The organism is Pseudomonas sp. R2-37-08W (assembly GCF_003851705.1).
Classification (GTDB): domain Bacteria; phylum Pseudomonadota; class Gammaproteobacteria; order Pseudomonadales; family Pseudomonadaceae; genus Aquipseudomonas.
The window spans coordinates 2,287,064-2,344,734 of the sequence record NZ_CP027728.1; the positions used below are offsets into that span (position 1 = coordinate 2,287,064).

Below are 57,671 nucleotides of genomic sequence, written 5' to 3' on the forward strand. Positions count from 1 at the left end.
TGGTGCCAGTAGTGGTCGTTCAGATTCCGCTCACGCGCCGTCTATTGTCACCGCACTTATCTGCGACACTCAAATGCTGGATGAGCTGGGTGGATTGCAGAACGGTCGACGTATGTGTTTAGAGCTGGTCAACCAGTGCGGCACCTTGACACTGCGCCGATTGAATCCCTCCGCTCCAGAGCCTATTGAACGGTTCACTTCTGGGGCGAGTCGGAGTGCTGCCTAAGCATGAGAATATATAAAAAAGTTGAACTTGCAGTCCATTCGAGCGCCGCACCATTGTCCGGTGGATCCAGGTTATTTGAAGAGTGTCCTGTTTGTCTTGTCAGCCAAAGACGCCTGCGAGAATCGGCCAGGTTCGCGGGGAGGCTGCTTTGACCCGATATCTCTTGGTCGGCCTGCTACTGTTGACAAGGCCTTCTTGGGCGGATGCTTTCTGCTGGGAACAGGTGGGAGCGTCCTACGACATTGAACCAGAGCTTCTTTTTGCTATAGCACAAGTCGAGTCTTCGCTGCGAACAGATGCGCTGAATCATAACCATGATGGTTCGCGGGATATTGGTTTAATGCAAATCAATAGTCGCCATCTACCGTGGCTCAGTGAGATGGGTATCGACGAAGGCCGACTATTAAATGACCCCTGCTTGAGCATCGCTGTGGGTGCCTCAATACTGAAAGAGTTTATTGGGCGCTTTGGCTATAGCTGGGAAGCTGTCGGCGCTTACAACGCTGGAGGTTCTGCTTCTAGGGCAACGTCACGGCAGCGTTATGCCAAGCGTGTCCAGGAGCGTTATCACATGATGCGCAGTGATTTGAATCTTGATGGATAATACTTCTATCCATCAAGATTTAATATCGAGTTGGCATTAATCTATGTCCATATCGCGCGATGTAAAACGGTGGAAGGGCAATATGTTGTTAGGCGAAAAAGAGCAAGGCACCACGGACTTCGGTTGCGTGCTACGTGTTCTGGATGGGCCGCTGTGCGGCTGTGAGTATGAGTTGCGTGATAAACAAAACCTGTTCGTCGTCGGTATGGAAAGAGAATTTTTCAACGATGAATCAGCCGTTTCCTTTCCTGAGCACTCATTTTATATACCGCTGGAGGGTAGTAGTAGTAATTTTGAAGTGCTTGTTGAAGAAACTGCACAGTCTGGCGTCATGGTGCGTATATTCGGTGAGGAAGTAGTAGAGCGATCTTTAACTTATCAAGTCATTCACAGTGTAGGTAGTTTGCGTATTGCTTTACGTCCGCTGGATGCAGACTGGGTTGACGGTTTGTTTGACGAGCCTGCGCCCGAAACGTTTGCACGGACAATTTCTAATAGGCTCTCGGTGAAGAGCGTAATTGCGATGCTACTAAGTGGCGTAGTATTGATCGCCTGCTTCTGGTGGGAAAGCCGGCCAACGCCAGTGGTGAGTGTGAAGTCTGTCGTTGGCGGGGTCAGCAGCCCTTACAGAATTATTAAAGGCCGCGATGACAAGATTTACATGTTTGCTTCAAGCGAGCGCGAGCTGAGCTGGGGGCGACAGGTCATGATGCGAAACAATAGTACTGGCATCGATGTGATGTCGATACGCGAGGAAGCAAAGCGTGTTGAAGGCGAGTTGCTTCGTCATTACCCCGGTTTAGCATTCCATCGACTCGATCTGAGTAATCCTGAATTTCCCCGTCTGGTTCTGAGTAAGGAGCGTGCTCACTTAGACTTGGCCGCTGGCGAGGCGCTTAGGACTTTCTTGTTAAAGGACATGCCTTATGTGCAGTCAGTAAAAATCGAGCGACGCAGCGACCTGGAGCTAGAGGCACTGGCAAAAGATGGTTTGCAGCGCTTGGCTGTTCCATTTGAACGAATGCATCACCCGGCTGGCGTCACGTTTAAGGTTAGAGGTGCGTTGAATGACGGTGAACTAAATAACGTACGCGAGCTGGTTGAGTCGTTTTATCAGCAATGGGGAGGACGTTATGTTTCATTTGCGCTAGAACTCGATGACGATTGGTTGAAAGGCAAGTCCTATCAGCTAGGTTCACAAGGTTATATAAAAATGAGTCCGTCTTCTTGGTATTTTCCCGCACCGACTTAATAAATTTGAGGTAATAAAACATGGCAAACACTAATAGCCCTAAACCGGCAGCGCCTAGCGGCTGGTTGACCGAAGTTTCACAAGATTTCGATGAGTCGGTGACGGATCTTAAAAAGGCATTGGATGCTTCATTGGATAAGCTAAAGGGTGATGCTTCAGATCCCTCCCTACTTGCTGATTATCAAGCTCGGTTGTCGGAGTATAATTTGTTTCGTAACGCACAATCGAACACCGTAAAGGTATTCAAAGATATTGATGCTGCGATTATTCAAAACTTCCGTTAGTGCTTAATTGGTCTCCTTTTTTCACATCTTGGGGCCCCGTACCGGGGCTGGTTAAGTGTAGAGTGTATTTATGTCCGGCTTAGAACTAATCGCTTCTCCTGGCGCACAGGTGAGCTTTTTAAACAACCCCGCCAGTGATGCGTCAGAATCTTTGGAAGGCCGGCTTATCCAGGCCTTTTCTGAAAAAAGCGTGGAAGCAGAACACTATGTATCCGCAATCAACTCAATTTTGTCGCGTCCGGGAATGCTCAGCGACCCAGAGGTTCTCTTCGAACTGCAACAGCAAACCGCGAATTATAATCTCGATATCTCCATGGTCAGTACACTTACACGTAAGGCCGTGGGGGCCGTTGAGGCATTGATGCGCTCATGATACTGCGGTGGCTATTACTCGGATTGGTGTTCTTGGGGTTGGTAGGCTGTCGTCAGGCGGATCTGCTGGACGGATTAGATCAGCACCAGATAAATGCTGTTATCGCTGTACTGCAGCGTAACAATATTGAGGCGGTCAAAGTCGATCAGGGCAAGAATGGCTATAGCGTCCACGTCCGCCAGTTGGATTTTACCGCTGCAGTTGACTTGTTACAATTGCATGACCTGCCACCCAAGCCTCGGCTTGAGGTTGCACAAATGTTCCCACAGGATTCGCTGGTTGCTTCGCCCCGAGCAGAGAAAGCCAGATTGTTCTCAGCCTTGGAGCAACGCCTGGAACAAACATTGGCCACACTGGAAAAGATTGTCCGGGCCAGGGTGCACGTCAGTTATGACCTGGATGCCGGGGAAGGAGGCCGTAAGGCTTCGCCCATACATCTTTCTGCCCTGATCGTGCATGAGCGGGGTGTAGACTCACAACTATTGATCGGTGATATCAAGCGGTTTTTGAAAAACAGTTTTTCGGATGTCAGTTACGACGATATTTCAGTTGTGCTTTCACCTAAAAGCGAAATTCAGCACTTTGCGCCTTCAGCGGCACCCACGAATCATAATAAGAATTACCTGCTGGGCGGTCTGATTCTGATGGTCTTATTAGGCGGCCTATCGAGTGCTTATTGGTATTGGTCAGTAAAGCGACGCCAAACTAAGGCGGACCTGTGATGGATCTTGCCCCGCGGTTGAGACATATCATGTTTGATCCTTTGGCCTACCTACATCCAAGTCGTCTGAGCAGGACAATCAATCTTAGTTCTGCGCGGCAACGGAGCGCGCTTAATGGGATTTTTCTTGACGCACTACCCAATGCGATGCCGGCTACGCCGGAGGTTGATTCTGTGTATGCGCATTGGGTGAGATATTGGCACCGCCTGCCTCATATTGCTCTGGCTCTGGGGGCGCAGCAATTGCGTCAACACCTGGCGCAAGGAGGGACTTGGTTATGCCTGCCTGAGCAAGCCCAGGCCTTCGCATCCTGTAAGCTTCGTGAAGCCCGCGAAGAGGAAAAAACGTCTTTGGTGTCTGTGGCCCAAGTCCAGGCATGTGGGCTTTCCGCATTGCTGGCGTGGAGAGAGTGGGTGCCTGAGGCACTGGTAGCACGGCTGCCGCTACTCTTCCCTGAGAAAATAGTCGAGCTGCAGGGAACCCAGCCGATACCTTCTGCTGATCTATTAATTTTTAAATTGGCTCTACAAAATGATCAGAATTATTCCCATTCACGATAACCTTCTGATTGAGGATAGCGTCTGGGTCGCCTCAGTGCATCTGCAGAAGCAAACGCAGGCCGTCGACATTCTTGACCAGGCGATTGCTCAAGCCAATAGCCGTATCCACGCGGCTCAGTGCGAAGCGGATGCAATTCATCAGCATGCTTTTCGCCAAGGGTATGACAAGGGCGTCTGCGCCCTGGCGCAAGATGTCGTACATGCAGTGGGTCAAGCAAGTGCTCTTCAGAAGCGTCTAGAGGTGATCTTGCATCGTACTGCTGTTGATTTAGTCGCAGACTTGCTGGGCCGGCCTGAGTGTTTGGAGGCCATGTTTGCCAGATGGCTGAAAGAGGGCAGAGCCGACGCCAGCTCGGACCAAGCTATGACCGTGGTATTGCCTCAACGCTTGGATGCGTGTGGTGAGGAGTTTGTGGCTCGTCTACGCTTGCATTGGAGTGGCACAATGAATGTCGAATTCGTCGACGGGGAATATTACCGATTTCGTTGTGACCAACAATTTGCCGAACTGAATGGTCGGGCTATCGGCGAAGAACTGGCCCCGGAATTGATGGTGAAATTAGGTCTATTGACGGAGCAGTGCGGGCGGATTTCCGGCGAGGTCCGGTCTGCTATTTTGCGGTTTACCGGGTTGGATGAGTCGATTTGTTTGAATAAAGGGATCACGGAATGAACATTGGTGCCATTCGCCCCGCTGGTAGCCAGGCCGTGCTCGCCGCTCAAGAAGCGATCCTTGACCTGGATCAGCGTGTGCTTGAAGTTGGTGCGCTATCCAAAACCTCTTTGGATGATCCTAATTTCGAAGCGTTCTACCAGAGGTTATTGGCTATAGCAGACGATGGTTTGAGCGGCGCAACAGTTTACGAGTGCTTACGCGCGTTTGAGGCTGATGGAGCGCATCCTTATCGCACCACTGAAACCCAGGCTGCAGTTTTGGCCTTGACCCTGCAGCGCCTTAAAGAGGATAGTCTCCAAGATACAGCGCTATATAAGAGTGTCACAGAGGCTCAATCTCGTGTTTTTTCGACGAAATTTATGGTTCAGGAATATATGCAGCAAATATTCATGGTGGCTGAAGAGCTGCCCGAATGGTGAGCTCACAATGTTGACGACATCGCGCCTGATCACTTCAGAGGTCGCGGGCGCAGTCGATCTTTTAATACCATTATCAGGTGTAGACAGTGGGAAAAATACTGATTGTTGATGATCATCCGATACTACGATTAGCTGTTCGTTTGTTGTTGGAGCGTGACGGGCACGAGGTGGTGGGGGAGGCGGACAATGGGGTCGATGGTGTCAGTTTAGCTCGAGAGCTGAACCCTGGCCTGGTGCTGCTTGATATAGGTATTCCGAACCTCGATGGGTTGGAGGTAATCGCCCGTATCCAGACATTGGCAACGCCGCCAAAAGTCCTGGTACTAAGTGCACAGGAACCTGCTTACCTTGCCCACAGGTGCATGCGGGCTGGGGCTGCCGGTTTTGTGTTTAAGCAGGAGGACCCAGCGGAGCTACTCGCTGGTGTGCGTGCAGTGTTGTCGGGCTACAGTTTTTTTCCTAGCCAAACGCTCAATGACGTTCGCAATGACGCAGGGAAATCTGACGAGGCTACATTGTTAAGTACGCTGACCGATCGAGAGCTCACCGTTCTTCGTTATCTGGCGTTGGGATACACGAATAAACAAATAGCTGATGAGTTACTGATCAGCAACAAAACGATCAGCTCTTATAAAATACGCTTGCTTGAAAAATTGAACGCCTCTAGCCTTGTAAGCTTGGCCGAACTGGCGAAAAGAAATTCACTGGTATGAACGTTTAAACAACCGCTTGCGGTAAAGCTCTGTCATGAGCGCTATTTGAAAGCCTGCTTCAGACGCTATTGATACTTTCAGGTCTCATTTGGCGTCTTGAGGCAAAATAAATGAATGTTAAAAACGTTGTCGCCGGGTCACCGCCAGTAGGCGTGTTTCCCAGAACGACTTCAGATCTGCCAGTGCGAACATCGTGCAGTATTCGTAATGTACTAGGGATTCCCAGCCGCCAGCTAGATGAGTTTTGTTCCGAACATTTTGGAAATATTCTTACGTTGTGTGCATCGGATAGGCAAGCATCAGCGATCATGGCGGGCCACTTAGAGAACTTACTGGAACAAGTACGCGAAGTCACGCCCGACCAATGTGATAAACATAAAATTGTCAGCAGCCTCACAAATAATTTGCTGGCCAGTCTGACTCATATCGACTTGGAACAAGCGCAGCGCGCTATAGAAAAAATCCAAAGTCATTTCGATCAGAGCGCATTAGATGGCGCTCTGAATGCGTTGCGTCTGTCCTATCACAAAGCTACCCATTCAAGCGGTCGAATGGCGCACGCACAAGAAATGCAGAGTGACGTACTGCATTTTTTCCAAGGGCATTCTTTCGAGCGTCTAGCCGGTTTTCTCCCATATTTTCATGATCACGTTCAAATACTACAAGAAGATGGCACTGGCATTGGCAATCAACTGCATTGGGGGCTGAATGAGATAGCCACGGCTGCGGCCTTGGGGACCTTGGCCGGAGAGGCAAGGGTCGACGTTACGGGGCAAGAAAGTCTTTGCCGGGTTGCGGCTGCGGTTATTCCCAGCGGCACAGCTTTCGATTTTATGCCAAATATAGGTAGAGACGGAAAACCTGGGCTTGGTACTGTCATTGAAGGCCTGTTGAGAAGTGGTGCACTTTCAATTCCGGATAATGCAGCATGCGAGGATATGGTGGCGATGGCGTACACTCTTGCCATTTGCGATACACAGCGTAACAACCTATCCGGTCTCGCTAGGCCCACGAATAAAATTGTGTACACAGTGGCGCCTGCAGTTTATAGGCTGTTGATGGAGTGCGCACAAGAAGATCCCCTGAAATTCGGTACTCTATTTTTTGACAACGGGCGGCTTAGCGAGGCCGGCCTTGCTCTGTGCAGCAAATTGACAACTACGGTTGAAGTGTTTGAAGAGTTTGCGCCTTATACGGATGCCACAGCTAAGAATGAGAAAGGGGGCCTAACAATCCGCTCAGCGTGATTTATACCGAGGGGACTCTGACTGCGCACGAAAAACAGCGTGCAGTACTTGAACTTTTAGGTGGAAATGGTTTCTTTGGTTCCGCCAATGTGGCAGAGGATATTGAGGGGTTCTCAAAAACATTCCATCATTCCGTCCTAGAAAAAATAAGAGGACGTTCCATAATGCCCGATCCGCGAGGAAGTTATATATATGGGTACGCAAAGCTCTCAGAAAAGCTTGGAGCTGAATGTCATGCAGGAAGAGTTAACCTGGATGCTGTGCTTGGGGAAATTAAGGCTATGGGTGGGTCTGTGTTAGACCGAGAAAAAAACCACTGAGAATATCCTATGCTTGTCCTGCTGATGTAGTCCAAGTAATCCATTACATAATTTCTCGCGTACCTTGTCTTCATGGCATGGGGCGCGAGTAATACCCATCCAGCTCTGTCAACTGAACTCTAGATTATTTCGTTGCTGGGGTTGGACCAAGCTTGACGCTGCCATAATATGGAAAATAATCGTAACCGGCGAAGATTGCTTCGATTGCGTTAAGGAAGTCGCGTATGCCTGCGCGCTTACTGACAAAACCGGAGGCGCCGGCCCGTAAACAATATTCTGCGCAAGGCACTGCGGGATATGTACAAAAAATTAACATGCTAGGAGCATTCGATAACGAAGACATTTGTTTGATAATTGCTAACCCCTCTGTTTGATTTTGGCCAATATCAAAAGTTACAAGATCGGGATGATACAGGTTCGCAAGTCTTAGACCGTCTACTCCGTCGCTGACGTCGGCCAGAACTTTAATGCCTCGTCTTTCTAACACCGCTCTGATTGCCAGTCGCACAATCGGGTGTTTATCAATAATTATCACACTGTTCGAGTCTATCATGCGTCTACACCTTAGATGGAATAAGAATTCTACAAGAACTCGTAAGACTTGCAATGGCAGAAGGGGCTGAAAGACAGTAGGAAAATTCTAGGCGCGCTAATTGTGTCGCGCGGCGGAAAGATAATAGCGCCAGTTGTAGGCAGGGCTTATACAACGTTTAAGGTGCCTTTAAGCGGTAAGGCGGGCAAACAATTGGCCGCTTATATCCAAGGATCGGTGTTACGGCCGTAATGAGTACATCGCGGGAGAGGGCGCTTTAGTCCACCTACTCAAAGTGTTTTTTTTCTCTGGCGAATCAGATCGCGTTCTAATCCTACCATTGCCTGATCAAGGGCTAGGACCACGGCCGGTAAATTAGAATCTGACGGGTCAAGGTGACAGGAAGCTTCCAAAGCTTCACAGTGCTTGATCAGACTGCGAACCTTAACAACGCGAGCACTGCCCTTGATTTTATGAGCAAGCTCGGATAAGCCACGCAGATTGTTGTTTTTATTAAGCCGTCGTAATTCCTCTAAATCATCGGTGATACTATTAATTAATCCATCCAGCACACGCTTTAATATGTTGAGGTCTCCACCGGTAAGGTGCTCAAGGGTATTCAAGTCAAATTTATCGGATTCAGAATAATTAATTTCGTCATGAATGGCTATTGCGGAGCGTTTGATGAAACGCTCTAAGGTATCCAGCTCCACTGGTTTAAATAGGCAGTCATCCATGCCAGCCGATATGCACCGCTCGCGCTCCTCACGTTGAGCATTAGCAGTAAATCCTAAAATGATAGAGCGCACCCGGTTTTGAGCGCTCTCAATCACGCGTATTGCTTTCGCAAGCTCATATCCGCTCATCACTGGCATATTGCAGTCGGTAATGATGACGTCAAATATTTTCTGTTTCCATAATGCAAGGCCTTCAGCACCATTTTCAGCAAGATGCACGGAGTGCCCCAAGTATATTAGCTGTTCACTCAACAGCAATCGATTGGCGTAGTTGTCGTCAACCACTAATACACCTAAAATTGGAGCCGGGTTGGCTGCGGAGCTGTTTAATACTTCCGCCTTCTTTTCCTGCTGTGGTTCGAGCACGTTCAGTGTCAGTCGGCCAATGGCTTGTGTGCCCTGATCGATTTCGCTGTTGAGCTCCAATTGGCCTCCCATCATTTCACATAGATTACGGGAAATCATTAATCCTAATCCTGTACCAGAGCGGGCGTGCTGTCTCGTTCCACCTATCTGGGTAAATGGCTGGAATAAGCGCGCTATATCGTTAGCAGATATACCAATACCGGTGTCATTGACCGAAAATTCGACCTGTAATTGATCATCTGCTAATAAGCAAGAATGAACAACCACATCGACCCCGCCGTTTTCGGTAAACTTAATCGCATTACTGATTAAGTTGGAAAGTACTTGTTTAAAGCGCAGCGGGTCAACCAATACGTCGTAATTTATACTTTCGTTAATGTCTAACTTTAGAGTTAGGTTCTTTTGCTTGGCCAGTCCACTGAATACTCGAATAACAGATTCTACTAGGTCCTTTAGGTTGGCCCGCTCTTGATTCAGACTAAGGTGACCTGTCTCTATACGGGCAATGTCGAGTATATCACCAATTAAATCAAGCAAGCCGCGGGCGGAATGATAGGCGACTTCTATTGATGAGCGGTCATATTTTTCTTTATCGCGTTTCAAGCTTAATTCCAGCAATCCTATGATCGCATTCATAGGTGTTCTGATTTCATGGCTCATAGTCGCAAGGAATGTAGTTTTGGTCCGATTAGCCTCATCAGCATCATTTTTGGCTTGTTTGAGCTCCTCCAGAAGCAAGTGCCGCTCAGTTATATCTATCCAACCTCCGATTAAGCCTTGATTGGCACCTTCAGAGTTAGAGAAAGGTAGCATCCAGTGATAGATAGTTTGATGACGTCCAGCAATGTAAACTTCTCGATCACGCAAAAGAGGTTGGCCTGTCTGCAATACAGTTTGGCAATCCTTTTCATAGGCCGCCGACCTTTCCAATGAGGTTTTTGCTGAACTTAAACCACGAGCAATATCACCCTCGTTTGAAAGCGATTTTACGTAACTGTCATTGCAAATTAATAGGCGATTTTCTAAATCCCGCACGTAAATTGGATGCGGCGTGCCGTTTATCAGGGCTTCCATAAAGTGAAGCTGATTGCTGAGTTCTCTTTCGGCTGCTCTGCGTTGCATGATTTGCCGACGTAAGTAAATTCCCCAACCCAATGCGATAGTCAATAGTGTGATAGTGCCAACTACGGATTTAAATATAATCTGACGATAGTCGCGCCATGATGGGGGCGCAATAACTGCGTTTGTGCGCCACCGGTTGGTAACAGAATCAATAACATCTGGCGGGATGCTTCTTATGGTTTTATCGAGAATTGCGTAAAGCTGACCTTGCCCCTTAAGTACACTGAGCGACGCTGTCGCAGGTGCAGAGTTTATAATCGATGCAATTTTCAGTGAGTTATCGCGGCTACGCAAATTGTAGCTGGCAATAGGTGCAGGTAGGATTGTTGCATCTACTGAGCCATCCTCTACCCAAGCAAGGGCCTCAAAATTATTCTCTGCGTTCTTTAAACGAATGAGCGGGTAATGTTCGCGTAACATCGGCAGAAGCGCATGGCCTGGCGCAACGCTTAACGTCCTGCCTGCCAGAGCCTCCAGCGTATCTGGGTATGCACTTTGATTGCGTACTACAAGTGCATAAGGTGCGATTAAATAAGGACGTCCAAATAAAAAAGATTGCATGTTTTCCTGGTTTTTAGGCAGGTCCGTTGCGATTTGCACTCTTCCCGCTTTTAAGCTTTCCTGCATTTCTCTAATGTTGGGGTGAGGTTGTATGTTGAATTTTAAGCCCGTTTTTCTCTCAATTAACTTAAGCAAGTCTCGTGTAATACCAAAATAATTACCATGGATGTCGAAATATGAAACGGGTGCCAGGTACCGGCTCACTGCTATATTTACCACAGGGTTTTTCTTGATCCAATCTTTCTCGTCTGCACTTAAATCCAGTGGCTGGAGCGTGAATAAGAGTTTTTCGCTCCAGCGTGTTTGTATTTCAGTTTTTACCTGTTCTGGCACGGCCCCTAGGGCGGTATTGATAAGGTTCAGCAAACGCGGGTTATCAGCGTTAATGGCAAAGCTGAAGCCTTCTTGTGCCGGGGGGGCGATATCCAAAATATCGAGATGGCTGGAATAATTTCGCGAAATAAGGTATTGAGAGGATATAGCATCCCCTAAAAATGCATCAGCTTGTCCAAAGGCGACTGCCGCGATAGCATTTTCTGTCGATGTGAACACTTCTATGTTTGCTTGAGGAAACATCCGCCGAGCCGCAGCCTCACTAATATAGTCGGAGTCAATTGCCAAGCGAATACGCGCGACTTTATCGTCGAAAGACAGGCTAATGCCTATGCGGCCGATTAGAGCGAGTCGATCATCGAGGTAGTTGTTGCTCAGTGCCAAATCTATTCTATTTTTTTCTCTTCGATTAGCGCTGCCCAATAAATCTATTTCGCCAGTTTTCAGTGCTTCCACGGCTTCCATATGAGTAGCGTAACGGCGAACGTCCACGGTTACACCAAGATAACCAGAAATTATCTGCATGTAATCTGCTGTGATACCCTCATAGTCACGATTGGAACTTGATATGTCCAACGGCGGATAATCAGGAAGCGACGTACCCAGTACCAAAGTCTTCTTTTTCTTTAGCCAGCGCCAACCGTTGTAGTCTAAATTTAACTTCTGGTGATCTTCATTGGTGTGGCTGAAGAGTTCTAAATTGTCCACACGACTAGCATGGGCTTCTGGCCCGGCGAATAGCGCGATCCAAAGCGCCGCACAGATATTGAGCGACAGCGTCTTCCTGAATATGTATTTTGGTGTTGGTTTTTTTTTAATTTGCACGCTTAGGTGAATCGATTTCATGGTAACCCCTCTACAAATGTAGAACAGTACTTGAATATTTGGATGGTTGAGGCTTTGTTGCAGGATCGCTTTTTGAAATACTACTATAGCCTATTGCTGTAGGTTTTGTGTGTATAGCGATGCCTTTCTTTTGAATTGGGAATTGTAACTTGGCCAGTATTTGAGGAGTAGTGTAATGAGTGGTTTTGAGAGCGTTAGTGTTAGTAGCAGCGGGGAACAATTGGCGGTGCGAATTTATCCTAGCACATCAGTGATCCCGGCACCTGTTCTGGTGCTGTGCCATGGGTTTTGTGGCATCCAGAACGTTGTTCTGCCTGAGTTTGCTTTCGCTTTTGCTCAGGCTGGCTACAATGTCATTACCTTTGACTATCGAGGTTTCGGTGAAAGTGGAGGTGAGCGCGGCAGGCTTCAGACCAAAATGCAGATAGAAGATATTCATGCCGTTGTTAACTGGGTAAGCCAGCAACCGTCATTTGATACGTCACGCATTGGTCTGTGGGGAACATCACTAGGTGGCTGTCATGTCATTACGGTTGGGGCGCAGAACCCGCTGGTCAAATGCATCATCAGCCAAACAGCCTTTGCTGACGGGGAAATATTAATCACTAGCGCAATGAGTATTAAAGAGGAAAGTAAGCTATTTTCGACATTAAATCGGATGCAGGAGAAGAAAGAATCAAGCGGTAGGGAGTTATTTGTGCCTCCGTTAATGGTGCTGGATGATGAGCAGTCTCGAGTGTTTTTCGAAAAGCATCAAAAGTTTAATCCTCAGCTAAATACAAAAATACCCTTTTTAACCGTCCGGGAAATCATAAACTACAAACCGGTTATCATGGCCATGAGCGTTCGTCAGCCTGTATTGGTTGTCGCTGCCGAACACGACATTGTTAATCCCCCGGATCAAGCAGTCCGATTGTATGAAGCGCTGCATGCTGAAAAGACAATCATTATGCTTGAAGGTGCTGGGCATTATGATGTCTATGAAGGTGACACTCATTTTAAAGTTTTAAGACATCAAATTAACTGGCTGGGAATGTATCTTTAACCGCCACACCTACAGCAAGGAAGAACTATGGAACCTGTGGCTGCAATTAATGAGATTTTACTGAGTAACGAGCGGACTGTGATTGGGCGTGAAGATACTCGTAGATTTTTGCGTCTTGTAAGCGATGTGCATAATACCACTGCCGAATTAGTTTTTTCTGGTAAGACGCCGACCGTTGGTGCTACGATTTTTCGATTAGTTACTTTAGCGCTATCCTCAATATCGTTATCAGCAGGCTCTTGGTTAGGTCCGCCCGGAGCGCTTGCCACGCCATTATCGAACCCATTGTCAGACGATTTATTCAAAACACATATCGAATCTTTTGGGTTTGATGTTGTGTCAAAAGGCTTCGAGAGTCTAGAAGGGGCTAAGCGGGAATTTCTCACGCGAACTATTAATAACGGGATCTCTGTGGTTACTTCAGTAATAGAGTCTCTAAAAGGTATTGATGATCCGACATTTGATGCCAAGCTTACTGAGTGGGGAGTGGATCCCAGTATACGTCCGAGACTGTTGGAGAATTACAGAGCGATGCAGTCAATGTTGCTTTGGATGACGGAAGAGGGCGGGCAAGATATTTATCTTGTGGAACCGTATGACAATTCCGATCCCACTGCCGCCATTAACTTGGTTCAAGACGGCGAGCAAAGGATTGCGTTTTCTCTACAATTCTTTAAGAAATGCGCCATTCCCGCTGTTAATGCGCTTTTGCATGAGGTGGCGCATCTCTGCTGTAATAAATTTGATTTCTATTATTTTTCTCGTGAAAAGTCTTGCTTGGATGATCAGTATGCTGAACTGCCTTTGCATAGACAGATAAAAGATTTCGCCAGAGGTTTTGAGCAATCCTCCAAGCTTGTGGCAGAGCATATTGAAGGTGAGGAATTTCTTTCCGCTATTGCTCCCAAAGATAACACAAAGACGCTCACGCAACTTTATAATGAAGATGCTGACACCAAAGTAATGGTGAACTTTATGAATGCCGATTCGGTTAGCGCGTTGGCGATCGTTATTGCAGACTATAATTTACACCATGATGGCAATGTCCCTTTAAAGGAAACGTCATCCTTTAAATCTCCACCGGAAGCGGGTCTATATGTGGAGAGTTGAGATTCGTTTCAATCATTGATTTGTAGGATCTCGCACTGTTTCGTAAGCAGTGCGAGCTGGTTTTGTTGCGGGTGGTACTAAGGATAACGAAGAGTCCGTAATACATCGGAGGTTTGGCTTAAAATAGCATCCGCTTATAGCGAGATATAAAAGTGGCGCCGAATTCCAAACGTCATACAGTTGCAGAGTTTGTATCGGTAGCTATTGTCATACCGCAATAGCTGCATGTGTAACTGGTTATCGAACCATAAAGGGCAAAAAATAGTTTTTTTTCGTGCAGAATCTCAGAGGTAAGAAAGTTCCTCGTCCGACGAGGAAGATTCTTGCCGCTGCATTGAGCGGTCTGATGTTGTGGTGCATCTCGATGTGAAAAAATTATAGACAGTTGGAACGAGCCCGTAGGCTAAAAGTGTGATCCAACCTATTTCTCATCGTGACTGCGTGGTTGTCCCTAACTTTGCCGCCGGAGCAGGTCTGGTTCCGGTTGGAGTAAAGCGTCGGGTAGCTCCCATGTGCCTTCCAGTCATTTAGTGCGTTCTTTAAGGGCATAAAGGAGCAATGCCTGTTTAAAAAGGCGCCCTGAATAATTCAGTAAGAAAATTTACTGTTGATATCTGCCGTTAGTAGTGAGAGAGCACATCAAGCATGTTTTACGAGAGCAATATTATGTGTTGCGATGATATGTTAAGGCTCGGCGATTTTGAGTTTTATAATGGTACATTAAAAGAGGTTTGTTGTGGTGATGCGTTCGATAGTATTAGCAGCGTTGATTTTTTTCTCACATCAGGCCTTAGCAACCTGTAGCATAAGTGGTGCAGGCGAATTTAAACTTGGAAAGGATATAGCGCTTTCGAGTAATGTTCCTGTAGGTACTGTACTAAGTAGTCATCGTCAGGTTATTACATACGGGGGGTGTCGGGCGGACGGGGTTGCATATTTGGAGGTGCCTCAAAAGCTACAAGTCGGAAGTGGACTATCAGTTGTTTTTTATTACGACGAGAAGCCAATAAATGGGACTACTGCAAGGCTGGGATTTTTCAATTCTCGCACCGCTAATCACTACTTTGTGTCTTTTGATTTGGTCCGCAGCGCGGGTCCTGTAGCGGCTGGTGATTTACATGCCGGCGGGATTCGGGCTAAACAGCTAGATTCTGATGGTGTCTCGCTAGGACCAGACCAACCAGGCGCAGTAATTGGTAGTGCTATTCTCGGAACGTGCGTTGTTACAACCCCAAATATACATGTTCCTTTGCCGGCGGTAACCAGCTCTGAACTTTCTAGCATAGGCGCAACATTTGGTGAGGTATTCTTCACTATGGCTGTCAGCTGTAACAGCTCGAGTAAGGTATACGCCGAATTCACTGACTCGAACAATGTATCTAACAGTGGTGAGTCTTTGGAATTAGGAGCGGGCTCGACGGCAAAAGGGATTAGGTTTCAGATGTTGCTTGACGGCTCTTTGGTAAGGTATAAGCAAAGAAGGGGCTTGGGCGATATTCAGACGGATGGCCTAATTCCCATGTCAGTTCGTTATATTCGAGACGGTAATCTCATTCCGGGTAGGGCTGTTGCGCAGTCTACTTATATAATCAGTTATGATTAAATTCTTGACTAAGCCATCTTTTTTTCTCCAGGTGTTTCGAGAAAACCGCTGTCGAACAATAATAGAGCCGTTGAATGTGCTCTTTGAATGCGATACTCAGTTGTGGTTGATGATTAAAATTGTAATGCCCCCTACACTCGTGCCTACTGCGATTTGTCAGTAAGCAATGGTGTTGGCGAGCCAATTAAAATTCATATATAAACTAAGCCGCGCTCTTTATTCTGCACTCTGTGTTGCTGCTGCAGTCAGCAAGGATGTTCATGGGGTGTTAGGAGGCGGATTGTAGGAGGGGCATAGGGTTGCTGCCCCGCTGAAATAGTTTCTGCCATGGCGACGGCGGCAACCAGCTTTGGTGGTTAGATGCTTGGCTCCGATCGTTTATTGGGTGAGAGGGCCAAAGGCCCTCTCACCTTGTCCTATTTCCGGCGCTTTGATTTGGATAAATGAAATGGTATCTGCCTCCAATAATACCAGTCCACTTCCTTGCGCGCTAAAGTCTGCTACATTATCCGGACAAGTCATTTCCTTTTGGGGTGAAATAAGGATAAAGGCGTTCGATATTTCACGAAGTTGTCCATCTGATTCAGCCTAATATACTGCTATTCGAAGCCGGATGCAGCGGTTCTTCAATCCCAGCGGGTCGTCGATTTTAGTGCTGCTGGCATTGATTCGACTGGCGCTCTTGGAATGGGCGGGGCGGGGTAAATAAAATCTAACGGGCTCATTTTGGGTCCATGTTCGCTCGTGTCATTAGGTGTGGGGTTCAGTCTTTCTCGAGTGAGCTTTATATCCTTATCATAAAAAATGCTCTTAGCATGATCATCTTCTCTCATACAGCGTTTGTTCACAGCGCTGTCGTTGGCGGGCAGGGTTTCGATTGCTGGCTTGGATAGTGCCTTTACAGGTTGCTCAGGCCTAGCGCACTTGGAGTGTATAGTATTGTGGTGGTAAACATAATTTTTCTGACCTCTTGCTTGAAGCGCTGACCAGCTGTATTCCCGTTTGAATTTCATCCCTATTAAACAGCTTGTATAATCGGCTGATTTTTCTGCTGGAGTCCGCATCGTTAATGTTTCTAAATCCTTGAGTAGTTCGGTTTTCCTCCTCAATGCCTTAGAATTTTGTGTATAAAGGATTTCGCGGATGTGTTTGACAAATTCTCTTGCTTCGTTTTTTTTCGCGGAGTTGTATAGCTTTATATGGCTGTTCCGTACTATTTTAATGGTTTTTTTTAAGTCCCCGCTTTTGACTCTTTGATTAACTATTGTTTTGGCTGTTAAGCTCGATATTGCATGATATGCTGATTTTTCGGATATTTTCATAGAACGTCAAATAGTGATGGTTGTAGTTTGGTTTTCCGTATTTTGGCGTGAGAAAGTTTAGAGTTGCAATTTTCAGGTGTTTTAGGCCTTACAGGTGCGCTCAGTGGACCTTAGTATTGGGCTTGATACTAAATATACAATTTATGTAGGGGGCTTAATTTCAAAAAACGCTCTCAGGGTCTACGCATTTAGGGCCGGCACCGGTCGCCGGCTACCAGGCAATGTGGCCTACAAAACCTTAGAAGCCAGAGCAATTCGGACGGAGAGGGCATGCAGATTTTGGTGGGGAGCTAGAAGCAATTCATCCCGCTCCGAGAAAATTCTGGTCTAGGGCGAGCGAATTCTGACTTGAAATGAGAGCGTGCTGATGTGACGGGCTTACGGCCGAGTTTAAGATTTTCTGCCCTGTCAGGTATCGCAGCACCTAAATATCTGAAGGCTAAAAAACTCAGTTTATTCTAACTTGGCTATTGCGAGACCCGCATAAATGAACTTCAAAGTGTTTTCTGTTGCTGTCTGTTTTGTCAGCCTAAATCTGCCCGTCCTTGCTCTCGCCGCCCAGACTGGACAGATCAACATCACTGGCAGAATTATCGAAACGAGTTGCGTACTTGATGCTTCTTCCACCAATGTCAACGTTGTACTGCCGACCGTGGACAAAAGTCAGCTCGCTGGCGCTCAGAGCGCTACCGGTCGTACCGGCTTCACGCTGCAGGTGACCGACTGCCCGGAGGATGCCAAGGTTTCTGCTGCATTTCTGCCTGATTCCAATGTTAATCCCTACGGCAACTTGGTAAACAACGCTGTAAACAAAGCCTCCAACGTCGAGGTTCAACTGCTCGATCAAAATCATACCGTCATCAATATCAATACCGATGACAATGCTTCCCAGGCTTCACGTGCCGTGGATATCAACGGAAAAGGCAGCTTGCAGTACTTCGCGCAGTACTTCTCCCAAGAGGGGAGCGCGGGTGGCGGTGATGTTTCCGTCATGGCCAATTTCATGCTGACCTACGAGTAATCGACTCGCCCGGGGTGTTCACCTCGGGCACCACTGAGGTACCCCCTGATGTCACCTGTCTCCGCTCGACACTTGCCCTCTTTGATGGCAGGGCTGTTCCTTGCTGCATGCTCGATGTCCAGTGCTGTTGCCGGTGTCATGATCGATGGCACCCGTGTGATCTATTCCGCGAAGGAACGAGAAGTCACCGTAAAGCTGACCAACAAGGGCCAGAGCCCCGGGCTCCTGCAAGTCTGGATTGATCGTGGCGACGCCCAGAGCCGACTTCAAGATGCAGACGCGCCCTTTCTCGTTACGCCACCCATTTTCAGGTTGGACCCACAAAAAGGCCAGAGTGTACGCATTGTGTTCACCGGTGAAACGCTGCCTCAGGACAGGGAAAGCTTGTTTTGGTTCAACGCCCTGGAAATCCCACCTATTCCTCAAGGTGCCAGTGCTGGGGCGAACATGATGCAAATCGCTGTGCGTTCACGCCTGAAGATGTTCTATCGCCCGGTCGCTCTGTCCGGCGATGTTCGTAGCTCCGTGAGTCGGATGAAGTGGTCTGTGCAGCGAGTCGATAAGGGCTATGTCCTGCGCGGTGATAACCCGACGCCTTATCACCTGTCGTTTGGTGAGCTGTCAATGAAGCAGGGCGACAAACGCTACGAAACCGGCGGCGGCATGATTGCTCCCTTCAGTCAGCAGGATTTTTCTCTCGCCGGTCATACCGGCAGTACTGGTGGCCAGGTGCTCTACCGCTGGATCGGTGATTTTGGCACCACCGCCGAACAGAGCATCACACTGAACTGAAATTGACGAGCTGATGTGCCGACAGGTATCACCTCGATACGCGTGCTCAGGTAATCCCATGTTTTTGACGACTCATGCACCGCATTATGCCGGCCGTTTTTTTGCTGCCCGGCATTGGCTATTTGTTACGACGCTCGGCGCGGTTCTGCCCGACAACCTCGCACAAGCCGAGGAAAGCAATGCTGCTCTCGCGTTGTTTAATCCGGCCTTTCTACAAGGCCAGGAAAGAAGTCTGGATATGTCGCGCTTCGAACGCGGGAACGGGGCCATGCCAGGCTCATATCGCCTCGATGTCTACGTCAACCAGCAGTGGATGGGACGCCAGGACATTCGGGTGCGTGACGGCGGCGATGGGAAACCGTCGCGAATTTGCTTTACTCCCGCGCAGGTCTCCAGCCTGGGCATTGACCTCAAGCGCCTGCCTGAAAGCCACGCCCTTGAAAGCGATGACTGCGCGGATATCGGCCTCTGGGTCCCTGATGCCCATATCGACATGGACCTGGGGGCATTGCGCCTGGACTTGAGCATTGCCCAGACTTACCTGAACCGCGCAGCACGAGGCTACGTTGATCCAGGTGACTGGGACCGGGGCGTGACTGCTGCGTTCGTTGACTACAACAGCAATGCCTTTCATAACGATTCACGCGGCTCCAACAGCACAGAGTTCTACACGGGTATCAATAGCGGTTTGAACCTGGGGGACTGGCGTCTGCGCCACAACGCAAGCTACAACCGCAGCAGTAGTGTTGGCGAATCCCGGAGTAAGTACAGCGCGCTGAGCACCTATGCACAGCGCGACCTGACCACGCTCAAATCACAAATTACCCTGGGGGATTACTACACGCCATCCGAGCTGTTCGACAGCGTATCTTTCACCGGTGTGCAAGTGGCGTCCGATGATCGCATGCTGCCTGATTCCCAGCGTGGATTTGCGCCCTCCATCCGAGGCATGGCGCAAAGCAACTCTCGAGTGACCGTGCGTCAAGCTGGCAACATACTTTACGAAACCAGCGTGGCGCCCGGCCCGTTTGTCATCGACGACCTCTACAGTACTGGCTATTCCGGTGACCTAGATGTCACGGTGACCGAGGCTGACGGCCGTATCCACAGCTTCATTGTGCCCTTTGCTTCGGTGGCACAATTGCTGCGCCCAGGGACCTCGCGCTACAGCGTCTCTGCCGGTCAATACCGTGATGACCGCTTGCGCAAAGTGCCAACATTCGTCCAGGCAACCTATCAGCGTGGCATTTCCAACCAGGCGACGGCCTACACTGGCAGCGTCGTCGCCGACCAGTATCTGGCGGTACAGGGCGGTATGGCGTTGAGTACTTCGGTGGGAGCGTTCGCGTTCGATGTCACACAGTCCAACGCTTCTGGTCTGCAGTCAAGCGATGAGGGTACTGACCCACTCGATAGCACCGCTAGCGGAAGGAGTTATCGACTGAGCTACAGCAAGCTCGTCGATAGCACCAAGACTAACTTCGTCATGGCAGCTTACCGTTTCTCCAGCGAGGGCTACCTGTCCTTTAGCGATTATGCCCGAGCGCAAGACCTGACTGGTCCGGCACCTAACCGCCAGCGCAGTCGGCTTCAAGTGAACATCAACCAGCCATTGCCTGGCGATGCCGGCAGCCTGTACCTGAGCGGGTCGTCGCAGAATCACTGGAATAACGCCAAGAGCCGCGATACCAGCTTCCAGGCCGGGTATTCCAATAGCTATAGCTGGGGAAACCTGAGTCTTTCAGCCAGCCGTACCCAGGGTAGCAATAACAAGGACGATACCCAGTACATGCTGACGCTCTCGATGCCACTTGGCAGAGATCGCCATACCTCATACCTCACCAGCTCCACGACTTATTCGGGTAAAGGTGATGTGGGGACTCAGGTTGGGCTGTCTGGCTCTGTGGGGGAGCAGAGCGAACTTAGTTATGGGGTGTATGGCTCGCATGATCGTGCCTTCGGAGCCAGCAATAGCTCTACGGGGGCCAATGCCCAATACCGTATGGCCAAGACCAATCTATCGGGAAGTATTGGACAGGGGGAAGAGTACAAGCAAGTCGGTATCGGCCTTTCCGGCAGCATCGTGGCCCATCCTGGCGGCGTGACCTTCAGTCAGTCCAAAGGTGAAACGCGTGTCATTGTGGAGGCCAGGGGGGCACAAGGCGCGAGTCTGCTCAACAGCAATGGAGGCGCAATCAGCAGCAGCGGGTATGGAGTGGTGAGCGGCCTGATACCTTATCGTCATAATGAAGTTGTCATCGACCCGAAAGGTATGGCGGCGGACGTTGAGCTGGAAATGAGTTCGCAGAATATCGCACCGCGTCATGGCGCAATCGTGATGCTGAAATATCCAACCACTCAGGGGGCGCCGGTTCTGCTTAACCTGCGTGACGAGGCGGGTAATGCGTTGCCGACGGGGGCCGAAGTACTGGACGCTGAGGGCAATAGCCTGACCTTGGTTGGGCAAATGAGCCGAGCATTCATTCGTGCAGCGGAGCCGAAAGGTGAGCTGATAGTGCGTTGGGGAGACACGCTCGACGGTCAATGTCGCGTTTTGTACACCCTGTCAGCTGCAGCACGCAAAGATAAAGTGGATTTCGAAAAAGTCGACGCGTTGTGCACTAAACAATCAAGCACCTCCGTGGCGCTTAGGTAATGGCTACCGTTGAACTATAAGGTTAAATATGAGTCGCTGTCTGCTTGTTTTCTATTTCGTCAATTTCCAAGGCCGATGTCGGCATCCCGCTCACAGCGCAATTTTTGCACGGGATAAGGCGATTGGTTCTACCACTAACTGGAAAGAAAACACAAACTCTCAGCGCGTAGGGATGCTATGCCAGTACATGGGCGGGCGTAATGTCGGCATAGTGAATGGCACGCTTGTATCTGGATACTCAGATGCCTATCAGCCCAGTAATCCCGGTATAGGTATCCGTTTCAGAGCAACTACTTGGTATTCAGCTTCACAGCAAAGAGCGCTTCCATTTGATATTCCTGGGAATGGGCCCTCCGACTGCTAACCTTGCGTCACCATAATAAAAAATATGAGGGCTTCTGCACAGCTCGTCGTGGTGGGGCAGGTCTGTGCAGGCATTATTATGTCATTTCCAACCGCCCGCATCAGCTATTATGATTCTTAAGAGAGGGGGCCAATGAACGTGAAAATCAGCACGTTTCCAAGTATTATAGAAGCATCGTCCTGTAACGTAGATGGCGACATTATTGCCACAATGCCCAGGATTGAAATAAATCGACTCCCAAGCGTCGGAGCGGTCGCTGAAAGGACGCCTTTCACTATTGGAATGAATTGCGATTCTTCGATTGCTGTTCATATGGTCATCACTGATGCACTTAATCCGGGTAACATTGGGAATGTGCTGACGCTCAGTTCCGACTCGGAGGCAATGGGTGTGGGGTATCAGATTCTACGCGACAACAGCCCGATCAATTTCGGTCATGCCTCGTCTATTGCGGGCGCTTTAAATCAATTCAAGATTGTAAGTTCTACAGGTGGCACCGGGGGCCGGTTCCTGATTCCGTTTGATATCCAATATCAACGAACGGCGTCTTCGAGGCCGAAAACAGGCACGGCCAATGCCGTTGCGGTGTTTACCATGTCTTATCAGTAGTATTCAAATCGCACAATTAAGCGTCAGTACTGTGCGGTGAAAAGGAATGAATTGACTGAAGTTTCGCTCTAGCGAGGCAAAACCTAAAAGGTTGAATGATGAATCTTTATATACTCCCGCTGGTATTTTTGGGGGCTTTCTCGTCTCTATCAATTGCCGCTGTAAATATTCCCCTCGATAGCGCTGTTTTCGCGCGCGATAGGGAAGTCGGCTCGACCACCAACTGGAAAGCCAGTACTGGTTCTCAGGGCGTATGGGCGAAGTGTTCATACGAGGTGCGCAGTATAGGAACGGTTAATGGCCCTCTTGTTCCAGGCTTTTCGGATGTTTATCAGACTAATAATCCTGGCATTGGCGTGCGTTTTCGGGCGACGTCGTGGGATGCAGTTTCAGTACAGCGTACTCTTCCGTTCGATGTTTCTGGTGTTGGAGCTAGCTGTAAACCCAATCAGGATGTATTAAAACACATGAAAGCGACTGCGCAACTCGTGATAGTCGGCCCCGTCAGCTCTGGAACGATAACTGCATTTCCGTCCGCCAATGTGACCTATATTGATAAGGTTAAGAGAGGCGTAATGGATATCAAGATTAGCACTGCTCCAACCATAAAGGCGTCGACCTGTGATGTTGATGGCAATATTGATGTCAAGATGCCAAACATTGGGCTAAATCGCCTTCTGGAAGTTGGATCGGTTGCCGGCAGAACGCCTTTTAATATTGGAATGAATTGCGATCCTTCGATTTCTGTTCATATGGTTATGACCGACGCACAGAACCCGGGAAACACTAGCAATGTGCTGTCGCTCAGTCCCGGCTCGGATGCAACGGGTGTAGGGTATCAAATTTTACGCGACAACAGCCCAATCAATTTAGGTCCTGCCTCGTCTATCGCGGGCGCTTTAAATCAATTCAAGGTTTTAAGTTCCACAGGCAGCGCCGGAGGTAGGTATCTCATTCCGTTTTATATTCAATATCAACGCACAGCGTCTTCCAAACCGGGATCCGGTACGGCCAATGCAAATGCAGTGTTCACGATGTCTTATCAGTAGCCTCCAGAGTGGTTAGTCCAGACCTCCTAGTCTATTGCGAAACCCCAGGTAAAAAATTAGCCAATTTCTAATCAATCGAGGCCGGCCTGAAATTTCCCAAGGTGCATGGGAAATTTCCAGGGTGATCGCAGGGCTTTCCAATAGGCTCGCACTCGTTCGCGTGTAAAAATTTACATGCTGGCCGGCTGGATGCGGATAACGCTATTTGGTTGATATCAGTCTTATTGGATGCGAGGATCGAAGCTATGAAATTTCTTTGGGGTGTATCTGCGTTAACTTGCGTTCTACTTGGTGGGGTGGGTGTGGCGCATGCAGCAAGTAGTGGAAAAATTGAATTCTCTGGCGAGCTGATTGCGGCAAGCTGTACGGTCGCACCGGGTGCTGGTTCGTCAGGTAGCAATGGCAATATTAACGTAGATCTTGGGAAGGTTTCACTCAGTGATGTTGGTGATCCCGGTGTGGGCGTCACTGCAGCTACTCATATCAACTTGGACATTGATTGTTCATCGGGTGTGGGTGGCTTGAGTACAGTAAAAGTAAAGTTTGACCCGCTTTCTGGCTCTGGAATTGATAGTGCTGACGGTCGCCTGCTTAAACTGCAAAGTAGTGAAAAGGCGGCAAAAGGTGTCGCCATTGCAATTCTCAATGACAACAATCAAGTTCTAAACCTGAGTGCCAACGAAACGATCGATGCAGCGCTGAAGGTTGACGAGGGGAAAGCTACCGCTAACCTGAGCATGCGCGCTGCTTATGCGCTTAATGGGGCATCAGATGATGTTAAAGCTGGTGTTGGGAATGCGACCCTGCCTTTTACCCTGACTTACGAATAAAAAATTGCGATGGGGAGGATGATCTCCCCATTTGTAGCTTCGTGGAGGCGAATCAGGTGTTTAATAAGGCGCTATTTAGTTTTTCATTATTTCTATTAACCTTCTTTGTCAATCATTCGCAGGCAGCCATCTCATTGGGTGCCACTCGAGTGATTTTCGACGCTAAGCATCAAGAAGCTTCGTTGTCTGTGCTAAATCAAGGTGGTGAGGATGTACTGGTCCAGTCTTGGCTAGAGTCTGACTCAGCAGATTTTAACATTTCATCCTTTGCGGTCACTCCACCGTTATCCCGCCTATCGAAAGAGGGTCGTCAACAACTAAGGATACTTTACAGTGGAGAGGGAGTTCCATTGGATCGAGAGTCAATTGCTTGGCTGAACGTACAGGAAATCCCACAAAAAGTTAATGGGGAAAGTGTTCTGCAGCTTGCGGTACGCCAGCGGATTAAAGTGTTTTTTCGACCGCCTGGGTTGCCGGGTAGTGCGGTAGAGGCACCGACTCAGCTTAAATGGACGTTAAATAAACGTTCTCAGACTGCCGTACTGAAGGTTGAGAACCCAAGTCGATTTCATGTGTCGTTGACTGGATTGAGTTTGAGAGGCGCTGGTTACAATGATTTTCTAATGGGGGAGGGGCGTATGGTCGCCCCTAGTGAGAATGTAGAAATACCAGTCAATCCAATGGCTTCGGCTGCCAGTCTCAAATTGAATTTCAACGTCATTAATGATTACGGCGGACAGAACTCATATACGGCTGATCTATATATAGATAAAGTCAGTTCCGCTACGCCGAATACATTGGCTGACAAATAATTTTTATTCGCCAAGTTCTGTTGTACTGTCGAAAGGTTTGTTCTTGTGTTTTTTATGAAAAAAATCAGTGCTGAAAATCGCTCGGGTCTGTCCGCGCGCGTGCAGGAAAACACGGCGGCACCTCACGACTTGGCGGGTAAAGGTTTTAGACTTCGTAAGCTCGCTCTTGCAGTTGCCTTAGCGTTACCGGGGGCGGCCTATGCTAATTCCACGGGGAGCGAAGCAAATATTCCAGAGTTCGACCTTGCCTTTATTCAGGGCGGAGGCGAACAGCTTGACCTAGCCGAGTTTCTCAGGCAGGACAATGTTGCGCCTGGAACCTATCGTGTTGATATTTATGTGAACCGAGCTCTGACTGGGCGCAGAGATATTCGTTTTGATATCATTGATAAGTCAGGTAGGACTAAACCCTGTTTGACTCTGGAAGTGCTCGAAAAACTTGGCGTGGATGTGGAAAAGCTTAAGCGTAATGGTGTGATTGACACGGGCCTGCCGGACCGCTGTTATGACGTGAGTGAGTTAATCGACAAAGCCAGCGTTGAATACGATGCTGCTCGACTTCAACTGCATATTGGCATACCTCAAGCGGCTATGCTGCGAAGTGCCAGGGGCTATGTTGATCCTGCCCTTTGGGACTATGGTGTCAATGCTGGCTTCGTAAACTATCAATTCAGTGGACGTCGCAGTGAAAACTCAGGTAGCACGAGTGACTATTACAGTTTGGGATTGCGTAATGGCTTAAATATCGGTCAGTGGCGTCTGCGTAACGAGTCATCTTTGTCGGATGGCAGTGGAAATAAACGGCGCTTTACCAGCAACCGTATTTTTGCCGAGCGCGACATCACGTCGTTGAAAAGCCAATTGACACTGGGGGAAACTTACACCAGCTCTCAAACATTTGACAGTGTGCGTTTTCTCGGCATCCAACTGAGTTCAGACGAAGCCATGCTTCCCGATAGCCAACGGGGCTATGCGCCCGTTATCCACGGGACTGCGCAAACCAACGCGACCGTTGAAGTGAGCCAGAATGGTTACTTGCTATATAGCACTACGGTTTCCCCCGGGCCATTCGAAATTAGTGATATCTATCCCAGCGGATCAAATGGAGATCTTGAAATCACCGTGATCGAGGCGGATGGGAGTCGCAGTAGTTTCACCCAGGTTTACGCATCTCTACCACAGATGGTACGACGCGGAATGCTGCGCTATAACGCTGCCGCTGGCGAGTATGCGAGTAACAATCCTGATGACGCAGCGCCTTCACTGGCGACCTTAGGGTTTGCCTACGGCCTGACCAACGCCACAACCCTTGTGGGGGGCGTGCAGTGGGCTGAGGACTACAGGGCAACGAATGTTGGCGTCACACAGAACACGCCTCTTGGCGCCTTCGCGATAGATGTCACCCAATCAAATAGTGAAACCCGACAGCAGCGAAACCGAGGGCAAAGCCTCAGGTTGAACTATGCGAAAACACTCGCCGCTACCAATACGACTTTTACCCTAGCTACTTACCGTTATTCGACTGAAGACTATCGGACATTGGGCGACCATGTCACCGACCTGCGATTCATGGACGGTAACCACAGAGGGCGTGCGAAAAACCGTTTTGATATAACGATAAATCAGAGTTTGGGCTCGAGGGGAGGATCGTTTTATCTGAATGGCACTGAACAGCGTTACTGGAATTTACCCGGCAGTTCTCAGCAACTTCGCGTCGGCTATAGCAATAACTGGGGCTCGATCAATTATAATATTGACACCTCCTTTAGCCGTAACGATGCCTCTAATTATAAAAATGATAAAAAGCAGGTTGCTCTGTCGATCTCTATGCCTTTGGGAAGTTCACAGCGATCGTCGCGTGTCAGCTCCAATCTGAATTATGACAATCAAGGGCGTCATTCAACACAGATGGGGCTTAATGGCAATCTTCCGGGGCAAGATGATGCTTATTACAACCTCCAGGCAGGGCATGACAGCAGCGGGGGGGCTCAGGGTCCGCAAGCCTGAGTGCGGTCACCTCAGTGGCTCGGGTGAATGCTGGTTACAGTCAAGGTCGTGATTATCAGACTTTTAGTGCTGGCGCTTCCGGTTCGGTAGTAGCGCATGCCGGAGGAATTAATCTAGGTCAACCCGTGGGCGACACATTTACCCTTGCAGAGGTGTCTGGGGTATCTAATGCAAAATTTTCCAGCCACGCCGGGGTTATCACCGGAAGGAACGGCTACGCGGTAGTACCCAGCGCTCAGATATATCGGACCAACTGGCTTACTCTGGATGCCCGTGACCTCGGGGCGGATACTGAGCTGCTGACCACCGCCCAACAACTGGTTCCCCGTCGCGGTTCCATAACACTAGCTAGCTTCGCGGCGGAAAGTGGGCGCCGAGTACAATTTGAGTTTCGAAGCGTAGACGGTAGCCCTATACCCTTTGGGGCTAGTGTTCAGGATGAAAATGGCAAAGTGCTAGGCGTTCTAGATCCAAAAGGTATGGCGCTTGCCTTAGTTGACCAGGAAGAATCGACTCTGATTGTAAAATGGAAAAGCGATAGTTGCCAGGCACATTATATTCTAGCACCACGAAAGCTCGATACAAGATTTGATAAAGTTCAGTTAGCATGCAAATGAGGGGAGTAAATTTAGGCGTTATTGCCAGTCTCTATTTTTGTTGAAGGTGTTAATCAGTCATCTCGACAGATATTAAATGTTTAGGGGGTTAATATGGGAAGCGAAATTATCGGTTGCTTAATTTGTGGTGCTATTATTTTGATCGGAGTGCTTATGCACTTCGCAAAGTGGAAGGTATAAGGCACGCCGCTTTATCAGCTCATCTGTCAGGTCGCAGCTAGTTATCAGACTATTGAGCGGTAATCGCAGTCAGCAGTTAATTGGTATTTTACAGAGAGAGTTACTTGAATAACCGAAGTGAGCAGTCGTTGCTCCAACAATCTACCGTCATGATGTTAGCAGTAGCGATCGCTGGGATTGCTACTGGTTTCGTTACGGGCGCTCAATCCGTCCTGTTCGATGGTTTTTTCTCGTTGATTGCAACCTTTATCAAAGTATTAATGCTGATTACAGCCAAACTGATCGCCAAGGAAAGTAATCACCGGTTCCAGTTTGGCTTCTGGCATTTGGAACCCATGGTGTTACTGATCGAAGGCAGCTTTCTGTTTTTGATCGCAATCTATGCATTTCTTAACGGAGTGTCTGGATTCATCAACGGCGGTCGTGAGATTGAATTAGGGATGCTGATCATCTATGCGGCAGTGTTTACAGTCGTCGAGTTCGCCTATTTTTTCTACATCCGTTATCGAAACCGTGAGCTTAAATCAACGCTGATTCAGTTCGATAACATTAGCTGGTTGGTAGATGCGATGTTATCGGTAGGACTGCTTGTCAGCTTTCTCACTGCGTTGTTGCTCACGTCACGGGGCTATGGTCATTTGGCCGTATATGCCGATCCGCTGATTTTGATCTTGCTGGCACTGAGTATATTGCCTCCCGCTTTCAATATACTGCGTCCGGCCTTGCGTGATGTGTTGGGCATGGCGCCAGACCAATTGGACAACAAAGTGCGACAGGTGATGGACGCGATTAAAATCGAGTACGGCTTCGAGCATTACGTTTCTTATGTACAGAAGCATGGGCGAGCGCGATTTATCGAGATCCATATTGTGCTCTCGACTGATTATCACGTGGAAGCGGTCGGGAACCTGGATACGTTACGTGACGAAATCTCGGCGAGATTGGGCCACGCAGATTCGGCACGGTGGCTGACGATTTGTTTTACGGGGGACCGGAAGTGGATTGTTTGATCTCTACGTGGTCGTCACTGAAGTGGGCAAGTTGCAAGGTGGACGTAATCAGCGGGAATGCGAGTGAGTTTGAGCGATAGTGCGTTTACCTTCTACGATGTTGCTGGTGACCGGGTCCGCACGGGCAAGCTGTGGTCGGTGCTGTCCGACAAGTTCGATCTGGAGCGGCGGTTATGGATCATACCGGCGGAGGTGATGAACAACTCCAGTTAGTGGTACGAAAACCAGGTAACTCCCTTTCTGAAGATCTGCGAGGTGCAGGTCATCAGGTGGGGCGTTCCATGGCTCTGAGCTTGATGAAGAAGGTCGGGATCGCCAGCCGCCAACGCAGGCCCCACAAGTCTTCAGACGTCGAGTCTTTGGTGGCTGAGCAGAGCTGGAGCGTGAGGTTTACGTAGCTAATACCGTTCGCGGACGTCACCTATATCCAGCTCGGTAAGCGCTGGATCCGCGCTCGGTAGTTTTGGATCCGTTTGCGGCCGAATGGCGGGATGGGCGTATTCATTGGGCGCCGATGCGGCACTGGCAAATGAGGCGGAGGGCTGTTGAATTGATAGGGCGGCCTGAGGGCGTGCCGTTTCATTCTCACCAAGGCTGTCAGTACAATAGTCAAATAATTCAGGGCTGAACTGCAAGCACATAAGCTGAAGCAGCGCATGTGTCGAAAAGGGCAGTGTTGGGATAACGCATGATTGAGCTTTTTTGGCAGTTTGAAGTCCGAATGGGTACCCTAGAGAGGTTATAGCCCGGAGTATAAGGCCCCGGTAGACATCAACCTATATGTGGTGCACTGCAACAGCGCAAGGCGCTACGGTTACAAGAGCTATCGCTCGCCGATGGTGGCGGAAGAGCTAGCGGTGTGAGAACCGAAAAAACTATCTGCAATTACTGGATCAGTCCAATGCGACAAACCCCTTAATCCGCTGCTCTCTTGCGGGGGATTAAGGGGATTAAGGTTTAACGGACAAATGCGACGCCGTTACTGCTCTCCTTGATATTCTCGATGATAAGTTCGAAGCGATAGTCCTTTCGTTTGACCAGCTTCCAGCCTGCCGGGAAAGTTTCAGGATAAGTGATGAAATTTAGAGAATCTGTCGGCGCATCATACATAAAATAGGCTGCGCCAATTTCCATCGGAACCTTGTTTTTATCAAACAGGATGACAGACGTGACATACATTCTTCCATCATTGGGGATAAGCCCGACAATCTGGAAATCATCATTTACAAGAATATTTACCGGATTATCGATGGTATATGTCTGGACGAAAACATAATCTAGCGCTGTGTTTTCTGAACTGTTCGTTAGTTTAATCGACAGAAGTTGCGTATTTTTCGGTGCCACAACAAATTTGGAAAGTCCCTGAATTTCAGTGATGTCCGATGTGGACTCTGTCCATACTTTATAAATTTGATCAGCTTGTGAGTCCCGAAAGTGTCGCCATCCATGAACCAGACTTTGTTTGCCAATTTTAACAGAGAGAAAAGTATCATTCAGTTCCGATGGAAGCTCATAAACTACTTCCCTTTCTTTATACTCATGCGGCGTACCACTGAAATTTTTTTGTTGATAAAATGTGGCGCCGATTGAGCTATTTTTTTGATCCTTCATATAACGCTCCTTTTTGAGTAAATCTTCCAGATATTAACCTAGCAGGGAATTGGATAAAGCGCAAGAAAAGGCACTGGAAGAAGAGTGCTTTACCCAGGAAGTGGAAAACGGTTGCCATATCGAAGTCAGGGCCCGGGAGCGCGAAGACGCCGATATCGAAGTGTTGGTCAGCGTCTATACCGCGACGGGGCAATGCGTGGTCGAACGCACAAGGCAACTGCCCGGCGCCGAATGGACCGTGCACGACGGGCTCAAACGCGGCATCGATCAGGCGGAACGGATTGCCGGCGGGGAATCGGGACGCTTGCCCTGCGCTGACGCGCATTTGCACGACGACGATTGACGGAGGCGCTGCGCTGGTCTCCCAGCGGAAAACGGAACTTTGGCGGCGCGGGCATTTCCCATTGTAGATAGCCCTGCGTCAGCCGGCCCGCGCCGGATGATCGCTCATTGCAACCCACGCCAGAGCCGCCCATGCCCGTATCCAGCCTGACCCAAGGCGCACCCTCCAAACCGTCCTTGCGCCGCGCCGTGACGGGGCCGATGTTGTTTCTGTTCATCCTCGGCGATGTGCTCGGCGCCGGTGTGTATGCACTGGCCGGCACCATCGCCGGCGAGGTGGGTGGGGCGATCTGGGTGCCGTTGCTGGTGGCGTTGTTTTTTGCCATGCTCACGGCAGGCTCGTACGCGGAACTGGTGACCAAGTACCCCCATGCTGGCGCCGCTTCGGTGTTCGCCGAGAGGGCATTCAAGTCACCGCTGATTTCATTCCTGGTCGGCTTCAGCATGCTTGCGGCCGCCGTCACCAGCGCAGCGGGGCTGTCCCTGGCGTTTGCCGGCGACTACCTGGCGGCGTTCATCGAGGTGTCACCGCACCTGGCCGCGCTGATATTCCTGGCAGTGATAGCGCTTCTGAATGCGCGCGGTATCAAGGAGTCGCTGGGCGCCAACATGGTCATGACCTGCGTCGAACTGTCCGGGCTGCTGTTGGTGGTGGTGGCCGCGGCCTGGTGCATACAGTCCGGCGAAGCCAACCTCGGCCGCGCGCTGGAGTTCAAGGCCGGAGTCAACCCGATGCTTGCCGTACTGGGCGCGGCATTGCTGGCGTTCTATTCGTTCGTCGGTTTTGAAACGTCGGCCAACCTGGCCGAAGAAATACGCGGCGTGCGCAAAGTGTATCCGCGTGCGCTGTTTGCTGCGCTGGTGACGGCGGGCGTCGTATATATGGCGGTCGGTGTCGCCGCTTCGGTGGTGCTGCCGATGGACAAGCTGACGGCCACATCCGCGCCGTTGCTCGAAGTGGTGCGTGCCTCGGGCTTGAGCATCCCGCCCCAGCTCTTCGCCTTCATCGCGCTGGTGGCGGTCGCCAACGGTGCGCTGCTGACCATGGTAATGGCCAGCCGCCTGGCCTATGGCATGGCCCGCATGGGCCTGTTGCCGGAGCCACTTTCGCACGTGCTGCCCAAGCGGCGTACGCCTTGGGTCGCGATCATCGCCAGCACCCTGGTGGCCATCGCCCTGACCTTGACGGGTACCCTCGCGGCGCTGGCCGAGACGGTCGTGCTGTTGCTGCTCTTCGTGTTCCTCAGCACCAACCTGGCGGTGCTGGTACTGCGCCGCGACACCATCACCGAACAGCATTTTCGCGTGCCGACCTGGGTGCCGGTGCTGGCAATTGTTTCGTGCTTGATCCTGCTCAGCCAGCAAAGCCTGGACACCTGGCTGCGCGGTGGCGCGCTGATGCTGCTGGGCATGGCGCTGTACGCATGCAACCGCTTGGCGACACCGGCTGTAGGCCCAGGCTAACCACTCATCTGATCTATATCCCCGGCTGAAAAATCCCTGTAGTGCCCTTAGGGCTTGAACACCGCCAGCAGGCAATTATCGGCCTGGAAGACATCCCTGACGAGGATTGGCTAAAGACCTTTAACGTTAACGTCACTGCGATGTTTCGCATCTGCAAGGCCGCGCTGCCGCACATGGTCCAAGGCAGTTCGATCATCAACACCAGCTCGGTCAATTCCGATGCGCCCAACCCCACGCTGTTGCCGTATGCGGCGACCAAAGGCGCGATCGCCAACTTCACTGCGGGCCTAGCGCAGATGCTCGGCAAGCGCGGTATTCGCGTCAACAGTGTGGCGCCCGGGCCAATCTGGACGCGATTGATCGTATCGACGATGACCGAGGACTCCGTGAAGAGTTTTGGTGGCAATACGCCGCTGGGGCGCCCCGGCCAGCCAGCCGAAGTCTCGCCCATCTATGTGCTGCTGGCGTCGGATGAGGGCAGTTATATCTCCGGTGAACGTTACGGCGTGACAGGTGGCAAGCCTATTCTTTAAATGAAGCGAGGCATTCGATAACGACGACGTAGGCGACTTTCTGGTTGAGCGGCTCAGCCAACGGGGGGGGCGATGCCGCAGAGGCACTAGCAGCGCTGTTACCGTTGTCCATCACACCATGTACCGTCCGCTTGCTGGTCAGCTTGGATGCTGTCCGCCTGATGGCGATGGACAGGATGAAACGGCACAGCCGGGATCCTGCTTTCTAGGCCTTGATACTCCCAGAAAACAAGTCCAGAATTAAGTCTTTTCCTGCCCAGGAAAGAAAAGAAACCCCTTAGATTTCAATGAGTCGGACGCCAGATACGAGTCTCGTTTCCCGCTCCAAATATTGCGCTACAGAGTTCCACTGAATTCTGTAAGCGATTGAAATCAGGACCTTCGGGTCCTTTTTTCGTTCCGGAAATTCAGCGCCATCCAGGGCTTTACCAGGGCTGCATGCAGCCCAACGGCGGTGCGACAATTCGACAAGCACGCTCGCCACAATAGCCCTATCTGCCGGGCGTTCAGCGTTCAACCTTGAGCCAAAGTTGTAAAGACACCTATACCTTTGGTGCTCAGGCTCACTTATACAAAATCGCCTGATGAATATTCTCCAACGCCATGATGCGCTGGGCGGCGTTGAGTTTGATGGCTTCCTTGGGCATGCCGAACACCACGCAACTGGCTTCGTCCTGGGCTACCGTGGCGGCGCCGGCTTCGAGCATTTCCTTTAGCCCGCGTGCGCCGTCGTCGCCCATGCCGGTCATGATGATGCCGGTGGCGTTCTTGCCGGCGAATTTGGCTACCGAGCGGAACAGCACGTCCACCGACGGGCGATGGCGGTTGACCAGTGGGCCGTCGATGACCTGGGCGTGATAATAGGCGCCGCTGCGGGTCACCATCAGGTGTTTGCCGCCGGGAGCGATCAGGGCGAGGCCGGGCAGGATGCGGTCGTTGTTGCGCGCTTCGCGAACTTCGATCTGGCACACGCTGTTGAGGCGCTCGGCAAAGGAGGCGGTGAATTTTTCGGGCATGTGCTGCACGATCACCATGCCAGGGCACACCCTCGGTAGAGCAGTCAACACGGCCTCCAGGGCCTGGGTGCCGCCGGTGGAGGTGCCGATGGCGACGATGCGTTCAGTGGTTTGGGCCATGGCGTGGCCGTTGGCGGCGGGCAGGATTGCGTCTGCGCTGAGCTTGCCGGGTGGCGCGAGGGTGGGTGTTGGTTGGACGGTTCGTTTGCCCAGGTTCTTGACGTTGGAGTTCGCCGCCGCGCGGATGGCCGCGACCAGCTCGGCCGCCGATTCGATCAGGAAGTTCTTCAGCCCGGTGGTGGGTTTGGTGATGATTTCCACTGCTCCGGCCGACAATGCCTGCAGGGAGGTTTCGGCGCCTTTCTGGGTCAGCGAGGAACAGATCACCACCGGTGTCGGCCGCTCGCTCATGATTTTGCGCAGGAAGGTGATGCCGTCCATACGCGGCATTTCGACATCCAGCACGATCACGTCTGGCCATTCCCGAGCCAGTTTATCCATGGCGAAAATCGGGTCGGACGCGGCGCCCATCACATGGATGTCCGGCGTGTCGTTGAAGATCGCCAGCAGCACTTGCCGGACTACGGCCGAATCATCGACCAGCAGCACGCTGATTTTTTTGGTAGGCATTTTTTTTGATTGTTCCCATTGGTTGGTGCCGGACCCAGACGTTGCCGTTCCACAGGTCGAACACAATAGTGCGATAGCCAGTACTGCCCATGTCCTGAGCGGTCAGGTGCAGGTGATGGCGCTCGGCCAGGGCCAGCGCTGCGCGAATATTCAGGCTGGCCACGTCCTGTGACGGCAGGGGGCGCGGCTGTTCGGGGAACATCTCGCCGCCGCCGAACAGCTTGACCTGATAATCCCGGGCCTGCGTGCCGTTGGCATGAGCGTGGCGCAGCAGCAATTCGAGCGCCTCGTCGGCATATTTGCCATCCAGGGGCTGACCTTTGCGCGAGCGCGCCGGCAACATGAAATGGCACATGCCGCCGATCAGCCGTTGCGGATGCCAGAAGGTGATCGCCACACAGGACCCGAGCAAGGTACGCAAGCGTGTCGGCCGCGTCGCAAAACTGACCTGCCCCGGCGCCAGCACCACTTCGACCACATCCGCAGGCTTTTTCATGGCTTGCGATAAATCGACGGCGCCACCAGCTTCAACGTGTCGTTGACGCCGTTGAGGCTTTCGGAGTGGCTGATGATGAAGTAACCGCCGGATTTGAGCAGCGGCAGCAGCCTGGCGACCACCTGGCTTTTGGTCTGCTGGTCGAAATAGATCATCACGTTGCGCAAGAAGATCACATCGAACTCGCCCAGGCCGGGCAGCGGTTCGTTCAGGTTGACCTGGATAAAGTTGACCCGGTTGCGCAGGGCCTTTTCGATCAGGAAAGTCCCTTGCTGGCGCCCTGTTCCCTTGAGGCAATATTTGACCAGCAGCGGCTGGGCCAGGGTGCCGGCGCGCTCCATGGAGTAATGCCCGTTGCGTGCCTTGGCCAGCACCTGGGTGCTGATGTCCGAACCGATAACTTCCCAGGGCGTGGTGCCCAGGTTCTCCGCCAGCGTCATCGCCAGGCTGTAGGGTTCTTCGCCCGAAGAGCTGGCCGCGCTCCACACGCGAAACAGTTTGCCCGGCGGCGCCTTGGGCAGCACCTGCTGGCGCAGGAAGTCGAAGTGCTTGGGCTCGCGGAAAAAGTAGGTCTCGTTGGTGGTCAGCAGGTCCAGCGCAACTTGCAGCTCGCCCTTGCGCTGGTCGCTCATGATCAGCTTGAAGTACTCGCCGTAGCTCTGCAGTTCGTAGTGTTTGAGGCGTTTGAACAGCCGCCCGGCCACCAGGGCTTTCTTGGCGGGCGACAGGTTGATGCCGGCCGCGCGGTACAGCCAGGACTGGAACTGGTCGAATTCACGATCATCAAGTGGGCTGGTGTCTGGCATGATCGAGCCTCAACGCGCGTCGAGGTCGAGAGCCTGCGCCTGGCCAGTCTCGGCCAGGCTGGACATCTCGTCGATGGACAGCACTTTGTCCACTTCAAGCACAATCACGAACTTGCCATCGACCTTGGCCATGCCGCTGATGAAATCCGCGCGGATGCGTGCGCCGAAGTTGGGCGGCGGTTCGATCTGTGTCGCCGGGATTTCCTGCACGGCGGAAACGGTGTCGACCAATAGCCCGATATCCTGCGGCTGGCCGTCTTCGGTGATGGCCTCGATGATGATCACGCACGAACGCCGGGTGATCGACGAGTTCGGCCGGCCAAAGCGCGCCGACAGATCGACCACCGGCACCACGGCGCCGCGCAGGTTGATCACGCCGCGCACGAAGGCGGGCATCATCGGCACCAAGGTCAGGCTGCCGTATTCGATAATTTCCTTGATGCCCAGAATGCCGATGGCGAACATCTCTCCACCGAGCATAAAGGTCAGGTATTGCGCATCCTCGCCTGCCGCGACGGCGGTATGGCGGGTAGTCATCACTGCGCCCATGTCATTCTCCCTGTAAGCCCGCATCGATTCTTGCGATCAGAAACGGGTGAATTCCGATTCGTCCGGGGCGCTGGCCACGTTATAGGCGAAGGCTTTGCGCGGTGCCTGCTGCTCCGCGCGTGGTGGCTGGCGGTCAGGCTTGCCGGCGCTGTCCGCGCTGCGGCCTTGAACCGCGGCCTTGGGGCTGGAGTCCAGCACGAAAAAGCTCATGGCCTGTTGCAGTTGCTCGGCCTGGCTGCTCATTTCTTCGGCGGTGGCGGCCAGTTCCTCGCTGCTCGAGGCATTTTGCTGAGTCACCTGGTTGAGCTGGGTCATCGCGGTGTTGATCTGCGCGACACCGGCGGCCTGTTCCTCGGACGCGGCACTGATTTCCTGCACCAGGTCGGAAGTTTTATTGATGGAGGGCACCATTTCGTCGAGCAATTTGCCGGCTTTCTCGGCCATGTCCACGCTGCTGGAGGACAGTTCGCCGATTTCCTGGGCGGCTACCTGGCTGCGCTCGGCCAGCTTGCGCACCTCGGCGGCCACCACGGCAAACCCCTTGCCGTGCTCGCCGGCCCGGGCGGCCTCGATGGCGGCGTTGAGGGCCAGCAGATTGGTCTGGTAGGCGATGTCATCGATGATGCTGATGCGCTGGGCGATTTTCTTCATCGCCACCACCGTCTGCTGTACCGATTCGCCGCCTTCGGTGGCTTCCTTGGCGGCCTTGCTGGCCATGCCATCGGTGACCTTGGCGTTTTCGGTGTTCTGGTTGATGCTGGCGCTCATCTGTTCGACCGACGCACTGGTTTCCTCGACGCTGGCGGCTTGTTCACTGGTGGCCTGGCTCATCGATTGCGCGGTGGCGCTGACTTGCTCGGAAGCACTGGCCAGGTTATCGGCGGCATTGCGCACCTCACCGATGATATGCGCCAGCTTGCCGACCATGTTGCGCATGGCGTTGAGCACCATGCCGGTTTCATCCTTGGCACCCGGTTCGATGTGCGCGTTGAGGTTGCCTTCGGCCAATTGCCCGGCGGCGGTGGCGGCTTGTCGCAACGGGCGGGAAATGATCCGCGCGATGAACAGGGCCAGGCCAATGCCGATCAACAGGGCGACGACCAGCGCCGCGATGATCGACAAGCGTGCGTTTTCATACAGCGACGCGCCCTTGTCACCGGCGACGGTGGCGCCGGCGTCATTGAGTTCGACCATCTTCTGCAGGCGGCTGGTCACCTCATCGAAATGCGTCTTGGACTCCCCCCTGAGCAAACCGCGAGCCTGGGCTTCCTGGTTCTGCCGGGAAAATTCCAGCACCTGCTTGCTGGCTGCCAGATAGGCGGTCCAGGCACTGTTCACGCTGGCCAGGAGCTGGCGGTCCTCATCATTGGACAGCAATTTTTCGTAGGTGCCCATGCGGGTTTCGAACTGCTGGCGCGCATCGTCGGCTTCCCGTTCGGCCTGCGCCTTTTCCTCGGCGATCTCGGTGCCGATGTGGCGGTTTTCCTTCAAGCGATAGTTGGCGGCAAAAAAGCGCATGCCGGCCGCTGCGCGCATGGAGGGCATCCAGTTGCCCTTGATGTCCTGGGCCGCCTGATTGACTGCACCGAGCTGGTGAATGGCGAAGCCGCCCATGGCCGCGGTAAGCGCCAGGACCACCAGGAATGAGCTGATCAACTTGGTGGAAATTTTCAAATCGTAGAACCATTTCATCGGGGAACCTCCATGGAATTGCAAATACGTCAGCGAGCAGCGACCGGGGGCGACTGAGGCGCCTGGGCCGTGCGAGCTTCCAGTTGTACGATTTGGTTGAGCAGTGCCGGTATATCCAGGATCAGGGCCACTGCGCCGCTGCCCAATATGGTCGAACCGCTGATGCCGCGCAGTGCGCCGAACAGCTTGCCCAGGGGTTTGATCACGGTCTGGAACTCACCGAGCAGGTCATCCACCACCAGCCCGGCCTTGTGCTCGGCGTAACGCACCACCACCACATTCTGGCGGCGGGCGGCCGGGCCTTCGTGGCTGAAGTGATGGCGCAGGTCCACCAGCGGCAACACTTCGCCACGCAGGTCCAGATACCCCTGGTCGCGGCTGGAATGGCGCTGGTGATCGTCCAGTTCGATGCATTCCTGAACCATGTCCAGCGGAATCACGTAGGTGGATTGGTCGATGCCGACCAGGAAGCCATTGATGATCGCCAGGGTCAGCGGCAAGCGAATGCGCACCACGGTGCCCTGGCCGGGACGGCTGTCCAGGTCGACGGTGCCGCGCAACAACGTGATATTGCGCTTGACCACGTCCATGCCGACACCACGCCCGGACAGATTGGTCACCGCCTCGGCGGTCGAGAAACCGGCCTCGAAGATCAGGTTGTAGATCTCCTGGTCGGTGAGCACCGCGCCGCTGGCCACCAGCCCGCGTTCCTGGGCCTTTGCCAGGATACGTTCGCGGTTGAGCCCGGCGCCGTCGTCGGCGATTTCGATGACGATGCTGCCCGAGTCATGATAGGCATTGAGGCTCAGGTGGCCTTTGGTCAACTTGCCGGCCGCGCGCCGCGCCTCGGCGCTTTCGATACCGTGGTCCATGGCGTTGCGCAGCAGGTGCATCAGCGGATCGCCGATCTTCTCGACCACCGTCTTGTCCAGTTCGGTTTCCGCGCCGCTGATGATCAGGTCGATGTCCTTGCCCAATTCCTGGCTGACATCGCGCACCACGCGGCGAAAGCGGTTGAACGTGTCGCCGATGGGGATCATGCGCAGGTGCAGGGCGCCATCGAGTATCTCTTCCACCAGCCCCGATACCGTCGAGGTGGCCTCTTGCAGCGGGTCGTTATTACAGGAACGGGCCAGCAGGCTCGCGCCGGCGCTGGCGATAACCAGCTCGCCGACCAGGTTGATCAGTTCGTCGAGCTTGTCGGCGTTGACCCGCACGTAATTGCCATCCCGGTTTTTTTCGCCGGCCGCCGCCACGCGTTGCTGCGCGGGCGGGGCAAATTCAGCGCGGGGGGCCACCTCGGTCGCGGGGCAGGCAGGGGTGTCGCCGGGTTCGTCGACGGCGCTGATGCTGACTTCACAGTCGTCACGCACAAAGTCGAACACTTCGTTGAGGGTGGCGTGGCTGGCCGTCGAGCGCAGGTCGATCTCGAACCCCAGGTAGCAGCTTTCCGGGTCCCAGCTGTCCACGGCCGGAATGCCGTCGGTCAGGGTGGTGACCTGCAACAGCGTGCCCAAGGTGTCGAGGTAGCGCAGGAAGGACAACGGGTCCATGCCGTTGCGAAAGACATCCACGCCGAAGCGCAGGGAAATATGCCAAAGCACTTCGTCCGCAGTGGCGTCGTCCACCGCCGCGGTTTCGACGCGGGCAGTCGCGGTCTGCAGCGGCTGATAGGCACTCAGCTCCTCGCGCAATACCTCACCGCGCTCCAGCGCGGCAGGCGTGGGCGCCTCACCGCGGCTGGCGACCACATCGATCAGTTCGAGCATGTGGTCGCCGCACTTGAGCAGCAGCGCGATCAATGCGGCGTCCACCGCTACACTGCCGTCGCGCAGGCGGTCGAGCACATCTTCGACGATATGCGTGAACCCCACGATCGACGCCAGGCCGAACAGGCCCGCCGACCCCTTGATGGTGTGCGCGGCGCGGAATATCGCGCCGATGGCATCCTGATCGCCGGGCTCGCTTTCCAGTTGCAGCAGGGATTGCTCCATGGCCTGCAACAGTTCGCGTGCCTCGACGATGAATGTCTGCTGTGCCTGATCGAGATTAATGCTCACCTGGACCTTCCTTGTCGATCAATGAGAGTGGGCAGCGCTGGCTACAACGCGGCGTTGCGGCACAGTTCAAGCGCCTGGGTGACAGCCTGGCTCTGGCCGGTCACGCTCAAGGCGGTGCCGGCAATGCCGGCTTCACGCTGAATGACCGCGAGCAACTGCAAGCCGGCGCCATCCATCTCGGTGACCTGTGACAGGTCCAGCTCCAGGCGAGGCGCTGCGCCCATTTGCGGCAGCAACACGCTCGCCAGTTCGGCCACGGTGTAAATCGTGAGTTCGCCGTCAATGCCCACGCGGGCGGTGTCGTCGAGTGTTTCGCACGTTATCGGCATGGGGCCTCCCGGGTGTCAGGGCAGGATCAGTTTGGATACGGCTGCCAGCATTTGCGCCGGCTGGAACGGCTTGACCACCCACGCCTTGGCGCCAGCAGCCTGACCTTCGGCCTTTTTCGATTCCTGGGACTCGGTGGTCAACATGATGATCGGGGTGAACTTATAGTTGGCCAGCTTCTTGACCTCCTTGACGAAGGTGATGCCGTCCATGTTGGGCATGTTCACGTCGCTGATGATCAGGTGCACTTTCTGCCCGTTGAGCTTGCTCAGGGCATCCCTGCCGTCGCTGGCCTCTATCACGTCGTAACCGGCGCTTTTCAAGGCAATGCCGACCACTTGCCGCACGCTGCTGGAGTCGTCGACCACTAGTACATTCTTCGCCATGAGGGGCTCCTTAAAAAAACGTGATGTCTTGAGAATTCTGTTGCACGGACGCCGCGCCATGGTGCGTGCGCCGTTGCTCATCGGTGGCGTAGGTGGCTTCCATGCGCGCCAGCCACTGCCGGGCGTCGACGGCCACGGCCTGGTCCGGGGATTGGCGGGTCTGCATAAGGTGCTCATGCAAGGCGTGCATGTTGTCTCGCACGTGGCTGAGGATCTGGCTGACCCGGTCCTGGAATTGCAGGTTGACCAGTACTTCGGTCATCTCATCACGAATGCCGTGGCTTTCCTGCTTGAGCAGGTCGGCGGAGTCGGCCAGGCGCCCGGTGATGTTCTGGAAGCGTTCGAGCACCAATTGAATGCTGTTTTCAGAGGCGGCCACCGAGTTGCTGTCCTGGTCGGCACTGCTGGAGGCGGCCTGCACCAACTGGGTGATGGCGTTATTGATGATGTCGACCTTGGCCGACATCTGCTGGCCGGTTTCGCTGGATTTGCTCGACAGGCTGCGCACCGCATCGGCCACCACCGCGAAGCCGCGACCGGCTTCACCGGCCCGCGCCGCCTCGATGGCCGCATTGAGCGCCAGCAGGTTGGTTTGTGCGGCAATCGCGGCCACATCGGCGGCCATGGTGCGCAGTTCGCCGGTATAGGCGGTGAGGCTGCGTACTTGGGCGAGCGTCTGGTCACGGCTGGTTTGAGTGGCCTTGAGTGAGTTGATCACCTGGCTCAGCTCGCTGTCGCTGCGCGCCAGCACCTCCAGCGCGCCGTCGGCGGCCTTCCCGTCCAGTTCGCCGGCAGCCTGCTGCGAGGCTTGCACCGTGTCCTGCAATCGCGCAGCTATCCCGGTAAATCGGTTGGCCAGGCTCACAATCGCGTCTTCGGTTTGCTGGCGCGAGCTTTCCACCTGCTTGGCCCAGATCGGCATGGCGCCCAGCAACACTTCATCGAGCTGTGCCCGCGAGTCCATGCCGCTATGCGCCGCCTGCGCGTCTGACTGATCCGCCAGCGCCCACGCGGTGGCTCGCAGCACTGCGTCACGCTGCGAACCGGCGCTCCAGGCGCACGCACCGAGGCCGATCAGCACCAGTACCGCGCAGGCCGCCAGGTTGGCCACAGAGGTTGACTGCAACAGGACCCATATAACGGCGGGCACCACCGGGATGAAAGCGAACCAAAGAAAGCGCGGATGACCAGGAAGGGGGATGTGGCTGGATTGACGCTGGGCCATGAGTTCGTTCCTTGAACAGTCTTGCGGATATAAACAACATAGGGGTTATCTGCTGTATTTAGAATAGCTTTAGCCTGTAGCTATACCGTCCGTCCGGTTGATGATAATTATATTACTTGCGTAGAGAGATATTGCTGGTAGTAAGTAGAAGGAGATGGGTAGGGTTCTAGTGTCCGAGTACGTCTTGATATTTACCGCTTAATTGGGCAGGCAGATTCAAAGTGACAATTTAGGTGAATCGTCCGAAAGTTCGTAACAAAGCGGCTTTATATTTATTGCATTGATTATTCTCGCATCGGTTATTACTACCGTTATTCTCGCGGTGCTGTTGACCAAGAGTATTGTTCGGCCTCTCTCTTAGTTGATTCTTTTAAATAACAGGATCGCCAGCGGGCTAGTTACTCTTTCAGGGAAAGACACTGGCTACCAAGTCGATGCAGGAAAGTTGCGACGGGGCCAAACACGCCCTGATCGCTGCGGCATCTGAGGAGCAAGCACAAGTCGCCCGTTCCATAGACCACAATCTGGTCAGTATTCGGGATTTGTCCGTGCATAGTACCGACGGCGCCAATCAGACATCCGTCGCCAGTAACGGGCTTTCACGTCTCGCTGTAGAAATGAATGCTGTCGTTATACGGTTCAAGATGTGAGATAGCAGGGCAGGCATCGCAAGATCAGTCTACCGACGTTTGCAGCACCTCAATCCATAACGCGCCTTTGCCCGACGGCGCTTCGCCGACACGTTTCAAGGCGCCGTTGTTGCTGACTGCGTAAGTGCCGACTGTGGCGCTTTTCTCGCCCGTCACCAGCAACCAGCGCCCGTTGGGTGAAAAAGCGATATTGCGTGGCTGCTGCTCTTGCACCGGATAGTTCGCAAGAAAGCTCAAGCCGCCTGTTGCAGGGTCAAGCGCGAAAGCCGACACCGAGCTGCTGGTACGCTCGGTCATCAACAGTAGCTTGCCATCGGGCGAGATCCGCAGGTCCGCCGCCCAGATACGTGGCGTAGGGTCGTCCTTCAAGTCATTGTTACGAGCGTCACGCACTTCGCCGTGAGCCAGTTTCAAACGCTCGGGGATACCGTTGGAAACGCCAATCTGAGTCAATGCGCCGGTGCTGGCATTGATTGAAAACGCAGTGACCGTGCCACTCATTTCACCCACCACATACAGGTATTTGCCGTTCGGGGAAAAGGCCAGGTGCCGAGGCCCGGTGTGGTCCTGGACGTTGATGTAGCCGCTGCCGATGGGAGTAAGCGCGCCGGTGTTGGCATCAAGGCGATATTGCAGCACCCGGTCCGCGCCAAGATTGCCCGCGTAGGCAAAACGGTTGCTCGGGTCGGTACGAATCGAATGCGCATGCGGGCCTGTCTTGTAACTCAGAATGCTGGCAGAAGGCTGATAGGCCTTGTCGATGGCCTGAACGCTGAGGGTGTCGGCGCCGTAGGAGGCACCGAACAGATAGCGGCCTTTTCTATCGGTCGACAGGTAAGCCATGCTTTCTGCCAGTGGCGCTTTGGACTGCGGTGTCAGGTGCCCGCTATTGGGGTCGATGCGGTAGCCCAGCACCTGAAACGGCTTGACCCGCAAGGCGGCAAACAACACCTTGCCATCAGGGGTGATGGCCATCGGGTTGACTTGATCACCGGCGTTGACCTGTTCGATCAGGCGCAGCGCGCCGGTGTCCTGGTCAAGGCGATACTGGGAAATCAGCCCGTCTCCCGGGCTTGAGATATAGACAAACGTGGCGGCATTGGCTTGCAGGCTGAGGCCGTAGACAACGGCAGCGGCCAGGAGGATGGGGGTTCTCACAGGTGATTCCTTATTTTTATGGTGGTGGTAGGTCATCCTATGACTCTGCCTAAGTGACATCAATCGCTGTTTTGCTCAGGATTGAAAAATATGCCATGGCTAAGGTGCAGCGTTTGCAAGACGTTGGCCGGGTTCAATGTTATCCATACAGCCCGACGCCCCCACTTTCCGCTGGTGAAACATTTCTAAACACTCTCGTTTAAGAATTGTTGTACGACGTCGTATCTATCGTGTTCGACTGCGCTCGTTCTCACAAAAAAAATAAATGGAGATACCCTCTATGACGAGCATTCGTTCCGTCGAAGGCCAGGCTGCGGCGCCCGCGCAAAATCGATTTTCCCGAATACTCAAACTGCTGGGCCCCGGAATCATCGCTGTACTGTCTTGGCTGGGCGCAGGTGACCTGATCACGTCGTCCGTGGCCGGTGCCAATTACGGTTACGCAATGATGTGGGTGCTGGCGGTCTCGCTGCTCCTGAGATACCTGATCGTAAACATCATCGCGCGCTTCCAGTTGTGCAATAACCAGGGCATGACCATCCTGCAGGGCTATGCCCAACTGAATCCATTTTTTGCCTGGTTCATGCTCGTGTACGCCCTGCTGATGGGGCACTTGATGAACGCCTACATGATCAAAGGGGCGGGTGAGTCGCTGGCAATGCTGTTCAAAAGCGACCAGCCACTGCTGTGTTCATTGGCGGTGGTACTCGCTGTGTGGATGCTGGTGGGGCGTAATATCTATTCGATGATCGAAGGCGTGATGAAAGTGCTGTTGGCGATCATGACCCTGGCCTTCATTGCCTTGGCCGTGATGTCGGGTCCTGATGTGGTCGGCATCGTCAAGGGCACCATCGGCTTCAGCATCCCGCCGGATGAAGGCGTGCACGGCGCGCTGCTGGTGGCGGTATCGGTTATCGGCGCGGTTGCAGGCTCCATCGCCAACTTCGTGCATCCGTATGTCATGCGCCAAAAGGGCTGGGTCGGGCCGCAGCACAAGCGTGTTCAACGTAACGATCTGCTGTTTGCAGTGTTTGTCGGGATCGTCATCAATTTGGCCATCTGGATCGTCGGCGCGGAAATCCTGCGGCCCAACGGCATCGAGGTGAAGACCTTGGGCGATCTGGGCAAGGCTCTGGAAATGTTCTTCGGCCCGGTGGGTTGGTATGTGTTCTTCATCGGCGTGTTCGCCACCTTGTTTGCCAGCATTTCCGGCAAGACCACGGCGTTCCCGATGCTGATTACCGATGCCTTCCAGCACGTTCGTCCTGAACGTCGCGAAAAGTTCGGCAAGGAGTTTCATCATGACCCGATGCACAAGTGGTTCATGCTGTTCATCCTGGTGACGCCGTTGATCTGGTCGCTGCCAGGTATGCCGGATTTCGTGACCCTGACCATTGGCGTCAGCGCGTTGAACATCATTGGCTTGCCGGTTATTTCCCTGGGCCTGCTGATCATGTCCAACCAGAAGTCGCTGCTGGACAAGCAATATCGCAACAACCTGTTTGAAAACATCGCGTTGCTCTTCGCTACAGGCCTTGCGCTGTGGGTTGCCTTCCAGTTGGGCGTCGATCTGTTTACCTAAACAACCAGCCACCGGGGGACCCAATGTGCCCCTGCATGAGCGGGTTGGATGTAAAGCGTCGTGCGGTATCCCGATAGTGCATGGCGGCTGGTCGTCGATGGAAAGATGCGACGACAAGACATCCACAGCAGGGGAACAGATATGAGTTGCGAAGGACCGATCAACGATGCAAACGCACGTGGCATTGACGTGTCGCGCTGGCAGGGCAACATCGATTGGGCGCGCGTGGCGGGCGCGGGTGTCACCCATGCGATAGCGAAGATGACGGAGGGTGGCGACTACACCGATCCCAGGTTCGTCGAAAACTTCCAAGGGATGAAAACGAACGGCCTGAAGGCCGGTGTGTACCACTATTTCCGTGCGCTGAGCAGCACGCCGTGCGAGCAACTGGCCAATATCAAGGGCCGGCTCGCCGAAGTGGAATTCAACGTCGGGCAGGACATCCTGGCCATTGATGTCGAGACCAATCGCAACGAAGGGGCCACCCCGGATCAGATGGCTGATGCCCTGTTCCAACTGGTGACGCTTGTCAGGGTGTCGCTGCTGGAGGGTACGTATCCGCATATTTATGCGTCGCCCAGCATCTGGAGCAACAGGGTGGCCTGGCGCAAATATGACTTCAGCGAATGCCCGCTGTGGATTGCCCATTGGGGAGTCGCTGAACCCACCGTGCCGCAAACCTGGAGCACACACGGCAAGAGCTGGCAGTGGTGGCAACACAGCAGCAAGGGTCAGGTCGAGGGTATCCAGGGCGCGGTGGATCTGGATTGGGTCAAGCCTTGAAGGCAAACAGCACAACGGCCCCGATTGGGCCGTTGTTCCAGGCGGGATACCCCTGCGCGCAAACGCTGGAGCCGTCAGCGTCGCTGCGATAAGACCTCATCCGAACCGGCTAAATTCCTGTAGCCAGTTCGCAATGAGGCAGGCGTATCAGCAACGGGTTCTCATCGAACCCAAACCCGTTGCCTCAAAGCCCTGTAGCGCTTTACTTGAGCGTGACGTCAAGCATCGGTGGGATGTAACCGTAGTCATACTCGGCGACTACGAATGTCTGCTGCCCCTTGATCTTGATGCCCACCGTTGGTGCCTCGGTGCCGCCGATACGCATCGTTGTCCCGCTTTCGCCGGTAGGTACGCTGTCGATAAAGGAAGTCACCAGGCCGTTGGGCATCACGCAGTGGGAGTAGGTCTGGAAGGGCTGGGAAGACGGGTTGCCCAGGACCAGGCCGGAACCGTTCAAGGGCACGTAAGGGCCGAACAGCGAGTCGGCGACAAAACCGTACACCCCGTCTGGCCCGGTTACCCCGTCGGCATAGGTGAAGGTGTGGCTGATGGTGAACAGGTAGTACTTGCCGTCCTGGAACACGAAGTGCGGACGTTCGGTCTGGTCATTGACGCCGACTGCGGTCAGCAGCGGCGGCAGCATTTCCCAGTCGTCTCCATCCTCATCACGGGCCACGGCGATACCGACGCAGGCCGTCTGGAAGCGCGAATTGCCGACGTCTTCATAACCCGGCGGCACATCGCCGATTTCCGCTTTACCCACCGTGTGCGAGCCACGCTCGCCAGCCACGTTGCCCTCGAACAGCATGTACAGCTTGCCGTCCTTCGGGTCGCGGAACGGCCACGGATCGCGGAACCCCCAGAAAGCGTTCTGCGCTTCGGTCTGGTACATCTTGCCGTCGGCCTCGAACAGCGGCTTGACCTTCTCGAAGCCCACCAGGCTGACGCCATGCTCGGTGGTCACCACGCGGCCACGCACCTTGACGATGGTCGCGCCTGGCGTGACTGCGGTGTAGTACAGGTCCACTTCACCTTGTTCGTTCAACAGGATCGGCGTGCCGGCCCATTCACGAACGGTGGGCGAAACCCCTTCAGCCATGACCCGGCCGCCGAGTTTCCAGTCCTTGCCGGTGCGGGAGAACCAGTAGTACATCTTTGCCCGACCATGGCGATCGTTCCAGTCGCGGGTGATGTCGTAGTTGCCATTCTGATCGAGGTATTGCGGATCGGTAGGGTGGCGGTCTGCGGTCAGGGTGAAGATCACCGACCAACCATCGACGGAGGTGATGTTGCCGTCGATATCACGCAGCGGCATGGTGTCCCAGATAAACACCTTGTCGCTCAGTACCGGGAAGTCGGCACTCACCAGTGGCTGGGTGGTGGTGGGGTCGTCTGCGCGGACTTTCAGCGCATCGGCGCGGGTCCACAGGCTGGGTTGATGGGGCGTTTTGCCAAATTTTGCGGTGATGCTTTTCATAAGGTAAACCTCGTCCATGAAGGTAGATAAATACTGTATTCATATACAGTGATTTGACTTTAGAAGACTCTATCCTTCGGGTCAAGGAGAAAAATGCATTTATGCATAATTAAAGCTTTTAGGTGAGCTGATACGTTTCACCTGAGGGTTTTTATGGAAGTTAGGCGCTGTGTAGGCGCCCTCACGGTCCTCGGTTTAAATGGATGAGGGTAATAAACGCCGCACTTGCCACTCACATGAGCCAACGCTCATGCTCAGCGTTTTCCAACCACTCGCCGGACACCCACCCATGAGAGACCTGCCGCCGACCGCCACACTGCGAGCGTTTGAAGTTGCCACCCGGCACCCAACCTTTACGGCGGCCGCGCAGGAACTGCATGTCACCCAGAGCGCTGTCAGCCATCAGCTCAGGCATCTGGAGGCGTTGTGGGGGCTGCCGTTGTTCGAACGTGGCAAGGCATTACGCCTTACGGCGGCAGGGGCCACGCTGGCGCCTATCGTGCGGGAGTTCTTCATGAGCCTGGAGGCCACCCTCGGCGATCTGCGCGAGCAAAAAGGCAGGGTGCGCCTGAGTGTCAGCACCACCTACTCCTTCGCGTTGAAATGGCTGCTGCCACGCTTGCCGAACCTGGCTCGCCAGCACCCCGAGCTGTTGGTGTCGCTGCACACCACGGACGACATCATCCACTTCTCCGGCAACCAGGCCGATGTTGCGATCCGGCTGGGCAAGGGCAATTACCCGGGGCTGCATACAGAGTTCTTGTTTGGCGAGCAGGTGTTTCCGGTGGCCAGCCCCGAATTGCTTCGGCGTATGGGTACACCGCGCAACCCGGAAGAACTGTTGCAGTTTCCGCTGCTGATCCGCGACGGCGCCGAGCTGGCGCCGAAATGGGAGGTCTGGTTTGAAAGTGTCGGGCTGGCCTTTTCGCCGCTCAAGGAAAGCGTCAGGTTTGGCGACACCAACATGACGGTCGAGGCCGCCTTGCTCGGCCACGGCGTGGCGTTGGTGCGCAGTCGGCATGTGGAGAACGAAATCAGCGATGGCCGCCTGGTGCGGCTGTTCGATGTGCCGTTCCCATCGCCGCTGGCCTACTATTTCGTGTGCCCCAAGGGCATCGAAGCGCAGCCGCATATCGTCAACTTTCGCCGTTGGTTGAGCCGTGAGGCGCTGAAAGTGCAATGAGCCGGGTCTGAGGATTTGCTCATGCTGCGATGAAGAGACTTCGCTGAAGGCAGGGCGTTGGATTGCTAGGATGGCGCATGCCTATTCATTTGATCTGCCTGGTGCTTTTCGCCGCGCTGCTGCATGCCAGTTGGAACGCACTGCTGCGTGGCGGTGCCGATCGACTCTGGTCAATGACGGTGATGTGCATCGCCATCGCCATTACCTGCCTCGTCGCCGCTGCGTTCCTGGTGCCGCCCGCTATTGAAAGCTGGGGCTATGCGCTGCTGTCGGCATTGCTGCACGTGGGCTACAACCTGTTTCTGGTGCGCAGTTACCGGGTCGGTGACCTCGGGCAGACCTATCCGATATCCCGTGGCTCGTCGCCGGTGCTGATCACGCTTGGAGCTGCCGTCTTCGCCGGCGAAAGCATCACCCCCGGCGAGTTGCTCGGTATTGCGCTGGTATCCGGCGGGATTATTTCCCTGGCGTTCCGAGGCCGCAGGCTGTCGGTGCCCAGCTTGCCCTACGCGCTGGGCACTGGCTGCTTCATCGCCGCCTATAGCGTGGTTGACGGCATTGGCGCCAGGCTCTCCGGCGCGCCGCTCGGCTACACGGTGTGGATGTGCGCGTTGTGGGGCGTGCTGATGCCAGTGGTGTACATCGGCCTGCGCGACGCCCGCAGCTTGTTCCGCGTGCGGCCCGGCACACTGACCGCTGTGGTCGGCGGGCTGGTCTCATTGCTCGCCTATGGGATTGTCATCTATGCCATGAACGAAGCGCCGTTGGGCGCGGTGTCGGCATTGCGCGAAACCAGTGTGTTGTTCGCGGCGTTGATCGGCTACCTGTTCCTCGGCGAGACGCTCACGGCACGGCGGGTCCTGGCGTGCGCAGTGATCGCCAGCGGCATCCTCATTATCGGTTGACAGGGCTGACGGCTCAGGAGGGTATTTCAATGGTTAACGTCTCACAGGCACCGCTTATTCTGATAACCGGTGGCAGTCGCGGAGTGGGCGCAGCCACCGCCCGGCTGGCTGCTGCAAGAGGCTACGATGTCGCGATCAGCTACGTGGCCAATGAGCCTGCGGCCCTGGCGGTAGTGGCGCAAGTCGAAGCATTCGGGCGCCGAGCCCTGGCCATGCAGGCCGACAGTGCCGACCCGGCACAGGTCGCCGAGTTGTTCAGCGCCATCGACCGTACGTTCGGGCGAATCGATGTGCTGGTCAATAACGCCGGGGTACTGGCGACTCAGTCACGCCTGGAAGACCTGGGTTTCGAACGCATGCAGCGCATCTTTGCGGTCAATGCCATAGGGCCGATCCTCTGTGCCCAGCAGGCGGTGAAGCGCATGGCTTACCGGCACAACGGTCCGGGCGGCGTGGTGATCAATGTTTCTTCGGCATCGGCGCGCCTCGGCAGCCCCGGCGAATACGTGGACTATGCGGCGTCAAAGGGCGCCCTGGAGACGTTTACCATCGGCTTTGCCAAGGAGGTCGCGCGGGAGGGCATACGCGTTAACGGTGTTCGCCCAGGGCATATCTATACCGACATGCACGCCAGCGGCGGCGAGCCGGGACGGGTCGATCGCGTCAAGGATTCGATTCCCATGGGCCGTGGCGGTCAGCCGGAGGAAGTAGCACAGGCCATTCTATGGCTGGCCAGCGCAGAGGCATCATTCGTTACGGGTACGTTCCTTGATGTGACGGGGGGTAAATAAAAGCCTGCCTATGTTTTATTCGCACTTTCCTGAGTCGCAGCAACACGCCAGCGCAACAAGTAGTCAGTGACAGTTGTTAATTAAATTAGTGTGCGCAGGCGAACTAACGATGCCTGGCCTGACATACGGATCGTTGTGTACGCGCCGACAGGGAAGTTCAAACGATCGGCGCAATGAACGGCAATTGCGTGAATTGAAGGGGCAGCGAGGCTGCCCCTTCCACTCTCACTCAAGAGCCCGACTTCCGGCCGCCGCCATGGCTGTTCTGCCCGCCTTTACGGCCCGCCTCGGACGCTTTGTCACGGTCATTGGCGAAGTTGCCGCCCGACGATTGGCCGCCTTTTTTCCCTGCTTCGGATGCTTTTTCGCGATCGTTGGCAAAGTTGCCTGGGTTTTTATTGCCTGTGGTCATGACAGTTCTCCAGTCGCTAAGTTAGCGTTTCGTTAGTTGCCCGTTATGGCAGCGGGCATCTATTCCGATAGCGAAGCCAGCAGAAATGTTTTACTGATTTTTATAACAGGCGACGAACGGCAGATAAGCCGGGAAAGTTGTACAAGTTCGCCGTCTTAACGCCGCTTCGTATAAGTTTTTCCCGTTGCTGCGTGCCGGCAATAACAGCGTTCACGCCATTCGTCTTTTTCGTTGCACTTGAACTCCATGGGCCGGCTCAAACGAGGTTCCCCCTCTTTGTGAACTGGAGATTTTTTGCCATGAACCATGACCCATCCAACTCACAGCACCGACCAGTAGAACCGCTCGATAAGCCGAATGACGATGGTTGCGTGATCGGCACCGCCGGACGTGACGAAGACCCAAACGCAACCACTGACTGGGACCACCCCGACAGCCATGCGACCGCTGTCGAGGCCACCGTGACGCCGCCTAACGGCACGCCCGGGATCGACACCGTTCCAGAAGCGGATGATGCCAGCTGAGCAGCAGCGCCGCCGTTTCGCTTGTTGTGCAACGGTTAACCGCTCGTCGTGATACGCAAATTAATTTTGAAATTTTTCACGCGCCGCTCGCTTCCCATGAAAGGTAGGCGCGCATTCCCAAGATGCCGCCACTTTCAGTAAGCCTGAGGAGATTTGTTGATGTTCCTACATAACAAGCGACTTCAATACACCGTACGTGTGGCCGAGCCCAACCCGGGTCTGGCGAACCTTTTGCTCGAGCAATTTGGCGGAGCTCAAGGTGAGTTGGCGGCCGCATCCCGTTATTTCACCCAGGCCTTGGCTGAGGACGATCCAGGGCGCAAAGACCTGTTGATGGACATCGCCACCGAAGAACTCAGCCACCTGGAGATCGTCGGCTCGATCATTGTGATGCTCAACAAGGGCGCCAAGGGCCGAATGGCCGAAGGCGTGGAGGAGGAGGGCGAGTTGTATCGCTCACTCAACGGCGCCGGCAATGACTCCCACATCACCAGCCTGTTGTACGGTGCGGGGGCGCCGCTGATCAACTCGGCCGGAGTGCCCTGGACAGCGGCTTACATCGACACTATCGGTGAGCCCACGGCGGATATGCGCTCCAATATCGCCGCCGAAGCACGCGCCAAAATCGTTTATGAACGGCTGATGAACGTCACCGACGATCCAGGCGTGAAGGATGCCCTCGGGTTCCTGATGACCCGTGAAATCGCGCACCAGATCTCCTTTGAAAAAGCGCTGCATTCGATTCAGCCGAATTTCCCCCAAGGCAAGTTGCCAGGCAAGCCGGAATTCACCCAGGTGTACTACAACATGTCCCAGGGCGCGGAAGACCTGCGTGGTCCTTGGAACCAGGGCGATGAATGGGAGTTCGTGGAGAGCCCGCAACCTGCGGTCGATGGCGGTGATGGCACGGCCAGCGTGCAGCTGGACGCCGACGACGAAGCGCTGCTGAGCGCGATGAAAATCCGCACCGCCTCCGACCCTACCAGCGACCCCACCACCGGCGCTGACCTGGGCGCGGGCCTTCAGCCCAAGCCTGAACTTTGATGCGCGGCAGCCGCACGCTTTCGGGCGTGCGGCTCTTTTATTGGCTTGAAGAGGAGTAACAAGATGGCGACCCCACAGGAAAACCTGCTCGACTGGCTACGCGATGCCCATGCCATGGAGCAACAGGCCGAGAAAATGCTCAAGGCACAATCGGAGCGACTGGAACATTACCCGAAGCTCAAAGCCCGGATCGACGAGCATATTCAGGAAACCCTCGGCCAGCAGGCGCTCATCGATGAATGCCTGGCGCGCCTGGGCGGCAGCGCGTCGACCTTGAAAGACATGGGCGGCAAATTGATGGCGTTCGGGCAGGCGGTTGGTGGCTCACTGATGAGTGACGAGGTGATCAAGGGCGCGATGGCCGGCTATGTGTTCGAAAATATGGAGATTGCCAGCTACACGGCGCTCATAGCGGCCGCGAAAGTAGCCGGAGACGCCGAGACACAAGCGGCCTGCGAAAAGATCCTGCCCCAGGAAATTGCCATGGCCGAGTGGCTGCTCGAGCATTTGCCCGAGCTCACGCAAGCGTTCCTGGAACGCTCTGCAGCCCCTGACACAGAGGCCAAGCGCTGAGGCTGCGCGCGGCGCCCCACCGGCGCCGCGCGTGATTGAGTCCACGCTGGCACTGCGCTGCATTTTCACGGTCAATGGAACACGCACCACTCATCTGGAGGTGAACCGTGACCACAAAGAAAAAGCCCTCAGTCGGCGGTGACGCATTGGCGGTGCTTTCTTCCGACCGTAAAGATCTGTTCTTCGCCGCCATGCAAGCCAGCCACAGCGCGATGATCGTGACTGACCCTGGGCAGCCCGACAACCCGATCATCTTCGCCAACCTGGCGTTCCTGTCTCTGACCGGGTTCGAGCATGACGAGGTGATCGGGCGCAATTGCAGGTTGCTGCAAGGACCGGAAACCGACAAGAGTGCCCTGCGGCAAGTGCAGCGTGCGCTTGAGCAACACCATGAAGCCTGTGTTGAGCTGCTTAATTACCGCAAGGACGGCTCGACCTTCTGGAATGAGATGTTCATCTCGCCGTTGTTCAACGAGCGCGGCCAGCTGGTGTATTTTTTTGCTTCCCAACTGGACGTGAGCCGGCGTCATGATGCGGAACTGCGCGTGCGCCGCGTCCAGGACCTCGAAGCGCTGGGGCAACTGACGGGTGGCATCGCCCATGACTTCAATAACCTGCTGCAAGTGATGGTCGGGTATCTGGAGCTGATTCAGCAGAGCGCCAAGCGCCCCGGCAGCGACCCGCAGCGCATCGTCAACAGCGCCAGCCGTGCCCGGGCGGCGGCTGAAAAAGCGCAAACCCTGACTCAGCACTTGCTGGCGTTCTCGCGCAAGCAGCGGCTCGACAGCCGGGTGATCAATCTGAACACCTTGTTGAGTCGCCCCGATTTCCAGGGTGTGCTGCATGACGTAGAACTGCAGGTGGAACTCGCCGACGATCTGTGGAACTGCTGCATTGACCCTGCCCAGGCAGAGCTGGCGGTGCGGCACCTTCTGTCGAATGCCCAGGATGCATTGGAAGGGTGCAGCGAGCCAGCAGTGACGGTTAAAACCCGCAACGTCCAAGTGCCGGGCGAGGTCGGTGCTGAACGCGATGGCCTGGCTGAGGGCCGTTACGTCAGCATCTCGGTGTCTGATAACGGCAACGGCATCGCCGAGGATATTAAAGATAAAGTCATGCAGCCGTTCTTCACCACCAAGGAAGAAGGCAAGGGCTCGGGCCTGGGACTGTCGATGGTGTATGGCTTCGTCAAGCAATCGGGCGGCACGGCGCGGATCCATTCCTATCCGGGTGTCGGTACCACCATACGCCTGTACTTTCCGGCCGATGACAGCCAGCCCTGGGTCGAGCAAACATCCGCCACCGCCTCACTGCAGGGCCACGAGAACATCCTGATCGTGGAGGACCGGCCCGACGTGGCCGAGTTGGCCCAAGTGATCTTGTCTGACTACGGTTACCGGACCGGCATCGCGCACACCGCCGCCGAAGCATTGAGCATGCTCCAGAGCGTCCCGTATGACCTGGTGTTCAGTGACTTGATCATGCCGGGCGCGATGAATGGGGCGGTACTCGCGCGTGAAGTATCGCGCTTGTATCCCCACGTCAGGATCCTGCTCACGACCGGCTATGCAAAAGACGCATTGGAGCGTGCGGAAATACAGGTGCATGAATTCGAGCTGATTCAAAAGCCCTATCAACCCACGGACCTGCCCCGAAAAATCCGCGCGGTGCTGGATGCCGGATCTACGGGGACAGCCGACACGGTTAGCGGAGTACTGCCAGCGACAGGTTGAGTACCAGCACCAGCAGAATTGAACATCCAAATACGCTGCGCGCCCAGCGGGGCGGGTCCGTCAGGCGCGTGGCGCTGGCAGCGAGCGCCATCCAATAACCGCAGAACCCGAGCATCAGCGCGAAATACACGGCGTTCATCTGCGCAACCGCGCCCAACGCCATGGTGCTGGCGAGGAATGCCAGGATGTACGCGTGTATCTGTCGGTAGGCCTTGGGCAGGCTAAGCAGCGGCAGGCGCGCGGCGCGAAAGTCCTCGCGACGCATCACGGTGATGGCATGGGAGTGAGGCATCTGCCAACAGCAGAACACCACCACCAGCAGCATCGCCGTCGCGTCGAACCGACCGCTTACCGCGCAATACCCGATCACCGGCGGCATTGCCCCGGAAAGGCTGCCGATCAGGGTTGCCCAGTGGGAGCGCCGCTTCAGCCAGTAGGTATACACGCCCGCGTAGATGACCAGTCCCACCAGCGCGAGGATGCAAGCCAACAGATTGCTGCCGGCCCATAGCAAACCAAAGCCGATGACGCCCAGTGCGATGGCGTAACCGACGGCGGCGGGCACGCTGATAGCGCGCAGTGCCAGCGCGCGGTGGCAGGTACGCACCATGCGCCGGTCGATATCACGGTCGACACAGTTGTTGATGACACAGCCGCAGCCGATCACCAGTGCGGTGCCGAGCAGGGTGGCCAGCAAGTGGGCAGGATTCGCCAGATGGCCGCTGCCCGCGAGGAAGTAGCCCCCAGCACCGACGCGAGATTGCCGAAAATAATCCCCGGCTTGGTCAGTTGAACCCCGACATTGAACAGCCCCAGCCAGTGTTTCAGTGCGCCAGCATGTTGTGATGAATACTGTTCATGATCCATAGCGAAAGTCCTACCAGCAGAAGGATGATGACCGCCGAGAAAATCAGCGCAATCAGGTTCCAGCGTTGCTCCTCGGCGGTATCCAGATGCAGGAAGAACTTCAAGTGGACCACGATTTGTATCGCGCCCAGCGCCACCACCAGCCAGGCGGTGGTGGTGCGTGGCAGTGACGGAAACATCACCATGGCGAACGGGATCAGGGTGAGCAGCACCGACACCAGGAAGCCGACCAGGTAGGAGCGGCTGCTGCCATGGCTGCTACCTGCGCTGCTGTGAACCGAACTTTGCTTGTACATGTCACACCACCCCCAACAGATAGACCACGGTAAAGACGCAGATCCACACCACGTCCAGGAAATGCCAGAACAGGCTCAGGCAACTGAGCCGGGTGGCGTTGGTGCTGGTCAGGCCACGCTGGTGCACCTGCACCATCAGCACCGCCATCCACACCAACCCCGTCAACACGTGCGCGCCGTGGGTGCCGACGAGGGTGAAGAAGGCGGTCAGGAAGCCACTGCGGTCCGGCCCATAGCCCTCTTCAATCAAATGATGGAATTCGTTGATTTCCATGGCGATAAACCCGGCGCCCAGCACGAAGGTGAGCCCCAGCCAGCGCAGAACCTGGGGCTGCTGGCCACGGTTCATCGCGAGCATCGCGTAGCCGTAAGTGATGCTGCTCAAGAGCAGCAGCATGGTTTCAGCCAGCACATAGGGCAGCTCGAAAATGTCCGCACTGGAAGGGCCGCCCGCGACACTGTCGCGTAATACCGCATAGCCGGCGAACAAGGTCGCGAACAGGATGCAGTCGGTCATCAGGTAGATCCAGAACCCGAACAGGCTCAGGGAACCGGCGTCTTCATGCCCTTGTTCGTGGGTGTGGGCGATGTCTTTTTCGATCACGATATTGGACATAAGAGTCAAGCCTCTGCCAGGTCTTTGAGACGGGCCGTTTCGATGCGCGCCACCTCTTCTGCGGGCACGAAGTAGTCAGTGTCTTCGTCGTAACTGCGCACCACGAACGCAACCACCGACGCCACCAGACCGAACGCCGCCAACCACCAGATATGCCACACCAGGGCGAAGCTGCAGATCAGCGCGAACGCACTGATAACCAGGCCCGAGGCGGTATTGCGCGGCATATGGATGCTGCGATAGTCGGTATGGCTCAGGGTGCTCACGCCGCGCTCCTTCATGCCCCAATAGGCGTCCAGGTCGTCGACCTTGGGTTGCTCGGCGAAGTTGTACAGCGGCGGCGGAGAGGAGGTGGCCCACTCCAGCGTGCGCCCGTCCCACGGATCGCCGGTGAGGTCGCGATACTGGGGGCTGTGGCGGTTGCGGATGCTGACGAACAGTTGCAGTGCCTGAGCGGCCACGCCGCAGAGGATGATCGCCACCCCGACCAACTCCAGCAGCAACCAGGGCCGCCATTCCGGGTTGTCGAAGTGGTTGAGGCGCCGGGTCATGCCCATGAAGCCCAGCACGTACGACGGCATAAAGGCGAAGTAGAAGCCGATCAACCAGCACCAGAACGCGATGCGTCCCAGCTTGTCGTTCAAGCGGAAGCCGAAGGCCTTGGGGAACCAGTAGGTCAGGCCCGCCATGTAGCCGAAGACCGCGCCGCCGATGATCACGTTGTGAAAGTGCGCGATCAGGAACAGGCTGTTGTGCAGCAGGAAGTCGGCGCCGGGAACTGCCAGCAGTACCCCGGTCATCCCGCCGATGCTGAAGGTCACGATAAAGCCCATGGTCCACAGCATCGGGGTTTCAAAGCGCACTCGGCCACGGTACATGGTGAACAGCCAGGTGAAGATCTTCACCCCGGTCGGCACGGCGATGATCATCGTCATGATGCCGAAGAACGCGTTGACGTTGGCCCCCGCACCCATGGTGAAGAAATGGTGCAGCCACACGATGAACGACAACACGGTAATC

55 protein-coding genes and 3 pseudogenes (2 of these 58 running past the window's edge) are annotated in these 57,671 nt (G+C 54.2%); 38 read left to right on the forward strand and 20 right to left on the reverse strand.

Annotated elements, in window-relative coordinates:
* The 12 genes from C4J93_RS10735 to C4J93_RS10790 all read left to right on the forward strand — a co-directional run.
* Nucleotides 1–226, forward strand: partial view of a winged helix-turn-helix domain-containing protein gene (locus C4J93_RS10735; protein ID WP_256660166.1) — the final stretch only. Its footprint begins 386 nt before the window's first position; only the last 226 of its 612 coding nucleotides appear in the window; its start codon lies beyond the left edge, outside the window; its stop codon occupies nt 224–226.
* A gap of 148 nt (nt 227–374) precedes the next feature.
* Complete coding sequence (locus C4J93_RS10740) at nt 375–830, forward strand: transglycosylase SLT domain-containing protein (protein ID WP_124362271.1); 456 nt, start codon at nt 375–377, stop codon at nt 828–830.
* Between the two features lie 82 nt (nt 831–912).
* Nucleotides 913–2,082, forward strand: coding sequence for a PrgH/EprH family type III secretion apparatus protein (locus C4J93_RS10745; RefSeq protein WP_164485246.1), 1,170 nt, complete (start codon nt 913–915; stop codon nt 2,080–2,082).
* A gap of 20 nt (nt 2,083–2,102) precedes the next feature.
* The gene (locus C4J93_RS10750; protein ID WP_124362273.1) at nt 2,103–2,366 is read left to right on the forward strand and encodes a type III secretion system needle complex protein; all 264 of its coding nucleotides are present in this window, start codon (nt 2,103–2,105) and stop codon (nt 2,364–2,366) included.
* 70 nt (nt 2,367–2,436) lie between these two features.
* Entirely contained in the window at nt 2,437–2,739 is a 303-nt protein-coding gene (sctI, locus tag C4J93_RS10755) for a type III secretion system inner rod subunit SctI (protein WP_124362274.1), read from the forward strand.
* On the forward strand, nt 2,736–3,461 hold the full coding sequence (locus tag C4J93_RS10760; protein WP_124362275.1) for an EscJ/YscJ/HrcJ family type III secretion inner membrane ring protein: 726 nt from the start codon (nt 2,736–2,738) through the stop codon (nt 3,459–3,461). Before sctI ends, C4J93_RS10760 begins: the two co-directional genes overlap by 4 nt.
* Nucleotides 3,462–3,490: 29 nt before the next feature.
* Entirely contained in the window at nt 3,491–4,021 is a 531-nt protein-coding gene (locus C4J93_RS10765; protein ID WP_164485247.1) for a secretion system protein, read from the forward strand.
* Nucleotides 3,993–4,694, forward strand: a complete 702-nt coding sequence (locus tag C4J93_RS10770) for a hypothetical protein (protein ID WP_124362277.1) — start codon at nt 3,993–3,995, stop codon at nt 4,692–4,694. Before C4J93_RS10765 ends, C4J93_RS10770 begins: the two co-directional genes overlap by 29 nt.
* On the forward strand, nt 4,691–5,116 hold the full coding sequence (locus C4J93_RS10775) for a hypothetical protein (protein ID WP_124362278.1): 426 nt from the start codon (nt 4,691–4,693) through the stop codon (nt 5,114–5,116). Before C4J93_RS10770 ends, C4J93_RS10775 begins: the two co-directional genes overlap by 4 nt.
* An 86-nt stretch (nt 5,117–5,202) precedes the next feature.
* On the forward strand, nt 5,203–5,829 hold the full coding sequence (locus C4J93_RS10780) for a response regulator transcription factor (protein ID WP_124362279.1): 627 nt from the start codon (nt 5,203–5,205) through the stop codon (nt 5,827–5,829).
* A gap of 110 nt (nt 5,830–5,939) precedes the next feature.
* Complete coding sequence (locus C4J93_RS10785; protein WP_124429291.1) at nt 5,940–7,076, forward strand: hypothetical protein; 1,137 nt, start codon at nt 5,940–5,942, stop codon at nt 7,074–7,076.
* Nucleotides 7,073–7,396, forward strand: a complete 324-nt coding sequence (locus C4J93_RS10790; RefSeq protein ID WP_124429292.1) for a hypothetical protein — start codon at nt 7,073–7,075, stop codon at nt 7,394–7,396. Before C4J93_RS10785 ends, C4J93_RS10790 begins: the two co-directional genes overlap by 4 nt.
* Nucleotides 7,397–7,520: 124 nt before the next feature.
* On the opposite strand, the gene C4J93_RS10795 is transcribed toward C4J93_RS10790, so the two are convergent.
* Together C4J93_RS10795 and C4J93_RS10800 are read right to left on the reverse strand one after the other, a co-directional pair.
* Nucleotides 7,521–7,949, reverse strand: coding sequence for a response regulator transcription factor (locus tag C4J93_RS10795; RefSeq protein ID WP_124362281.1), 429 nt, complete (start codon nt 7,947–7,949; stop codon nt 7,521–7,523).
* A gap of 269 nt (nt 7,950–8,218) precedes the next feature.
* Nucleotides 8,219–11,893: an ATP-binding protein gene (locus C4J93_RS10800; protein WP_124429293.1), complete on the reverse strand. Its 3,675-nt coding sequence runs from the start codon at nt 11,891–11,893 to the stop codon at nt 8,219–8,221.
* Between the two features lie 175 nt (nt 11,894–12,068).
* Between C4J93_RS10800 and C4J93_RS10805 the strand changes: the two genes are divergently transcribed.
* The 3 genes from C4J93_RS10805 to C4J93_RS27670 all read left to right on the forward strand — a co-directional run bounded on the left by C4J93_RS10805 (nt 12,069) and on the right by C4J93_RS27670 (nt 15,651).
* Nucleotides 12,069–12,938, forward strand: coding sequence for an alpha/beta hydrolase (locus C4J93_RS10805; RefSeq protein WP_124406858.1), 870 nt, complete (start codon nt 12,069–12,071; stop codon nt 12,936–12,938).
* A gap of 27 nt (nt 12,939–12,965) precedes the next feature.
* Nucleotides 12,966–14,048, forward strand: a complete 1,083-nt coding sequence (locus C4J93_RS10810; RefSeq protein WP_124403771.1) for a hypothetical protein — start codon at nt 12,966–12,968, stop codon at nt 14,046–14,048.
* A gap of 742 nt (nt 14,049–14,790) precedes the next feature.
* A complete protein-coding gene (locus C4J93_RS27670) occupies nt 14,791–15,651 on the forward strand; it encodes a fimbrial protein (RefSeq protein WP_372238178.1) in 861 nt (286 codons plus the stop codon).
* Nucleotides 15,652–16,277: 626 nt separating this feature from the next.
* On the opposite strand, the gene C4J93_RS10815 is transcribed toward C4J93_RS27670, so the two are convergent.
* Nucleotides 16,278–16,973 (reverse strand): hypothetical protein, encoded by a 696-nt coding sequence (locus C4J93_RS10815; protein ID WP_124403772.1) that lies wholly within the window; start codon nt 16,971–16,973, stop codon nt 16,278–16,280.
* Nucleotides 16,974–17,460: 487 nt separating this feature from the next.
* On the opposite strand from C4J93_RS10815, the gene C4J93_RS10820 reads away from it, so the two are divergent.
* From C4J93_RS10820 to C4J93_RS27120, 10 genes and pseudogenes are all read left to right on the forward strand, one after another.
* A complete protein-coding gene (locus C4J93_RS10820; RefSeq protein ID WP_124403773.1) occupies nt 17,461–17,994 on the forward strand; it encodes a fimbrial protein in 534 nt (177 codons plus the stop codon).
* Nucleotides 17,995–18,042: 48 nt separating this feature from the next.
* Complete coding sequence (locus C4J93_RS10825; RefSeq protein WP_218566853.1) at nt 18,043–18,786, forward strand: molecular chaperone; 744 nt, start codon at nt 18,043–18,045, stop codon at nt 18,784–18,786.
* 58 nt (nt 18,787–18,844) lie between these two features.
* Nucleotides 18,845–21,442, forward strand: a complete 2,598-nt coding sequence (locus C4J93_RS10830; protein ID WP_124429294.1) for a fimbria/pilus outer membrane usher protein — start codon at nt 18,845–18,847, stop codon at nt 21,440–21,442.
* Between the two features lie 496 nt (nt 21,443–21,938).
* Nucleotides 21,939–22,415, forward strand: coding sequence for a fimbrial protein (locus C4J93_RS10835; RefSeq protein ID WP_124403775.1), 477 nt, complete (start codon nt 21,939–21,941; stop codon nt 22,413–22,415).
* A gap of 98 nt (nt 22,416–22,513) precedes the next feature.
* Entirely contained in the window at nt 22,514–23,464 is a 951-nt protein-coding gene (locus C4J93_RS10840) for a fimbrial protein (RefSeq protein WP_164485248.1), read from the forward strand.
* Between the two features lie 245 nt (nt 23,465–23,709).
* Nucleotides 23,710–24,294: a fimbrial protein gene (locus C4J93_RS10845; RefSeq protein WP_124403777.1), complete on the forward strand. Its 585-nt coding sequence runs from the start codon at nt 23,710–23,712 to the stop codon at nt 24,292–24,294.
* 56 nt (nt 24,295–24,350) lie between these two features.
* A complete protein-coding gene (locus C4J93_RS10850) occupies nt 24,351–25,106 on the forward strand; it encodes a molecular chaperone (RefSeq protein ID WP_124403778.1) in 756 nt (251 codons plus the stop codon).
* Between the two features lie 54 nt (nt 25,107–25,160).
* Nucleotides 25,161–27,730 (forward strand): annotated as a pseudogene (locus tag C4J93_RS10855) (fimbria/pilus outer membrane usher protein).
* A 284-nt stretch (nt 27,731–28,014) separates the two neighbouring features.
* Nucleotides 28,015–28,920 carry a cation diffusion facilitator family transporter gene (locus C4J93_RS10860; protein ID WP_124403780.1) on the forward strand — a complete coding sequence of 302 codons (906 nt, stop codon included), beginning with the start codon at nt 28,015–28,017 and terminating at the stop codon, nt 28,918–28,920.
* 63 nt (nt 28,921–28,983) lie between these two features.
* A complete protein-coding gene (locus C4J93_RS27120; RefSeq protein ID WP_164485249.1) occupies nt 28,984–29,133 on the forward strand; it encodes a hypothetical protein in 150 nt (49 codons plus the stop codon).
* A 744-nt stretch (nt 29,134–29,877) separates the two neighbouring features.
* On the opposite strand, the gene C4J93_RS10865 is transcribed toward C4J93_RS27120, so the two are convergent.
* Nucleotides 29,878–30,531 (reverse strand): beta/gamma crystallin domain-containing protein, encoded by a 654-nt coding sequence (locus C4J93_RS10865; protein WP_124403781.1) that lies wholly within the window; start codon nt 30,529–30,531, stop codon nt 29,878–29,880.
* 49 nt (nt 30,532–30,580) lie between these two features.
* Here C4J93_RS10865 and C4J93_RS10870 point away from each other — a divergent pair, with 49 nt between their 5' ends.
* The 3 genes and pseudogenes from C4J93_RS10870 to C4J93_RS10880 form a co-directional block, all read left to right on the forward strand.
* Nucleotides 30,581–30,874: a hypothetical protein gene (locus C4J93_RS10870; RefSeq protein WP_124403782.1), complete on the forward strand. Its 294-nt coding sequence runs from the start codon at nt 30,581–30,583 to the stop codon at nt 30,872–30,874.
* Between the two features lie 131 nt (nt 30,875–31,005).
* Nucleotides 31,006–32,337 carry an APC family permease gene (locus C4J93_RS10875; RefSeq protein ID WP_256657896.1) on the forward strand — a complete coding sequence of 444 codons (1,332 nt, stop codon included), beginning with the start codon at nt 31,006–31,008 and terminating at the stop codon, nt 32,335–32,337.
* 83 nt (nt 32,338–32,420) lie between these two features.
* Nucleotides 32,421–32,870 (forward strand): annotated as a pseudogene (locus C4J93_RS10880) (SDR family oxidoreductase); the annotation flags it as partial.
* A gap of 563 nt (nt 32,871–33,433) precedes the next feature.
* On the opposite strand, the gene C4J93_RS10885 reads toward C4J93_RS10880, so the two are convergent.
* Genes C4J93_RS10885 through C4J93_RS10925 form a run of 9 tightly spaced genes read right to left on the reverse strand, consistent with a single transcriptional unit; the run spans nt 33,434 to nt 42,057 of the window.
* Entirely contained in the window at nt 33,434–34,516 is a 1,083-nt protein-coding gene (locus tag C4J93_RS10885; RefSeq protein WP_124429295.1) for a chemotaxis response regulator protein-glutamate methylesterase, read from the reverse strand.
* Entirely contained in the window at nt 34,479–35,012 is a 534-nt protein-coding gene (gene cheD, locus C4J93_RS10890) for a chemoreceptor glutamine deamidase CheD (protein WP_124429296.1), read from the reverse strand. Before cheD ends, C4J93_RS10885 begins: the two co-directional genes overlap by 38 nt.
* Nucleotides 35,009–35,818: a protein-glutamate O-methyltransferase CheR gene (locus tag C4J93_RS10895; protein WP_124429297.1), complete on the reverse strand. Its 810-nt coding sequence runs from the start codon at nt 35,816–35,818 to the stop codon at nt 35,009–35,011. Before C4J93_RS10895 ends, cheD begins: the two co-directional genes overlap by 4 nt.
* Nucleotides 35,819–35,827: 9 nt before the next feature.
* The gene (locus C4J93_RS10900; protein ID WP_124429298.1) at nt 35,828–36,367 is read right to left on the reverse strand and encodes a chemotaxis protein CheW; all 540 of its coding nucleotides are present in this window, start codon (nt 36,365–36,367) and stop codon (nt 35,828–35,830) included.
* A gap of 36 nt (nt 36,368–36,403) precedes the next feature.
* Nucleotides 36,404–38,059: a methyl-accepting chemotaxis protein gene (locus C4J93_RS10905; protein ID WP_124429299.1), complete on the reverse strand. Its 1,656-nt coding sequence runs from the start codon at nt 38,057–38,059 to the stop codon at nt 36,404–36,406.
* A gap of 29 nt (nt 38,060–38,088) precedes the next feature.
* Nucleotides 38,089–40,119: a chemotaxis protein CheA gene (locus C4J93_RS10910; RefSeq protein WP_124429300.1), complete on the reverse strand. Its 2,031-nt coding sequence runs from the start codon at nt 40,117–40,119 to the stop codon at nt 38,089–38,091.
* 41 nt (nt 40,120–40,160) lie between these two features.
* On the reverse strand, nt 40,161–40,448 hold the full coding sequence (locus C4J93_RS10915) for a lipid asymmetry maintenance protein MlaB (RefSeq protein WP_124366579.1): 288 nt from the start codon (nt 40,446–40,448) through the stop codon (nt 40,161–40,163).
* A gap of 15 nt (nt 40,449–40,463) precedes the next feature.
* Entirely contained in the window at nt 40,464–40,832 is a 369-nt protein-coding gene (locus tag C4J93_RS10920) for a response regulator (protein WP_124366580.1), read from the reverse strand.
* Nucleotides 40,833–40,842: 10 nt separating this feature from the next.
* Entirely contained in the window at nt 40,843–42,057 is a 1,215-nt protein-coding gene (locus C4J93_RS10925) for a methyl-accepting chemotaxis protein (RefSeq protein WP_124429301.1), read from the reverse strand.
* 470 nt (nt 42,058–42,527) lie between these two features.
* On the opposite strand from C4J93_RS10925, the pseudogene C4J93_RS27380 reads away from it, so the two are divergent.
* Nucleotides 42,528–42,707: pseudogene (locus C4J93_RS27380) on the forward strand (methyl-accepting chemotaxis protein); the annotation flags it as partial.
* 24 nt (nt 42,708–42,731) lie between these two features.
* On the opposite strand, the gene C4J93_RS10935 reads toward C4J93_RS27380, so the two are convergent.
* Nucleotides 42,732–43,865: a lactonase family protein gene (locus C4J93_RS10935; RefSeq protein WP_164485250.1), complete on the reverse strand. Its 1,134-nt coding sequence runs from the start codon at nt 43,863–43,865 to the stop codon at nt 42,732–42,734.
* A gap of 280 nt (nt 43,866–44,145) precedes the next feature.
* On the opposite strand from C4J93_RS10935, the gene C4J93_RS10940 reads away from it, so the two are divergent.
* Both C4J93_RS10940 and C4J93_RS10945 read left to right on the forward strand, forming a co-directional pair.
* Nucleotides 44,146–45,447 carry an Nramp family divalent metal transporter gene (locus C4J93_RS10940; protein WP_124429303.1) on the forward strand — a complete coding sequence of 434 codons (1,302 nt, stop codon included), beginning with the start codon at nt 44,146–44,148 and terminating at the stop codon, nt 45,445–45,447.
* Between the two features lie 141 nt (nt 45,448–45,588).
* Complete coding sequence (locus C4J93_RS10945) at nt 45,589–46,230, forward strand: glycoside hydrolase family 25 protein (RefSeq protein WP_124429304.1); 642 nt, start codon at nt 45,589–45,591, stop codon at nt 46,228–46,230.
* A gap of 202 nt (nt 46,231–46,432) precedes the next feature.
* Here the strand turns inward: C4J93_RS10945 and C4J93_RS10950 are convergent, their stop codons facing one another.
* Nucleotides 46,433–47,707, reverse strand: coding sequence for a glycoside hydrolase family 68 protein (locus C4J93_RS10950; RefSeq protein ID WP_124362326.1), 1,275 nt, complete (start codon nt 47,705–47,707; stop codon nt 46,433–46,435).
* Nucleotides 47,708–47,996: 289 nt separating this feature from the next.
* Here C4J93_RS10950 and gcvA point away from each other — a divergent pair, with 289 nt between their 5' ends.
* The 3 genes from gcvA to C4J93_RS10965 all read left to right on the forward strand — a co-directional run bounded on the left by gcvA (nt 47,997) and on the right by C4J93_RS10965 (nt 50,586).
* On the forward strand, nt 47,997–48,890 hold the full coding sequence (gene gcvA / locus C4J93_RS10955; protein ID WP_124429305.1) for a transcriptional regulator GcvA: 894 nt from the start codon (nt 47,997–47,999) through the stop codon (nt 48,888–48,890).
* A 77-nt stretch (nt 48,891–48,967) separates the two neighbouring features.
* Nucleotides 48,968–49,795 (forward strand): DMT family transporter, encoded by an 828-nt coding sequence (locus tag C4J93_RS10960; protein ID WP_124429306.1) that lies wholly within the window; start codon nt 48,968–48,970, stop codon nt 49,793–49,795.
* Between the two features lie 29 nt (nt 49,796–49,824).
* Nucleotides 49,825–50,586: an SDR family oxidoreductase gene (locus C4J93_RS10965; RefSeq protein ID WP_124429307.1), complete on the forward strand. Its 762-nt coding sequence runs from the start codon at nt 49,825–49,827 to the stop codon at nt 50,584–50,586.
* 229 nt (nt 50,587–50,815) lie between these two features.
* Here the strand turns inward: C4J93_RS10965 and C4J93_RS10970 are convergent, their stop codons facing one another.
* Nucleotides 50,816–50,998: a general stress protein gene (locus C4J93_RS10970; RefSeq protein WP_124366593.1), complete on the reverse strand. Its 183-nt coding sequence runs from the start codon at nt 50,996–50,998 to the stop codon at nt 50,816–50,818.
* A 299-nt stretch (nt 50,999–51,297) separates the two neighbouring features.
* Here C4J93_RS10970 and C4J93_RS10975 point away from each other — a divergent pair, with 299 nt between their 5' ends.
* The 4 genes from C4J93_RS10975 to C4J93_RS10990 all read left to right on the forward strand — a co-directional run bounded on the left by C4J93_RS10975 (nt 51,298) and on the right by C4J93_RS10990 (nt 54,872).
* Complete coding sequence (locus C4J93_RS10975) at nt 51,298–51,522, forward strand: hypothetical protein (RefSeq protein WP_124362331.1); 225 nt, start codon at nt 51,298–51,300, stop codon at nt 51,520–51,522.
* A gap of 159 nt (nt 51,523–51,681) precedes the next feature.
* Nucleotides 51,682–52,566, forward strand: coding sequence for a manganese catalase family protein (locus tag C4J93_RS10980; protein ID WP_124366595.1), 885 nt, complete (start codon nt 51,682–51,684; stop codon nt 52,564–52,566).
* 63 nt (nt 52,567–52,629) lie between these two features.
* Nucleotides 52,630–53,139, forward strand: coding sequence for a ferritin-like domain-containing protein (locus C4J93_RS10985; RefSeq protein ID WP_124362333.1), 510 nt, complete (start codon nt 52,630–52,632; stop codon nt 53,137–53,139).
* Between the two features lie 107 nt (nt 53,140–53,246).
* The gene (locus tag C4J93_RS10990) at nt 53,247–54,872 is read left to right on the forward strand and encodes a histidine kinase famiy protein (protein ID WP_124429308.1); all 1,626 of its coding nucleotides are present in this window, start codon (nt 53,247–53,249) and stop codon (nt 54,870–54,872) included.
* On the opposite strand, the gene C4J93_RS10995 is transcribed toward C4J93_RS10990, so the two are convergent.
* The 4 genes from C4J93_RS10995 to cyoB all read right to left on the reverse strand — a co-directional run.
* Nucleotides 54,844–55,569 (reverse strand): protoheme IX farnesyltransferase, encoded by a 726-nt coding sequence (locus C4J93_RS10995; protein ID WP_256660168.1) that lies wholly within the window; start codon nt 55,567–55,569, stop codon nt 54,844–54,846. The two genes, C4J93_RS10990 and C4J93_RS10995, sit on opposite strands and share 29 nt — an antisense overlap.
* Before the next feature lie 127 nt (nt 55,570–55,696).
* The gene (cyoD, locus tag C4J93_RS11000; RefSeq protein WP_124366599.1) at nt 55,697–56,035 is read right to left on the reverse strand and encodes a cytochrome o ubiquinol oxidase subunit IV; all 339 of its coding nucleotides are present in this window, start codon (nt 56,033–56,035) and stop codon (nt 55,697–55,699) included.
* Nucleotide 56,036: 1 nt separating this feature from the next.
* Complete coding sequence (locus C4J93_RS11005) at nt 56,037–56,651, reverse strand: cytochrome o ubiquinol oxidase subunit III (RefSeq protein ID WP_124429309.1); 615 nt, start codon at nt 56,649–56,651, stop codon at nt 56,037–56,039.
* A 5-nt stretch (nt 56,652–56,656) separates the two neighbouring features.
* Nucleotides 56,657–57,671, reverse strand: the 3' portion of a protein-coding gene (cyoB, locus tag C4J93_RS11010; protein WP_124429310.1) for a cytochrome o ubiquinol oxidase subunit I. It continues 965 nt past the right edge of the window; 1,015 of the gene's 1,980 nt are visible here — the last part of the coding sequence; its start codon lies off the right edge, out of view; its stop codon occupies nt 56,657–56,659.

Bases quoted from the DNA above. Each gene is read 5' to 3' on its own strand.
- C4J93_RS10745 (WP_164485246.1), top strand. From the start codon at position 913: ATGTTGTTAGGCGAAAAAGAGCAAGGCACCACGGACTTCGGTTGCGTG.
- C4J93_RS10965 (WP_124429307.1), top strand. From the start codon at position 49,825: ATGGTTAACGTCTCACAGGCACCGCTTATTCTGATAACCGGTGGCAGT.
- C4J93_RS10905 (WP_124429299.1), bottom strand. From the start codon at position 38,059: ATGAAATGGTTCTACGATTTGAAAATTTCCACCAAGTTGATCAGCTCA.
- C4J93_RS10970 (WP_124366593.1), bottom strand. From the start codon at position 50,998: ATGACCACAGGCAATAAAAACCCAGGCAACTTTGCCAACGATCGCGAA.
- C4J93_RS10975 (WP_124362331.1), top strand. From the start codon at position 51,298: ATGAACCATGACCCATCCAACTCACAGCACCGACCAGTAGAACCGCTC.
- C4J93_RS10820 (WP_124403773.1), top strand. From the start codon at position 17,461: ATGAACTTCAAAGTGTTTTCTGTTGCTGTCTGTTTTGTCAGCCTAAAT.
- C4J93_RS10950 (WP_124362326.1), bottom strand. From the start codon at position 47,707: ATGAAAAGCATCACCGCAAAATTTGGCAAAACGCCCCATCAACCCAGC.
- C4J93_RS10765 (WP_164485247.1), top strand. From the start codon at position 3,491: ATGTTTGATCCTTTGGCCTACCTACATCCAAGTCGTCTGAGCAGGACA.
- cheD (WP_124429296.1), bottom strand. From the start codon at position 35,012: ATGAAAAAGCCTGCGGATGTGGTCGAAGTGGTGCTGGCGCCGGGGCAG.
- C4J93_RS10840 (WP_164485248.1), top strand. From the start codon at position 22,514: ATGAATCTTTATATACTCCCGCTGGTATTTTTGGGGGCTTTCTCGTCT.
- C4J93_RS10915 (WP_124366579.1), bottom strand. From the start codon at position 40,448: ATGCCGATAACGTGCGAAACACTCGACGACACCGCCCGCGTGGGCATT.
- C4J93_RS10775 (WP_124362278.1), top strand. From the start codon at position 4,691: ATGAACATTGGTGCCATTCGCCCCGCTGGTAGCCAGGCCGTGCTCGCC.
- C4J93_RS10920 (WP_124366580.1), bottom strand. From the start codon at position 40,832: ATGGCGAAGAATGTACTAGTGGTCGACGACTCCAGCAGCGTGCGGCAA.
- C4J93_RS10805 (WP_124406858.1), top strand. From the start codon at position 12,069: ATGAGTGGTTTTGAGAGCGTTAGTGTTAGTAGCAGCGGGGAACAATTG.
- gcvA (WP_124429305.1), top strand. From the start codon at position 47,997: ATGAGAGACCTGCCGCCGACCGCCACACTGCGAGCGTTTGAAGTTGCC.
- C4J93_RS10925 (WP_124429301.1), bottom strand. From the start codon at position 42,057: ATGGCCCAGCGTCAATCCAGCCACATCCCCCTTCCTGGTCATCCGCGC.
- C4J93_RS10830 (WP_124429294.1), top strand. From the start codon at position 18,845: ATGTTTTTGACGACTCATGCACCGCATTATGCCGGCCGTTTTTTTGCT.
- C4J93_RS10960 (WP_124429306.1), top strand. From the start codon at position 48,968: ATGCCTATTCATTTGATCTGCCTGGTGCTTTTCGCCGCGCTGCTGCAT.
- C4J93_RS10785 (WP_124429291.1), top strand. From the start codon at position 5,940: ATGAATGTTAAAAACGTTGTCGCCGGGTCACCGCCAGTAGGCGTGTTT.
- C4J93_RS10810 (WP_124403771.1), top strand. From the start codon at position 12,966: ATGGAACCTGTGGCTGCAATTAATGAGATTTTACTGAGTAACGAGCGG.
- C4J93_RS10980 (WP_124366595.1), top strand. From the start codon at position 51,682: ATGTTCCTACATAACAAGCGACTTCAATACACCGTACGTGTGGCCGAG.
- C4J93_RS10900 (WP_124429298.1), bottom strand. From the start codon at position 36,367: ATGGGCGCAGTGATGACTACCCGCCATACCGCCGTCGCGGCAGGCGAG.
- C4J93_RS10760 (WP_124362275.1), top strand. From the start codon at position 2,736: ATGATACTGCGGTGGCTATTACTCGGATTGGTGTTCTTGGGGTTGGTA.
- C4J93_RS10835 (WP_124403775.1), top strand. From the start codon at position 21,939: ATGAACGTGAAAATCAGCACGTTTCCAAGTATTATAGAAGCATCGTCC.
- C4J93_RS10800 (WP_124429293.1), bottom strand. From the start codon at position 11,893: ATGAAATCGATTCACCTAAGCGTGCAAATTAAAAAAAAACCAACACCA.
- C4J93_RS11005 (WP_124429309.1), bottom strand. From the start codon at position 56,651: ATGTCCAATATCGTGATCGAAAAAGACATCGCCCACACCCACGAACAA.
- C4J93_RS27670 (WP_372238178.1), top strand. From the start codon at position 14,791: ATGCGTTCGATAGTATTAGCAGCGTTGATTTTTTTCTCACATCAGGCC.
- C4J93_RS10845 (WP_124403777.1), top strand. From the start codon at position 23,710: ATGAAATTTCTTTGGGGTGTATCTGCGTTAACTTGCGTTCTACTTGGT.
- sctI (WP_124362274.1), top strand. From the start codon at position 2,437: ATGTCCGGCTTAGAACTAATCGCTTCTCCTGGCGCACAGGTGAGCTTT.
- C4J93_RS10875 (WP_256657896.1), top strand. From the start codon at position 31,006: ATGCCCGTATCCAGCCTGACCCAAGGCGCACCCTCCAAACCGTCCTTG.
- cyoD (WP_124366599.1), bottom strand. From the start codon at position 56,035: ATGTACAAGCAAAGTTCGGTTCACAGCAGCGCAGGTAGCAGCCATGGC.
- C4J93_RS10940 (WP_124429303.1), top strand. From the start codon at position 44,146: ATGACGAGCATTCGTTCCGTCGAAGGCCAGGCTGCGGCGCCCGCGCAA.
- C4J93_RS10895 (WP_124429297.1), bottom strand. From the start codon at position 35,818: ATGCCAGACACCAGCCCACTTGATGATCGTGAATTCGACCAGTTCCAG.
- C4J93_RS10945 (WP_124429304.1), top strand. From the start codon at position 45,589: ATGAGTTGCGAAGGACCGATCAACGATGCAAACGCACGTGGCATTGAC.
- C4J93_RS10770 (WP_124362277.1), top strand. From the start codon at position 3,993: ATGATCAGAATTATTCCCATTCACGATAACCTTCTGATTGAGGATAGC.
- C4J93_RS10825 (WP_218566853.1), top strand. From the start codon at position 18,043: ATGTCACCTGTCTCCGCTCGACACTTGCCCTCTTTGATGGCAGGGCTG.
- C4J93_RS10985 (WP_124362333.1), top strand. From the start codon at position 52,630: ATGGCGACCCCACAGGAAAACCTGCTCGACTGGCTACGCGATGCCCAT.
- C4J93_RS10885 (WP_124429295.1), bottom strand. From the start codon at position 34,516: ATGCCTACCAAAAAAATCAGCGTGCTGCTGGTCGATGATTCGGCCGTA.
- C4J93_RS10815 (WP_124403772.1), bottom strand. From the start codon at position 16,973: ATGAAAATATCCGAAAAATCAGCATATCATGCAATATCGAGCTTAACA.
- C4J93_RS10865 (WP_124403781.1), bottom strand. From the start codon at position 30,531: ATGAAGGATCAAAAAAATAGCTCAATCGGCGCCACATTTTATCAACAA.
- C4J93_RS10795 (WP_124362281.1), bottom strand. From the start codon at position 7,949: ATGATAGACTCGAACAGTGTGATAATTATTGATAAACACCCGATTGTG.
- C4J93_RS10750 (WP_124362273.1), top strand. From the start codon at position 2,103: ATGGCAAACACTAATAGCCCTAAACCGGCAGCGCCTAGCGGCTGGTTG.